Origin of the sequence: Aphanothece sacrum FPU1 (assembly GCF_003864295.1) — a bacterium.
GTDB classification, from domain to species: domain Bacteria; phylum Cyanobacteriota; class Cyanobacteriia; order Cyanobacteriales; family Microcystaceae; genus Aphanothece_B; species Aphanothece_B sacrum.
The window spans coordinates 57,672-115,342 of sequence record NZ_BDQK01000014.1; the positions used below are offsets into that span (position 1 = coordinate 57,672).

Consider the following 57,671-nt stretch of genomic DNA (forward strand, 5'->3'; position numbering starts at 1 on the left):
ATCAGCAGTGGGACTTGGCCATTATATCCTGCAACAATTAAGTCAGCATCGTCGTGATCCTCTTGATGTTTTGCGTGATATTAATGCTCAGGAGTTGATCAAGATAGAAGGGATTGGCCCTGCTAAAGCTACAACTATTTTAGCAGCGATCGAGTTAGGAAAACGAACCTTTCAGATCAGACCTTTAGAAAGGGTAATCATTGAAAATCCAACGGCAGCAGCAGCAGCTTTAAGTCATGATTTGATGTGGGAGTCTCAAGAACGTTTTGCGGCTATTTTTTTGGATGTTAAAAATCGTTTAATTGGCATTAAAGTGATTACCATTGGAACAGCAACTGAAACTTTAGTTGAACCGGGAGAAATTTTCCGAGAGACTCTTAAACAGGGGGCAAATCGTTTAATTGTAGCTCATAATCATCCTTCGGGTAATCTTGAACCGTCTCAAGAAGATATTAATTTGACTCAAAGATTATTAGAGGGTGCTAAAATTTTAAGAATTTCTTTGTTAGATCATTTAATTTTAGGAGAGGGTAATCATTGTAGTTTACGCGATTTAACGGATTTATGGACAAAATATCCTCAAGATGATTAAAAGTCCCTGTATTATAATTAAACGTTAGCTTTTTGATCATTAGCTTTAAATCATAGGAGAAGCTGCTGTATTTATTTATTTAAAATATTCAACTACAGCACAAGCAATAACTTCTGCACCATCTTTAGATAAAGTTTTACCAATTTTTGGTCTATTAAGAGGTGTCAATAAAAAATCCCAATTTCCTTGATAAAAAGTTTCAGTATTAATAATCTGATGATCTGCATAATTTTGAATTCCTTCTAATAAAAAAATCGCCTCAGCAAAATCATTTCTGGTTAGAGAAACAATGGGAACATCTAAGCGCATTGTTTCTGAAAAGGTACTAAATCCAGGTTTAGAGACAACTCGACCACAAATGGGCATAAAATCCACAGGTCTTAATGAAGTTTCTGTAATTTTGGTTAAATTAGGTAATTCGGGTGCTTGACGATCAAATGTAATAAATTGCCAATCAGAAAATCTAGATAAATTATGATAAGGAATTTGGTCTAATCCTAAGCCCCCAAAGGTTAATAAAACAATCTGGTTACGAGGCGCAACTAACTTAAATTTATCTCTTAATTCTGCTTCTGTATAATGGGGATTTCCCCCCGTTAATCCCACATCAATGATAGAATTAAAGGCGTTCATCGGTTCAGCCATGGGTAGACGAAATAAGCGATCGCATTGTTGATAACATTGACTAATTTGATCAGCAATTATTTGAAAATCATCGCCCCAATCTCTATAAATAAAATCCCAACCAAAATTACTCATCATCCAACAAGGAATATTAGCTGTTTTAGCAATTAAAGCAGCCAAGGGGGGAATATCAGCTAATATTAAGCCAACCTTATTGGTTTTAATAAAATTAACTTCTGAGGCAATTATTGAATTCTTTTTAGAAAAAATTTCTTGATTCTTTTTGAGAGTTTCTGTTTGATCCATTTTTAAACTATCTGATTGAATTACTCCCACATCAAAAGCACGAGGACGATAAATAAAATCTCCAGGAATATAAGCTTCTAGTAGCCATCTTGGGGCAGTTGTGACAAGGATTAATAAAATATTAGGATTTAATTGTTGAATAGCTGCTGCAACAGCGCAAATACGCACAGCATGACCAAAACCATGACCAGTAGCAGCTAAATAAACAACAGGTTGAGATTGATGAGAAAGTGACATAATTTAGATAGTGATGGGGTGATGGGATGATAATCTATTACTTATTAATAAAAATCCTCCGTACTGTAACAGCCGGAGGGATTAGAAAAGTAAGCTCTTTTGCTTAGTCGTTGTCGCCAAACATTTGATTTTTTAAAGCATCAAATTCAGCGAGCAACTCTTGACGATTAGAAGCTTTCCATAAATAACGCCAAACAAACCAAGCTGTATAAGATAGCCCTACTAATTGTAAGATGGGAGATAATAAAGGAATATCATCGATCGCGCCAAGAATAGCGATAGTAATTTTGACACTGATGATACCTAGTAACAGAAGACCAAGAGTGGTCAAAGGTTGTTTGTATTCACTGAAAAATTGTCCGATATATTCAGGCACTTTAGCCAAGATATCGACAACAGGTTCGATCCATTCTTGCCAAGGTTGATCCCCTAAAGAGGTTTTTTGAGTCATGGCACCAGGTAAGTCAGTACTAAGATCTTTGGGTGTGGTTTGTTGTTGAACATTGGATTCCATTTTTAACTTATCCTTATCTAAGATTGGCGGGTTTTGAGCAAAAAGACAGTCGCACTATTTAGCAGACTATCTAACCTCTGCTCATATTATCAGACACCTTTGAGGCCTGGATCGTTTCATTAAGCTAACTGTATTTACCGCTCAACTAAACTTACTCAAACTTAACTATTAAGTAGGCTTTGCCTAGTCATTCGTAGTGGGTAAAGCACCACTGGGTTAAACGGCAAACCCTTTATTCCCTTTTTTTAGTCTCTGTATTTACCCCCTTAAAAGAGTGAGAGGGAGAACATAGGAGAGTAAATTGATGTCCGACACGGCCTAGACTTCCCCGTAGGGGCTGGTTTTTAACAAAATTTGAAGATTCTAACAAATATGTTAGATAAACCCGCCCCTACACCCAATTTTTCCACACTTCCCACACTCCCTATCACATCAGGCAAATCCTTATTTAATACCCGTTAGGGCAGGTTCTCGATAGGACAATATTTCTTGGGGTTGAAGGGACTGGTTACAGTAAATTTCACAAGAGTTATTAGGACTCTCAATTAATTTTACCTTATCAAGTTCGGCACCTAATTCTTGAATGGGTTTTTGTAGTAATTGGGCAATATGTAGGGCAATATTTTCGGCAGTGGGGACAACTTGGGCAAAGTAGGGGATATCTTTGTTGAGAAAACTATGATCAAAGGGTTCGACCACATAGTCATTAATCACCTGGTGCAACCCGTCTAAATCGACTAACATACCCGTACGAGGATCAATTTCTCCGGCGACAGAGACTTCTAAATGATAATTATGTCCATGGCCGTGAATACGGGCGCATTTGCCGTAAATTTCGCTGTTTTGTTCTAAGGTTAATTCGGGTAAGGCTAACCGATGGGCTGCACTAAAATGGGTTTGAACAGTTAATGTGGCTTTCATAGCGTTTCCTTGATAATCTGCCCATAATTGGGGATGTTCAAATACCTGGATTTTGACGAGGGGTAAACGGGGGGCTAAACGTTGCCAAATGACTCTAGCAATGTTTTCTGTGGTGGGTAAGGTGTCTTCAAATTCTGGCCAAACGTCGTTAAGATAACCGTAGTCTAATTGACTGGTTACTTCTTGTTTAATCACTTTTTTGACGATAGACAGATTTTCTACCATGCCATAAGTGTCGATTTCTCCTACTAAAGAAACAGACAAGACGTAATTGTGTCCATGACCTGGAAATTGACTGGCTACCCCGAATTTTTCCCTATTTTGGGCTTCATCCCATTCTGGCAACCAGTATCGGTGACTCGCTGAAAATTGAGCGCGACGGTTGATAATACATTGCATAGGTTTGGTCAAAATTAGGAATTTTGTAAAGTTAAGTAAACTTTCTCTTTCTTTTAGGATATCATTGTTTGCTGAGAAATTTTTGGGATCTCCCGTACCTGCCACCCGAACTACATATACTCCTTTTCCAACGACCTCTCAGACTGTACCATCATCCCCCATTGTTTTTAATGTTGTTGTCTAGGATGATAAAGTGGCGATCGCACATCTGAGTCTTTTGACGAGTTGATGTTGGCAATTGAGTAAAACATTAAAAGCCTCTCGCTGTGAGTTAGCCACGTCTACGCCACCTGCTCTACTTGGGGAGACCCCAAGACCGCAGTGGCTCCTTTTAAGGCGTGGCGGTTGAGCGAAACGGGGTTTTAACCGGTGTGTATCCTTCGATATGCTACAATAAAAAGCGTGAGTAAGAACAAGGTTGGTCATAATAATATTTTGCTAGATATGGTGAAATTCCAGCCAGTAAGAGACGGGGTAAATCCTACGACTATGGGACAGGCAAGCAACGCAGCAAAAAGGAGTGATTTATTGCCGTAACTATTGGTACAACCACTCGGAAAGCAATTACTTAAAAGTAAGTCCAGAGGTGAAATGGAAGATCATGTCTCTGATGTCATCATGAATAACATTACTTGGCTTCACCTCTCAGATTGGCATCAAAGAGGAAAAGATTTTGATAGAAGAATTATACGTGATGCTCTAATTAAAGACATTAAAAATCGAGTTCAAATTAGTCCTCAATTAAAAAAAATTGATTTTATTATTTTTAGTGGCGATGTAGCTTGGTCAGGAACGTCAGAACAGTATAGTGGAGCGATCAATGATTTGTTTGATCCGCTCTTACAAGTTACTGGATTACCTAAAGAGTGTCTATTTATTATTCCTGGTAATCATGACTTGGATGAAACTGAATTTAGATTTTTACCAGAAGGAATTAAAAACCCTTTTCAGACTGAAAACGAGGTTCAACAATGGTTAAATTATGAAAAAGAACGTAATTATTTGTTGACCCCTTTTACCGCATATCAACACTTTGTTACTACATATACTGGTCAAGAGAGTCCTGGATATGCTAGTATTCGTCAGTTAGAAATACGGGGACAAAAAGTTGCTTTGCTTGGTCTAAACTCAGCTTTAATGTGTAGGCGAAATAAGCAAATATCATCTGATGGAGAGAAAGTTAATGATAATCGCTTTTTGATAGTAGGGGAACATCAAATTTACAATGCTTTAAATAAAATAATAGATGATGATCTAAAAATTGTTGTACTTCATCACCCATTAGACTGGTTAATTGAGTTCGACCAAACTCGTATTGAAAGTCGGCTTCTGAGCAATTTCCATTTTCTCCTTCATGGACATCGACATTATCCACAAATTAGAACTGGAAATAGTTCAGAAGGAGATTGTGTCATTATTAGCGGTGGAGCAAGCTATGATCGACGTATTCCAACAGATCCACGCTATAATAGCTCCTATAATTTTGTACATCTTAATTTTGAGAATGGAAAAGGAAATGTCTATTGGCGTCGCTGGAGTGATAGGCGAAACGGAGGAGCATGGATTGAAGATACAGAGACATATAAAGATGGACAATATGAATTTCCCCTTCCTCAACAACTACTCCCAAAGTAACAACCCCTCAGCCTCGATATAAAACAAATGGGACTGGGGGGGAAACAACTGTTATTAACCCAGCGAATCTTGAAGAGTATAATCTACTTCTTCAAGATATCTTGAGTATTTATCCTTCAGAGCAACAAACTGAAATTAAAATTATTTTTAATGAATTAAACTTAACTCAAAAACAACTAGAATTAGTCAAAAAAATAATAAAAGCCTCTCGTAATCAAATATCTTCGCCACAAGATGTAAAAGAGATAAAGTTACCTATAGTAGTAGAGTTTTTAGCTCAGCTTGAATCTAAATCAAAGAGATTAAGCAATAGGTTAAAAAATAATCCTGAAATTAAGTCTGAGCAAATAGTAACTCTTCAAAAAATTCCCAGCATTATAAAAGCTTCTTCGCAATATAATCAGAAAGAAATAACATCATCATCTCTTATTCTCACATTTGCTTTACCTATTATTTCATTAAGTTTACATTTAAAATCAGAAGCAGAGTTAGAAACAGAATATAATATTAATTTTAAAGAGTTAGTAAGAAAACTTCAAAGATATAGCAATCCTGTAAAAAATTATTTAAAAGTTTTTTTTATAGCATTGTTACTTTTTTTTCCAATAATAATGGAAAGAATAACATCCCTAGAAGTGTTTTTAAAATGGGAATTAAAGGTATTTGATACGCTAACACAACGAAAACCTTTTGAAAAACCAGATTCTCATTTATTAATTGTTGAAGTAACAGATGATGATCTGCAACGATATGGGTATCCTATACCGGATAATACATTAAGTCAGTTAATCAATAGACTACAAAGACATCAACCAGCTATCATAGGGATTAATATTTTGCGTCTCAACAAAGTAGAAAATGATGATAAGGTAATTTATGTTTGTAATCATCAAATTGAGACAAATGATCCTAATAGTAGAGGCGATTCTGCTCCATCTGACGTTTCAAATGATCATATAGGTTTTAGCGATATCATTGAAGACTCAGATAATGTTATTCGTCGTCATCTTTTGTTTCAAAAACCATATGCCACATCTCCTTGTCAAACTCCATTTTCTTTTAGTTTTTTATTAGCAGCATATTATTTAGAAGATAAAGGAATTGAGCCAAAGACAACAGTAGAAGGTTATACAAAGTTAGGTCAAACAGTTCTAAAAAAAATAACAAATCATACATGGGAACAATCAATAAACTGGAATATTATTACAAAAAATTTCTTTCAATGGTTTAACATTAATCCAGGATTTTATCAAAAAGAGGATTTAGGAGGATATCAACTGTTGCTAAATTATCGTTTCACCAAAGATAAAAGTATTGCCACAAGGTTGCCATTCAATTCAGTCATGGAAAATAAGTTTTCATCTGATACAATTAAAGATAAAGTTATTATTGTTGGCTATACTCAGAAAATTTATAGTCAGGATGTGTCTACACCATCTAGTAGCTTTTCATACAAACAAATACCAGTAGTAGAACTGCAAGCACAGATGGTTAGTCAGATTATTAGCGCAGTTTTAGATAAGCGTCCTTTACTATCATTCTTCCCAAAATGGGTTGAATTTCTCTGTATTAATATTATTCTTATTATAGGAGGTTTAATAGCTTGGATTTTTCATAATAATTGGACTGGGTTACTATTAAGCAACAGCGCAGCAATTGTTATTTTAGTAATATTCTCTTGGATATTATTAATTTCTGGTTACTGGATTCCATTAGTTCGCTCAATTTTAGCCTTTATGATTAGTAATATAGGGACAATATTATTTTTAAATAAGTTTAGATAAACCTTAGGGGTTAACTTAAATGCTCAGATTTTTATTATAATGTGGATACAATTCAAATTCATTAACTCATTTATCAATCTTTTCTTATTTCTTATCTGCACAAGTTGTAGTATAAATACTAACTCTTTTTCTATGGAAAATAAATCAAAACCCAATCCCACTGTAGAAGAAAACGACTCTAACCGCAATCCGAAAAAAGCAGCATTCAATTACAATCCTCCAGTAGATGATGCACCACAAAAGGGTAGAAAAGCTACAGCAGGAAGGGATGATTGTCCCACTGTAGACAAATCTCTAATCGCTTTAGTTCCTGAATGGCATTTAGCACTAACAGCAGAAGAAACTCCGATTTTTTGGTTTTATATTCCTTATCCTTTTACTATTCCTCAATCAGCAGCAATAGTTCTATGGGATGAACAACAAAATAAGGTTGATGAAGCAACTGTTTCGATTACTAATACCCCTGGAATTATTAGCGTTCGTTTACCAAAAACAGTTTTGGAAATTGATAAAAGGTATAGGGTAGACTTTTCTGTAAATTGTCTTGATAGAAATAGTAACACTTCTAGTAGTCAACCAATTGTCAAGAGTTGGCTAAAAAGAGTAGCTTTAGATAATAACTTGATTAATGAGTTAAAATCAGCAACAACCCCAAGAGAAAGATATATTCTTTACGCTGCTAATAGTATTTGGTACGAAGCATTAACCGAATTAGCTCAACTTCGCTATAATCAAAGTGATGCTCAACAAATCGTAGAAGATTGGGAGGAGTTATTGAGTCAGCCGGAAATTAATCTACCTGAATTAATATCAGAGCCTATTATTAACTGCTGCAGGTTAAAGGAAAATTGATTTTGATAAACAGTAAGTCAATCCGACTCATTAGACTTCTTGCAGAAGTCAGCCAACGCCGCATCTGGCAACAGGCAACGCCAAAGAAGAATAGATGCTTTCAGCATCGGGATTTATTACTTTTTGACTTTTGCAAGACCCAAACTGGGCTGCATTTACTATTATTGGAGAAGCTTATTAATTTAGACTAGATAATTATGCGACTTTTAAAACTATGCTTGATTACTCTTTTAACGTTCTTGATTGTCGTAGGAGTTCCTTGCTTAATTGATGGAACGTCTCTTTCTATATTACCAATTTTATCTCAAACAACAACAGAACGAACGATGGAAGCGGATAGGTTATTAAACGAAGGAATTAAAAAGTTAGCCAATATGGAGGCTAATCAAGCTGATTCAATTTTAACTCTGTTTCAAAAAGCTCTAACAATTTATCAAGAAGAAAAAGACAAAAATGGAGAAGGACAAGCTTTTAAGAATCTTGGGATTTTTTACTATCAATTACAAGATTACTCTCAAGCTCTCAACTATACGCAACAAGCTCTAAAAATTGCTCAAGAAATCAAAGATTTTGATTTAGAAACAAGAGCATTGACTAATGAAGGACTAATTTATTATAGTCAAAAAACTTATCCTTTAGCCATTCGTTCATATGAGGAGGGCTTATCTATTCTGCAAAAAATCAATAGTCCAGAACTAGAATCAAAACTTAACCATAATTTAGCCAATGCTTACAAAGATTCAAAAAACTTTTCTCAGGCGATAACTCACTATGAAAAAGCCTTAGTACTAGCCCGTAAAATTAATAGTCTTCCTGCACAATATCTGATTTTAGATAGTTTGTCAGAAGTTCATAAAAATTTAGGTAACAATAGTCAAGCGAATGAATATTCTCAGCAAGCTTTTGAAATACTTAGGCAAATAGAAACTAATAAAATGAATAATCTACCAAAACAAGAAATAAAAGGGATTATAGTTCCTTCTAGATATAAGATTTTTCTTGAGGGAAAAATAGATGATAAACCGTTTGATGTTATTTCTGGAACTCTAGAAATTCAACCAGCTTCAGAGGGAGATCCTAATCCATTTTTGGTAGCACTTTATATGGACAAAGTTAAGCCTGAAGAACTCAAAATTGGGAGTTTATTTTGGCAATCTTATTCTCCAGGTCATCCCCAAGAAAAAGAACATTTTAGTCGCATTTCTATTAGTAATAATCAAGTGAGTATGGAAATTAATCCCAGTGAAGGATTCCGAAGTGATGTCACATGGTTTATCCAAGGGTTACTCGGAGAAAATCTTCAACAATTACAACAAGAATTAGATCAAATACAGGAACAAATTAATCAAGTTCTTGAAGAACAGGGTCAACCCAGAACAGAAACAGGTTCCTATAAAATCCCTAATAAACCTACTTTTGCCGGAGTTGTCCCTAAAAGTGGATTACTAACTTTTTCAATTCAAAATAATCAAATTTTAGGAACGATTGATGCTTCAGGAATTTCAAGTGATGGTAAACAAAGTCGTTATCAAGCTAAATTTACGGGGCAATTAATAGAAGAACAATCAAAGAATAATGATGTTCAGACTTCTTTGAAAAAAGATGATTTGAATGGCAAGCCAATGATTGAGGCAAGTAACAAAAAAAATCCTTTGTGTTCTTTCTTTGATAAATTTCTAGCAAAAACAACTAAAGTAAGTGCTAAAGATGATTTTATAAAAAAAAAGAGTAATGCTCTTTTTTCCCTTTCAGGTATCAAAGAACCTCAATTTAAAAGTCTTCAGGGAGCTTGGTGGGGAACAGAAAATTTATCAGAAATATTTTTGGAAGCAAACTGGGTATTTTTAGATGATAATACCTTTATTTTTATTCCTCCTGTAAATGCTAACGTAAGAAAGGATTTATTTCCCTTATTGGGTAATTATTCTAATGTTAATAATACTTTGAAAATTAGAGGAGAACAATCTTCTTCTGGTACAGCGACTTCTCTCGATGGTACAATTAAATTACAAGGAAAACAGGCTTTCTTGGATGTTATTTATGTTGTTACAAGCATGGACTCCCAAAGAATTGTAAGGGTTTCTCAAACACTCTTAAAAAACAATAAAAATATTACTTATAAGTTACCTAAAACAGAAATAGAAGGAATAAAAATACCTTCTAGTTTTAAAATTTCTCTTCAAGGAGAAACCAACGGTAAATCCTTTGGACAACTTTCTGGTATTCTTAAAATAAAACCCAATGATTTAAGCAACAATTCTCATCCTTTTATCGTAACATTAAAAACAGATGCTAGAAAAAAAAATGGCAGTATTTCTTGGATAACTCAAGGAGCTTTATCATTTGCAAACAGTCAAATAACAATAGATAATCATCAAGTTACTTTACAGCTAAAACCGAGTTCAACAATATTTTCTGATCTCAATTGGTGGACATTACCGTCTAGTCAATCTAATGAATTAAATAATTCTCTTTTAATCTTTACAGGGACTGAAGGAGAGTTAACTTTTACAATAAATAATAATAAAATTTCAGGAACAATTAAAGGAACAGGTAATAGTTCAGGTTTTTACTCTAGCAATTATCAAGCAACATTTACAGGAGAAACAGAAACCCTTCCCCCTAGTTTTCAAGGGGTTTGGCAAGAAAAATCTCCTAAAGATTTTCAAAAAATTACTTTAAAACAAGAAGCAGAAAAAGTTTCTGGAACTTATACTGGTAATGGAGGTGGAAAAATAGAAGGATTTGTTACAGGAAACCGATTAGATTTTACTTGGAAAGGGTTAGATAAAAGACAAGGAAATGGTTTTTTACGAGCCGTTTCTAGCGGTAGAACGTTAACAGGGATTTGGGAAAATGTAAACAGTTCAACTCAGAAAAAAAGTTTTCTCGCCGAACGAACCAAAGACTCTTATCGAAATCTTGAGATTGCCAAAGAACTTGCTCAAGATAAATGGTATCTCAAAGATTGGGGAGCCGATTTAGTTCTTGAAGGTAGATGCGAACAAGCATTGTCTCCCTTAGAAACAGCATTGAAATTATACGAAAAAGAAAGACAAAATCTGCAAAACGATATTACGACAACTTATAGTTATCTTTTAGATGAAACAAATATTATTAGAAATCTGACTTATTGTTATTTTCAACTACAGGATTATCAGAGTTTAATTGCCAGTTTGGACAATTCATTAGAAGTCCGAAAGACAATGATTCAAACACAATATTTATCTCTTCCTATTGGTCAACAAGCTATTGATATTCGGCAAGCCCTTGCAACCCCTGTAGAAAATTGGAGAAAACGATTAACCGAAGATGCGGATAAGATTATTGCTTTGGATAAAGCACAACCATTTCTTCAAAAACTAACTACATATTTAGTCGAATTAGATGCCCAAGAAGAAGCTTTATTAGCCTCAGAACTATCTAGAGCAAGAGCCTTTGCTGATCTTTTAGAAAAACAAGTTTCTTCCTCTACGTTAAAAAGAGTGATTAGTGCTAATCCACCAACTATTAAACAAATCAAGAAAATTGCGAAGGAACAAAACGCAACCCTTGTAGAATATTGGGTAACAAAAGGCGATTTAAACACTTCAAATGAGAAACAGAATCAAAAACCAAAAGTTTATATTTGGGTTATTCAGCCAGAGGGAAAAATTAATTTTCGCTCCGTTGATTTAACTTTTTCCAATCAATCTCTCAATCAAATTGTGGCAGAAACTCGCAAATTCATGGGGTTAGGAGAAGCAACTCGTGGAAATGCTATTGAGTCAACTTTTAAGTTAGGTGATTTAGTTAGACTTAAAACAGATCCTCTTGAGTATGTACGCGAGGTCGTTAGGGTGAGTCCCGATGGTAATTCTATTACTGTCAGATTTGCCAATGCTCCCAATGCACCTATTAGAGATGTTTTAGCAAGAGAGTTAGAAAAAGTTGCTTCTGGGACAAACAAAAGATTACAACAATTATATAAACTTTTGATTGACCCGATCTCTCAATTTTTACCAACTAATCCAGAAGCTCATGTAATTTTTATTCCCCATCAAGAACTCTTTCTGTTGCCATTTCCTGCCCTTCAAGATAAGCAAGAAAAATACTTAATTGATAACCATACGATTCTTACTTCTCCAGCCATTCAAGTTTTAGACTCAACCCATCATAGACGACAGCAAATTACAGGAAAAGCACAAGAATCTGTTATTATTGGAAATCCTAGTCCAATGCCTGGAAACTTTGCTCCGATTCAAGGGTCTGAAGAAGAAGCCAAAACAGTTGCTCAACAGTTAAAGGTTAAACCCTTAATTGGCACAGAAGCAACGGAAAAAAATGTTAGAGAAAAACTGTCTCAGGCAAGGTTAATTCATTTTGCGACTCACGGCACGTTCGATAATGAAAACCCCTTGCAAGGTTTGATTGCACTAGCTCCTTCAGGCAATGAATATAACGGAATGTTTACGGCTGAAAAAATTCTTAATTTGGGCTATTTACTTAATGCTGAGTTAGTGGTTTTGAGTGCTTGTGATACAGGTCGAGGTAAAATTTCTGGAGATGGAGTCATTGGCTTATCTCGCAGTTGGATGATAGCTGGGGTTCCTAGTATTATAGTATCTTTATGGCAAGTACCTGATGAAAAAGCAACTCCCCTATTAATGGAAAAATTTTATCAAGAACATACTCAAAAAAATTCAAATAAAGCTCAAGCTCTGCGAAAAGCAATGCTAGAAACTAAAACTCAACATCCTGAACCGAAAAACTGGGCTGCATTTACGCTTATTGGTGAAGCAAAGTAAGATTGAGATCCTGCACCAAGCGTCGAACTCAGGTTACTAAGTTTTATTCTAGAGTAATTCTAGCTCCTAACTCTCAAACCTAATCAGAAAAGCCTTTCTGATTAATAACCATGTAACATATTTGTATCTTTAATATTATTTTTTTACCCAAAAACCGTAACATTCAATACAAAACACCAGCAAAAATGTTCATCATGAACAAAAAAGACTGAGAAAGATTCTTAATAAGGAACGAGAGAATGGGGTTGACAGAAGCATACTACTTATTGTATATTTTTTCGTAATAGTAAAGGTATGATGGGTAAACTGTGTCCGCCTATATATCCTTAATTTGGCACCAAATTAAAGTGATTATTAGAGTTCTTCTTTAGAATTTAAGACCTTGCATTGGTTTTTAAAAACTTATTGTTTATTTTTAAAAATGGTTTATTGCTTTGCTGAATCAAGTTGTATGGGAATAAAGAGAAACGGTAGGATGTAGCAAAAGAGTTATCTCTTACCACACCCCATAGGTTTGTTCTGATTTAGGTGGCAAGCTAATCTAGCTTCGCCAAATTTGCTCAATAATTGTTTCCGGTGAAATATCAGCAATACTATCGGTTTGAGATTGTAAGCCAATATAACGATCTTGAGCAGGTGGCAGAAGTTTAGTTGCTTGAGTGGGGCCAAATAGTCCCACCGTATAAGTCCCTACTGCTACAGCCAATTGTACGGGAATACTATCAGGACTGATAATCAGATTAGCCCCCGCAATCATAGCCGCTAATTTCCCCATATCATTGGGTTTTGTTACCTTCAGGGTAGGATAACTCTCCTTAAGGGGCTTAATCCATTCTGACCCGTCAGACCCTTGTAACAGAACAATAGGAAGATTAGGTTGCTTTTGTTGAATGTTCTCGATAATTTTGCCCCATTGAGAGATAGGATAGCTATTTTTTGCGGTTTTGGACTCAGGTAATTCTCCCACCCCTCCAGAAATCAATACATAACCCCCTGGCAAATCTAAGCGTTTTTGTTCTCCTTCTGCCCAGTCAATATCCGCTTTAGGCAGAGATATTTTGAGAGAGGGACAGGGAGAATGAACATCTAGACCTTGTAGGAGATCATGATACTGATAAGCAGTGTATTGTTCAGTTTTTAGGACAACAGGATTAGAAATAAACCAACCGGGTTGAGTTTGGTAAGCCACACAAAGAGGGATGCCATTTAACCACAACAGAAGTCCTAGTGTCCAGCGTGGGTCAAGGGTAACAGCCACATCATATTCACGATCGCGGATAATGCCTAATAAATTGAGATAATCAGCCAATCCATTGCGATCTTTATAATCAAACATCAAGACTTCGTGGATGTAGGGACACACCCGATAAGCTGGTTTAGCACGGGGTTCGACGATGACATCTATCGTGGCCTTCGGGTATTGGATTTTCAGATCTTCCAGGGTTGGAAAAAATAAGAGTTGGTTACTAATTCCCCCAGGAACTAGGGCTAGTATTCGCATAAGTACGTTTGTTGTATTGAGTATCTATCGGCTTAATCAGCTTAATTCTAAAGGAAGAACGCTGAAATCGCTTGTCTGTTCAGAATGAATTTCTATTGGTGGGGTTAGTGGATGTTCATCATTATGAATGGGAAAAAGCCTGGAATATTATGCAAAATACCACACCTTTGATTATACCAATCATACTTTGTTACCGTTCGAGTAGAATTAAAACATTACGTTCAATCCGAAGCCCAATTAACAGTTTAATTCGGTTTTTGGTAACTTTAATGGGGATTTTATAGCCATATGTTATTGGATGAGATACACTACATTGGTATCAAAACTATTATAGGTAATGGTTTGACTTCCAACGCGATCGCCAGGAAAGAACTTCCTAAAGGGCAGGTTTATACAACATATTGGTTAGAATCATGAAATTTTGGCATAAACCCGCCCCTACCATAGTCAAAACTTGCAAATTGTTCATGAATACACTTAGTAAATTATCAGAAAATATGAATATTGCTGCCAAAATTCAAGATATTTTTCCCTCGATTGATAGTATACCTTTAGACTTTCAATTAAACCATCCCATTGACCAAAAAGAATATTTGGTTGATGGAAAATTAGAGATTTGGGAAGGAGAAACAGAAGAAACATTTTCTCCTATTTATCTCAAAACATCAGAAGGACTGGTTCGTCACCAAATTGGACAGTTTCCCCTATTAAATCAAGAAGCTGCTTTATCTGCCTTAGAAGCGGCGGTAAAAGCTTATGATAATGGTAGGGGAAAATGGCCAACCATGTCAGTAGGTCAACGTATCGAATGTCTTCAAGATTTTGCCTATCGCATGAAAGAAAAGCGTGGCATAGTTGTTAATTTATTGATGTGGGAAATTGGTAAATCTTACACAGATTCTTGTAAAGAATTTGATCGAACTGTTGACTATATTGAAGATACAATTGATGCTTTAAAAAATCTAGATCGTGTCTCCTCTCGGTTTGAAATTTCCGAAGGAGTCATCGGACAAATTCGTCGCGCCCCTTTAGGTGTTGTCTTAAGTATGGGGCCAGCAAATTATCCCTTAAACGAGACATTCACTACTTTAATTCCAGCCCTCATTATGGGCAATACAGTGATTGTTAAAGCCCCAAGACCTGGAGTTTTATTGAATTACCCTTTATTAGAAGCTTTTAAAGAAGCTTTTCCTCCGGGGGTAGTTAATACCATTTATGGGCAAGGACGGTTAATTTCTCCGCCTTTAATGGAATCAGGCAAAATAGATGCTTTAGCTTTTATTGGAACAAGTCGTGCCGCTAATAATCTCAAAAAACAGCATCCTAAATCTCATCGTTTACGTTCAATTTTAGGATTAGAAGCGAAAAATCCAGGTATTGTTTTACCTCATGCAGATTTAGATTTAGCCGTCAAAGAATGTATTTTAGGAACTCTTTCTTATAATGGACAACGCTGTACCGCGATCAAAATTCTTTTTGTTCATACGGCAATTATTGATAAGTTTCTAGAGAAGTTTACCACTGCGGTAAATAACCTAAAATTTGGTATGCCTTGGGAAGATAATGTTTTCTTAACACCTATTGCTGAACCTGGTAAACCGAACTATCTTCAAGAATTAGTAGAGGATGCCAAACAACATGGGGCAGAAGTTATTAATGAAGCGGGAGGGATGATCAATGAAACCTTCTTTTATCCAGCGATTCTTTATCCCGTTAATGATAAAATGAAGGTCTATTCTGTTGAACAATTTGGCCCAGTTGTTCCTATTGTTCCCTTTGATGATATTGAGACTCCTATTAATTATTTAGTCAAGTCAGATTATGGTCAACAGGTCAGTATTTTCGGACAAAATACAGAAGCGATCGCGCAATTAGTTGATCCATTGGTTAACCAAGTTTGTCGTGTTAATATTAACAGTCAATGTCAACGGGGCCCTGATACTTTTCCCTTTACAGGAAGAAAAGATTCTGCGGAAGGAACATTATCAGTGCATGATGCGTTAAGGGCCTTTTCTATTCGTACTCTCGTTGCAGCAAAAGACATTGATCTCAATAAACGATTAATTTCTGAAATGGTCAGAGAACATAAGTCTAATTTTCTCTCAACTGATTTCATTTTGTAGGGAGAAAGCAAAAGATATCTCAAAGTAAACTATAAATATTGTAAAATCCCAGGGATAACCCTCTGGGATTTGTCTTGTTATATGGCAAAGAAAAATGTTAAATAGTAAACTAAACAAAATATTTAGGAGATGACTGGCAAAGATCAGGAAATATAACGATTTAATTTTATCAGATTATTAAGTAATTGATCAACATGAATTAAACCTTGTACTCCTTTTCCTCCGCCTACATTGGAAACCCCATAAACAATTTTTTTAACAGTATTTAACTCATCTTGAGGATTGATTTGTTGTTTGGTTTTATAAGATAACGCCGATGTATGAGCAATAATTCCTCTGTTTTTACCAAAAGAATCCATCAAATTGAGCCAATCTTGATCCAGATCATCACTATTAATACCGATAGGTAAAAGTAGAGTCAAAATATTTTTTTCTTTAATACCATGATTGTCATTTACAGAAGATATAAAGCGACGATGTGCTTTATCTATTTTATTATCTAATTTTAACTGTTCTTGAAGTTTTTTATCGAAATTAGATTGTTTAGACCTAAGGGAATCTGGAGGTGCTTCCATTTCCATTCCAGAAAAAGCAAGTAAAGAAAGTAAAGTTCGTCCACTTTCTCCCTTTTTTTTCCAAGTATCAACGGCTGAAAGTGCTATTTCTTTAACTCGATCTTCAAAATAAGCCTCGATTTCAGCATGAGCTAATACTCGATAAGAAATTGCATGAGCTAACTTTCTTTCAGAATATGATCCTGTGGGATCATATTTTCTTGGTAAAAAATTTTTTTAAAGTTTATTTAGTTCTTTTTCTAAGGATCTAAATCTTTGGGAACGAGGCATAATTTAATCTTTTTTACCTCATCTAAATCCTGAAAAAACAAGATGATTATTAATTAATTCAGGAATATTAAAATCTATTTCTAAAACTTCTTGTAAAGCTTTACCCCAAAGAGCTAATCTTCTGTGAGTATTAGTAATAGTATTTGTACTACTTTTGACTGAACTTATAAAATCTGGTGATGAAGAACAAATGGTCTTAAAGGCTTCTTCAATTTTTATTTTATTTACCTGCTCTACTTTTTGTCGAATCTCTGCATCTGAAAAATAAAATAATATTGTGTCCAGTAACGATAAATTTCTTTGTCTTTCATATGTGGCTTTATCTTGTAACCAAATTTTGCTAAAATTATCTTCCCCAAAGATTCTGATAGTCATCTCCACAGCTTTTTCAAATTTTTGAATAGTTTCCTCTATATTATCTTGTTTTTTTTCCCATTCGTCATTAAATCTTTTAGAAGTTTTATCTACAAAATTTTTTAAATCTCCTCTATATTCAGGTAAAAAATACTGAAAAGCAATATACTTTAAAAGTAATTGATTATCACGCATACGAAAATCTGGTTGCTTAGTAAAAATAGCTTTTAACCCTTTACTTTTAATTGACTGATCATCTATATAATCAGTAAATTTTCCGGGATTTAAGGCTTGTCTAAGTTCTTGAGGAGATAGAGGGGTACTTTCGGCATTTAACCTCAGAAATACTTTGTAAAGAAAATTCTCACTTTGCCAGTTTTTGATTATTGTTGTCCGAATTGTTTGATTATCTAAAGCATCTAAATATTGACTATATAAGGGATTGTTTTCAAAGTCTTGCAACTTCAAACTATTCAAATTAGATAAAAATTCTAGTTCTTTTAACTTAAAATTGTTATTTGGTGATTCACTTTTATTATAAAATTGCAAAATTGTAAGTAAACGTTGCTTACCATCAAGAACTAAATATTTACCTTTTTCTTTTTCTGCTAAAACTATTTGTGGTACAGGAATTCCTAAAATTAAAGATTCTATAAAACGACTCTTCCGTTTGATCGTCCAAGCATCTCTACGCTGAAATCTAGGATTTAAGTTAATATTTTTGCGGTTCAGTTGATTTAAGATAGTTTCTGTTGTCCAGTCAGTTCCATAAACAACAATATCAGAAATATGTTTAAGATTAAATTCGGAACTATCTGATTCATTTTGTGCATCATCAAAGCCAAATTCTTCCGCCAATTCTTCTTCATTGTACTGGAATTCTGCTACTTGACTCATATCATTTATTTTTTGCTAAGTTGCTTTAAAATGTCTCTTATGATTAATTGTATATAATGTTAGCAAGACTAATCTACTATTTTTTACCTCTTACTGTTGGGAAGTGTAGATTTAAGGAAAATTTGGTAATTCTTAAGCATATAAGCAAGAAATTTGTCCTAAACTGAAAGTCAACAACCCCTAAACTCCCATTTCTGAACTAAAATAGTGGTAGTAAAGTATTACAATACTATGGACAGCCCAACTGCAACTCTTTTGATTTCCTGTCCCGACCAACAAGGATTAGTAGCTAAATTTGCCAGTTTCATTTATGCTAATGGGGGCAATATAATTCATGCGGATCAACATACAAATTTTGAGGCTGGTCTATTTCTAAGCCGTATGGAATGGCAACTAGAAGGCTTTAATCTATCCCGTGATATGATTGCCCCGGCTTTTGCTGCTATTGCTAAACCCTTACAAGCAGTGTGGCAAGTTCATTTTTCTGATACTATTCCTCGTGTTGCTATTTGGGTGACAAAACAAGACCATTGTTTACTCGATTTATTATGGCGATGGCAAGCAAAAGAATTATTAGCTGATATTCCTCTAATTATCAGTAATCATACCACATTACAAGCGATCGCCCAACAATTTGGCCTAGATTTTTGTCATCTTCCTATTAATAAAGATAATAAAATTCAACAGGAAGCGCGACAATTAGAAGTCCTCAGACAATACCGCATTGATTTAGTAGTTTTAGCTAAATATATGCAGATTTTAACCCCAGATTTTATTAATCATTTTCCTCATATTATTAATATTCATCACTCTTTTTTACCTGCATTTGCTGGGGCCAACCCTTACCATCGGGCCTACGAAAGAGGAGTTAAAATTATCGGGGCCACGGCCCATTATGTTACTGCGGATTTAGATGAAGGGCCTATCATTGAACAAGATGTGGCTAGAGTTAGCCATCGAGATACGGTTCCCGATTTAATTCGCAAAGGAAAAGACTTAGAACGGGTCGTTTTAGCCAGGGCCGTCCGCTTACATTTACAACATCGAGTCTTAGTATACGGCAATCGCACTGTGGTTTTTGCTTAAAAAAAATGGTCATGACACTAGCTTAAGTGTCATCCACACTCAGGACAATCATTAAAGGGACAACTTATCCTAGACCTAGAATAGACCCTGATTATACTTTTATCTTAATGTTTTCCCGTTGCATTTTCCCTAAATCATGAATTTATTCACTGTTTCTAACCATTCGGTCAAGTCTCGCATTTCTCCTTGGTTGATTCGTCTAGTTTATCCGTTAGGTTCTTGGGTAATAGTCCCTGTTTTTTTTCGTCGTATGACGATTATTGGACAAGAAAATATCCCGACTCAGGGGCCAGTTATTGTGGCCCCAACCCATCGTTCTCGTTGGGATGCGTTAATCGTTCCTTATGCGGTGGGTAGAATGGTCAGTGGACGAGATTTACGGTTTATGGTGACATCAACTGAAATGAAAGGTCTTCAAGGCGGTTTAATTCGTCGTTTAGGGGGCTTTCCTATAGATGTTGAACGTCCGGCTATTAGCAGTGTAGAACATAGTGTCGCTGTCCTTAAACAAGGGGAAATGTTGGTAATTTTTCCTGAAGGTGGTATCTTTAGAGATAAAATTGTTCATCCTCTTAAGCGAGGGGTGGCCCGTATTGCTTTAGAAGTGGAATCTCAACAACCCGGTTGTGGTATTAAAGTTCTTCCAGTTAGTATTCAATATAGTCAACCTTATCCGAGTTGGGGAACAGATGTGACGGTTAATATTGCCCCTCCTATCGATGTGTCTAGTTACTATACCCAAAAGATGAAAACCTGTTCAGAAAAGCTGACTCATGAGTTAGAATCAATTCTTAAAGGGTTACATGAAAAACAACATTTATCACAAGAATTTGTCTTATTAAATAATTATTAAATAAGAATTAGTAGGGCTTTAATATCGTTAAACCCTGAAATGTAAAGCCATATTTAGGTATTTTGTATACGTTCTACAGAAAAATTATGAATCAAAATCAGATAATTATTCAACAAGCTATTAAAGCTTGTATTGATAAAAATGCAGTTACTTTTGCTTCTCTATTTGCTGAAAATGGGGAAATTATTCTTAATAATAATAGAAAGATACTTAAACCAGAAATTGCAAAAGTTACGGCTGATTATTTTGCTAATTTAGCGTATATAAATATAGAAATTAAAAATATTTCTGTTGCAGAAAATAAAGCATTGATTGATTGGACATGGCAAGATTATAATACTTTAACAGGGAAACAAAATTGCCAGGATAATGTTATCTCAATTCATTTTACATCAGGTTTGATTAGTAGTTGGCAAGAAAATAAGGTTCTATCGCAGTTACTATGCTAAATTAATAATTAATAACAGACTCAAGTCTGAACCTATAAAGACTAAGTCCGCCTGCGCGGACTAAATGCTAAGTTGCGTAGGCAACCTTTGTTTGTATAGCTTAACTATGAACGAGTTAAGGTCTATCATTTGTAATAATTTAGCATAACTTGTTCGGTAGAACCGAAAATAATAAGTAGTAGGGGCGGGTTTTGGACAAAATTCTCTGATTTTCACCAATAAACTCCATAAACCCGCCCTGGGTTTTGGACAAAATTCCCTGATTTTCAATAAATAGTCTTCAAGATGATGTTACCGCAGATTGAGGTTTAGCAAAAATCATCCGTCCTGCTGAAGTTTGTAACGCAGAAGTAACAACAACTCTTAACTCTCCCCCTAAATAATCTTTGCCTTCTTCTACAACTACCATCGTTCCATCTTCAAGGTATCCTACTCCTTGAGTGGGTTCTTTACCAGGTTTAAGAATTTTCAGGTCTAAAGTATCTCCAGGTAAATAAATAGGACGTATCGCTTGTGCGATATCATTAACATTAAGAATGGTCACTTTTTGTAAGTTAGCGACTTTACTTAAATTGTAATCATTAGTAAGGAGAGTTCCATTGATTTCTAAAGCTAAATGCACTAATTTAGCATCAACAGTAGAAATTTCTTCATAATCTGCTGAATGGATAACAATTCGTTTAGGAAAAGAGTCTTGCATCCGGTTCAGAATATCTAAACCCCGTCTTCCCCGAACCCGTTTTTGGTCATTACTTGCATCTGCTAATTGTTGTAATTCCTGTAAAACAAACTGAGGAATCAGAATTTGTCCTTCAATAAATCCTGTGTCAAGTAATTCTTCAATACGACCATCAATGATACAACTGGTATCAATAACTTTAGTAGAAGCTGGTTGTAAAGTTCCCTCCGCTACTAACATACTTTCAATACTATTAGGATTAATGAGTCGCAAAAAAGTCCGTCCGTGAGTATCCGCTAAACTAATTCCCATAAAAGAAAACGTGACGCTACCTAAAATAGCAATCATCGGTTTAATAAAGACAAACTCTTTAGGAATTGGTAACACAAAAATGGGGGCTAACATTAGATTAGCAATTAATAGACCAATTACTAATCCTACGGCCCTCGTTAAAATGACTTCAATAGGAGTTGAACGAATTTTCGTCTCTAAACGACGATAGGTGGTTTGAACGACTAAACCAACGGCCAGTCCGATAATTGAGGTAAAACCAGCCCCTAACCACCGCAAGGCCTCAATATTGGAGATTTGCTGTTGAACCGCTTCGGGTAACAAATCTACACTATCAAATCCGATTCCGGCGGCTGCTAAGATGAAGATAAAGATAATAATGGCATCAATCATAATTCCTATCCTAATCAATAATTTGGGAGTTGAGATAAAAAATTAGTAAAATTTTCCCAGATGAATCTAGATTAATACCATTTATTATATCCTGCGTTTTGCCATTCAGGCCTTATCGAGGGGGTTTAGACAAACTTCCTTTAAGATTTACAGGACAACATCAATTAAAATTATGCAAGACATAGGTATTCCTACATCAGCTTATCTTCATATCCCTTTTTGTCGTCGTCGTTGTTATTATTGTGATTTTCCTATATCAGTTTTAGGGAATAAAACTGATATTTATACCTCTAATTCTATTAGAGAATATGTGACGTTTATTTGTCAAGAAATAAGTTTAACTTCCTTTCAAGGATATCCCTTAAAAACGATTTTTTTTGGAGGTGGAACTCCTTCATTATTGCCTCCTATTTATGTAGAGAAAATTTTGCAAACCTTAGATAATAAGTTTGGAATTGTTACTGATGCAGAAATTTCTTTAGAAATTGATCCCGGTACATTTACTATTGAACAATTACACGGTTATCAACAATGTGGAGTGAATCGAGTTAGTTTAGGGGTACAAGCTTTTCAAGATAATTTATTAGAAAAGTGTGGCAGATTTCATCGAGTTAATGATATTCTAAATGCCATTGAGTTTATTCATGAAGTTGGGATTAAAAATTTTAGTCTTGACTTAATTTCTGGCTTACCTGAACAAACATTAGATGATTGGCAATTATCTCTAGAAACAGCGATTTCTCTTGCACCGAATCATTTATCTTGTTATGATTTAGTCTTAGAATCTGTCACAGCATTTGGCAAACAATATCAACCCGGTAAATTTCCCTTACCTACGGATGAAATGACAGCCCAAATGTATAAACTTGCTCAGTCTATATTAACATCTTCAGACTACGAACATTATGAAATTTCTAATTATGCTAAACAGGGTCATCAATGTCTTCATAATCGAGTTTATTGGCAAAATCAGTCCTATTATGGCTTTGGTATGGGGGCAGCAAGTTATACAAATCAACAAAGATTTACTCGACCTCGGACTCGACAAACTTATTATGATTGGGTTCAAAAATTAGCTGAATCAGATGGTATAATTAATTGTTCTCAAGTTTCAACAAATGATATCTTATTAGAAACATTAATGCTAGGATTACGACTAAAAGAAGGTGTTGACTTACTGATTATAAATGATTATTATGGCTCAGAAATAATTGCTAAAATTATTAAATGTTGTTCAAGTTATGCTCAGCAAGGATGGGTCAACTTTCTTGATAATAAACGACAGATAATCAATTCTAGTAATTTTAATAATTGTTCAAACATAGCAAGAATAACTCTTAGTGATCCTGAAGGATTTTTATTCTCTAATACTATCTTAGCTACCTTATTTGAAACTTTAGAATCATAAAGAAACTGACACCTTTAAAGGTGCAGCTACTAAAACTCAACCCGCCTTCGCGGGTTGAGTTATTTGTTAATATTAAATTCTTATGTATTTTTGGTTTATAATAAAATAATATAGGTTTAAAGCTATCAACTATCATGATTCAAAAAAACTTAGAAGACATAGATCCTAATTATTTATCAAGACCTAATGGTAATTTTTTCGGATTACCTTATACAATTGAAGAAGCTAACATTGTTTTTCTTCCTGTTCCTTGGGATGTTACCACATCTTATCAAGCAGGTGCAGCCGATGGGCCAAAAGCTATTTTAGACGCTTCTTTACAAGTTGAATGGTATGATCATCATTGTCCTGATGCTTGGAAAATTGGTCATGGAACTATCCCAATAGATGCTAATATTCGAGAAAAGAATAAACAAATACGTTCTGTGGCAAAATCTATTATTGAATATCAATATTATGAAGGAAACTATCAAGATGAAGCGATTCAAAATGAATTAAAAATAGTCAATGATGCTTGTATAGATTTGAATAATTGGGTCTATACTCAGTCCAAACAATTATTACATCAAAATAAATTAATCGGGGTAATCGGTGGGGATCATAGTGTTCCTTTAGGACTCATGAAAGCCTTAGAAGAAATCCATAATAATTATGGTATTTTACAGATAGATGCTCATGCTGATTTGCGTCAAGCTTATGAAGGGTTTACTTACTCTCATGCTTCTATTATGTCTAATGCCTTAGAATTAGACGGAATCACTAATTTAGTACAAATTGGTATCCGAGATATTTGTGAAGAAGAACTTACTCAAGCAACAAATGATCCTCGCATTAGTATATTTCATGATTGGCAACTAAAAACTAATACTTATCAAGGAATTTCTTGGGACAAGCAATGTCAAGAAATTATTGCTAAACTTCCCGAAAAAGTTTATATTAGTTTTGATATAGATGGTTTAGATCCGAGATTTTGTCCTCATACGGGGACTCCCGTACCAGGAGGTTTAGATTTTAGTCAAGCCGTGTATTTAATTCAGTGTTTAGTAGCTGCGAATAAAACAATTATTGGCTTTGACTTATCTGAAGTAGCACCCGGTTTAACTGATCAATGGGATGGTAACGTTGGTGCTAGATTACTCTATAAACTTTCTAACTTCATGTATGTTTCTCAGAAACAAATATGACAATAAGTATAAACGTTCGATATTCCTGGTAAAAAAAAATGTTAACAAATTGTTTAACTTATGTATTTTTGGGACTTATTCTCTTATAATCTTTATTTGTAAGTCGTTTTGAAAGATCTCAAAGTTAGAGTCAAGCACTCAGATTCGATAGCGGCACTCATATCATAACGGAGGGGAAATTGTGATGGGTACAAGAGAGTTTATGGAACGCAATTTTCTGCACTTTAATGCAGCTACTTGTCTAGATGCTGCACAGGGGTGGATCAAACATTTAGAAGCAGGTAACAAAATGTTAGTTACCTTAGCTGGTGCGATGAGTACTGCAGAATTAGGAATTTCTTTAGCCCAGATGATTCGTGAAGATAAAATTCATGCTATTTGTTGTACAGGAGCTAATTTAGAAGAAGATATATTTAATTTAGTAGCTCATGATCATTATAAAAGAATTCCCAATTATCGTTCTTTGCAACCTGAAGATGAGATAGCACTGCGAGAAAATGGATTAAACCGAGTCACTGATACTTGTATTCCTGAAGAAGAAGCTGTCAGAAGAATAGAAGATCATCTTTTAAAAGTTTGGCAAAAAGCAGAAAATTCTCAACAACGATTTTTTCCCTACGAATACCTTTATCAACTGTTAGAAAGTGGAGTTTTAGAGAGTTCCTATCAAATTGATCCTCAAGATTCTTGGATGATAGCAGCTTGGCAAAAAAACTTGCCTATTTTTACTCCTGGTTGGGAAGATTCTACCACAGGAAATATCTTTGTCTCTCATGTCATTAGAGGTGATATTAAAGATATTGGAATTGTAAAAAGTGGCTTAGAGCAAATGTATAAGCTAGTCTATTGGTATAAAGAAATAACTCAAAATTCTTCCCTTGGTTTCTTTCAAATTGGAGGAGGAATAGCCGGAGATTTTCCCATTTGTGTAGTTCCTTTAATTCGACAAGATCTCGAAGAAGATTGTCAGTTATGGAGTTATTTCGCTCAAATTAGTGATTCTACTACCTCTTATGGTTCCTATAGTGGCGCGGTTCCTAGTGAAAAAATTACTTGGGGTAAATTAGGAGTAGATACCCCAAGTTATATAATTGAATCAGATGCAACTATTGTCGCCCCTCTGATCTTTAATTATGTACTAAATAAGTAGAATAATTTATAAATTATAAATTATAAATTGGTAACTAATTCTTGAAAATTTATGTAAAAATTGACAACAAATAAGATAAGATAAAATAAAGTTAATTAGTAAAGGATAAGAATTAATCATGTTAGACGAAAAAGCAAAAAAAACAATGTTACGCAAAATTCCTCACGGAATTTATATCTGTGGGGTAAAAGATGGAGAAAATGTTAATGGGTTTACCGTTAGTTGGGTAATGCAGGCTTCATTTGAACCCCCACTAATCATTAATTGTGTGAAAAAAGATTCCGGTTCTCATGAAATGTTGAAAAAATCTGGAGTGTTTTCTGTCAGCTTTTTAGAAGAAGGACAAAAAGAATTAGCCGCTAAATTTTTTAAACCTAGAAGTCGGGTAGGTAATAAATTTGAAGATGTAGAATTTATTGAAGGGGAAGCCACTGGATGTCCTATTATTAAAGACTCTTTAGGATATGTGGAATGTAACGTAGTGGGTTCTGTTGAAAAAGGAGATCATACCGTATATGTAGGAGAAGTCATTGCCGCAGGAATTTATCGAGAAGGAAACCCCTTACTTTTAGAGAGTACAGGATGGCAATATGGAGGTTAATTGTAAATTTTAAATTCGTTATTTTTTAAACAATTTAAACCTAGAAATATTGATTCTATCGCGGGCTTTTTGTCATTAACTGAAACTAATTGACAATAGAAAAGTCAGACTACTTTGCTTGTAAGTATTCTTAGATATAAGTTTCAGATGTTCGCTTTATATAAATATATTCTAACTATTGTGAAAATAGATGTCAAGTTGGCAATTTTTCGGACATCGAGTCCTCAAATTGCCGTGAAGCACCCTCCCCACCCCGAAGAAAGCTGAGGGATAAGCTAAAACGCATTTACAATGCGTTTTAGCAAGGCAAAAGGCAAAAAGCAAAAGGCTTTCATGGAAGAGGATTGTAGCTTTTTTCTTGCATTTAACCAATAAGCAGTTTAAATGCACAAAAGCTTAGCACATTCGTTGAAATAACTGGAATAATCTGTCATTCGATAAGCTCATCTTATGATGGGTATAATCTTTTATTTGTCAATAACACTTTACAAAACTAAATATATTTGTTACATTAATTTACATAGAGACACACCGGAGATAAAAAACGATGTATACCACAACCCAACTTGACAACGGTTTATTAAACAACTACGCAGCAGAACCCAAGACCTACTACGCTCAATATCCGGCCCCCTACGAACAACGCCGTTATGTGATTCAAGGGGCGATCGCTACTTTATTAGTCACAACATTAATAGTAATTTCGGCTGTTATCAGCTAATAATTGAACCATACTTGTCACCATTGATTATTGATTTCTCCTACTTGACCTCGGTTATGCCGGGGTTTTTATTTTAAATAAATAGGACTAAGAATTATTACTTATTATTGATTAGCAAATTAAGTTAACATTGATCGATCAAAAAAAAATAAAGTTCCCTAACAATCTAGAAAAAACCTTAAAATACCGCCTAGTTGCCCATTAACTTACCTAGACTCAAAGGACAGTGATGTAAAAATTAACTGTTCTCGACGCTTCGTAAAACTCCTTAACACATAGCAGCAAATATTATGGGTGAACAGCTTCAACCTCAACCCCAGAGGGACGGTATTTTACGGCCAAAAAAGGATGATAAAATTGAGCGACTCAGACGCATTTTCTCATCTTTGTCCCTTAGTGTCCTATGTTTAGCCACATCTTTACCCACTTGGGCGGCCCCTCCTCGGAATCCTGATGAAACCGTCGAATGTGAGTTATTGATCGTTGGGGGAGGGTTAGGGGGTGCTGCTGCTGCTTATGAATCCTTATTAGCCGGTCGTACAGTTTGTTTAACCGATATTACGGACTGGATAGGGGGACAAATTTCTTCTCAAGGTACTTCTGCACTTGATGAAGGACAAAAACAGCGATCGCTACAATATTTTCCTAGAGGGTATCAAGCCTTGAGACAAACTCTAACACGAGTTTACGGTAAACTCAACCCTGGAGACTGTTGGGTTAGTGAAAGCTGTTTTCTGCCCAAAGATGGCCATCAAATCGTCTATAGACAGCTAAAAGAAGCGGAAATGTGGGGACGGGGCAAACTCAAATGGTTTCCTAATACAGTCATTAAAGACTTAGGCATTAGTAACAACGGCAAAATCATTAATAACGCGATCGCTATTCAACATAATCAGGCAATTGGCAAACCATCCCTTAACAGTCAACCTTTATCACAAGTCATTGACGATGCCTATCATTATCAAAATTCTAGCAATTTAACGAAAAAAATTATTCGCTTTCAACCCAAAGCTAAAAAGACAGGGGACTGGTTAGTTATTGAAGCCACAGAAACTGGAGAAATTGTCGCTTTAGCGGACGTTCCTTACCGTTTAGGATTAGATCCTCGTTCTCATCTTAACCCGTCTTCTCCGACGGATAAAGGAGACCCTTATTGTACTCAAGGGTTTACTTATACTTTTGCCATGGAACGGACGCAGGAGATGCAACCCCAAGAGAAACCACCCTTTTATGAGCAGTATGAGCCTTATTATGGGTATGATTCTAATCGTAAATTGGCCTATTTTGACTTAGTATTCACTTATCGACGCATTTGGAATCCCAAACCCGGAAAAATGATTCGGGTAGGAAGGATGAAGATTAGTCAACCTGCACCTGGGGATATTTCCATGCAAAATTGGTTATGGGGCAATGATTATCGTCCAGGTACGTCTGAAGATAATTTGATTTACACCCGTGACCAACTGCAAAAAACGGGACAACTGACACCCGGAGGATGGCAAGGAGGCCTACGTCAAGATACTTTACGTAGAGGTGAGGAATTATCTAAAGGGTTTTATTATTGGTTAGTGGCTGGAAGTACAGATTCTCGTCTGGGATATGGGGTCAAAACTCCTCAACCGAATCATCGTTTATTGAAGGGGTTAGATTCTCCCATGGGTACGATGCACGGGTTATCGAAATATCCTTATATTCGGGAAGGAAGACGGATTATTGGGCGACCTTCTTCAGAATATCAAGAAGGATTTAGTATTAATGAAATTGATATTTCGACTAAGGATTATTGGCACAATTTTTACCGTAGTACCTTGTCTCGGCCAGTTTATCAAGAATTGTCTGAGGCGATCGCTCGTTTAGAGACGGTGGTAGCGACTAACTTAATTAGACCAGCCTATCAAATTACGCGACGAACCCAAGCGACGATGTATCCTGATTCTGTGGGTATTGCTGACTATATGATGGATTTTCATCCTTGTATGGTGTATTCGCCCCCAGAAAAGCCAGGAAACCGAGAACGGGAGGAGGTCCGTTTTGGACAAGGATCGTCTTATCCGGCTCAAATTCCCCTCAGGGCGATGATTCCTCAGAAAATTGACAATTTAATCGTGGCGGGTAAAAGTATTGCTACGAGTCATATTGCGGCTTCTGCTTATCGGGTGCATGGGTTTGAGTGGTCTGTGGGGGCAGCGGCCGGTAGTTTAGGCAGTTTTGCTTTAGAACGGGGGATTTTGCCCTATGAATTAGTGGATAATTTACCACAACGGGAGTCTTTATTATACGAATTCCGTCAACGTTTGGAAACGAATGGTAATCCGACGGCATTTCCTCAGACTGCTTTATTGAATTTTAACAAATAGCTGACACATTGAAAGGTGCAGCTAGTCAAACAAAGCCCGCCTTCGCGGGCTGATTTGGGCGCAACCTAACTTACAACAGCTAAAATAAAAAAGTTGATATTGACAATTATAAGGAAATCCCAAGACAATGCACTCAATCCAAGGTACATTTAAAAACGGTATTGCTTATCCCAATGAATCTATCGAAGAACATGATGGAGAGTCAGTTATTATTACCTTTATTGAATCCGATCAAAATACTCCATCAAATGATAATTCATCATGGGATAGTGAAGATTGGGAGCAATTTGACCAACTCATTGCTAATTGTCTTGTAGATACAGGAATTGAAGATTTAGCCCATCAACACGACCATTATATTCATGGAACACCGAAACGAGAATCCTATCCATAATGAAAGTATTTGTCGATACTGCTGCTTGGATTGCCCTGATCAATCAACGGGATGCCTTACATAATCCTGCCTTAGAAATTAGCAAAAACTTACGACAGAAACAAGTCTCTTTAGTAACTACAGAATTTGTCTTATTAGAAGTTGCTGATGGATTGTGCAATTTACCAACTCGTCTCAAAACAATTAATTTTATTGATGGCTTATATCAGTTGCCTAAATGGAACAACAAACTATAGAAGGAACTTGGGAAGAAATTTTAGAACATAATGCTGAATTAGCAGGTCAGCGAGTCAGATTGACCATTTTACCCGATAAGTCTGCAAATTCCTCCGCCACAGAAACCCTAGACCAAAAATTAAAAGGAAGAGTCGGAAGAGTTCATTTTCAGCCATCAGACCTATCTGAACGAGTTGGAGAAACCTTTACAGAGCTTTTAGCGGTTAAAGACTCATCAGCATTAAATCAATGACCCTTTGCGACGCTTCTCCCCTAATAGCCTTAATTAATGAAGGTGACGACAATCATCAACGCTGCGTTGACATTCTACCATCACTGTCAGCACCGTTAGTCACTACTTGTGCTTGTTTTACCGAAGCCATGTATTTATTAGGTCGCTATGGTGGTTGGTTTGCACAACAAGAATTATGGGGTTATGTGGCTGATGAAATTCTGATAATACATCATCATACTTCAGACGAACTAACCAGAATGGAATCATTAATGAAGCAATATCGAGATGTTCCAATGGATTTAGCAGATTCTTCTTTAGTAGCGATGGCTGAAGTGCTTAATCAAAGACAAATATTCACCCTAGATCACGATTTTTATATTTATCGATTGTGGGGAAATCAAACCTTTGATATTGTACTTTAAAATACCACAAATTTACCCTAGAAATAAGCTCATATCTTCTTGAAATATAAACAATTGTGGTACAAGCTTTAGCCCTGTTACAAGCAATATATTAACTATTAACTATTAACTATTAACTAATTTACGCACTTCTTAAAGCAACAATAGGATCAAGTTTAGCGGCCCTTTGTGCAGGTACAACCCCAAAAAATAAGCCAATTCCTCCCGAAATTCCTAAAGAAAGAATAATCGCACTCGCAGAAATTCCTGGAGATAAAGGAGAAAGAATTCCCACTAAAGAAATGATACCAACTCCTGTTAAAATGCCCATAATTCCCCCAGAAACTGAAATAATAACCGCTTCAACTAAAAACTGAATTAAAATGTCTCCTTGGGTTGCTCCTAATGCTTTTCTTAACCCAATTTCTTGAGTTCTTTCTGACACGGAAACTAACATAATATTCATCACCCCAATACCACCAACAATGAGAGAAATTCCCGCTAAAACCGCTAACATAACGGTTAAACCTCCGGCAATATTTCCCACAATATCTAACATTTGTTTAGAAGTTTCTACCCTAAAATCATCCTCATCGGTAATATTATGTCTTAATCTTAGTAAGTTTTCAATCTGAAACTTAGACGCTCGAATACTATCAGTATTTTTAGCTTCAGCATTAATCCAACTTAATTCTAAGCCATAAGGAGAAGTTTTTCCCACAATTTGATTAGCCATTGTTGTTAGGGGAATTAACACAGTTTCATCTAAATTAGAACCCATAAAAGAACCTTTTGGTTCCATAATTCCAATAATTTCAAACGTAATATTTTTAGCTCTAATTTTCTCACCAATGGGATTACGATTATTAAATAAACGGTCTGCAATTTCTGCTCCAAGTACCGCTACTCGTTTATTTCTTTGTAGATCAATTTCATTAAAAAACCGTCCTTTGGCCACCGAAAAATCACGAACAGAACGATAATCAGGCGTTGTTCCAATCAGTAAAGCATTAGTATTTTGACTAAAATAAGAAACTAATTGTCGTTGATTAATTTCAGGGGCTATTGCCTTAATACCAGGCACTTGAGAAACTATTGCTTCAGCATCTTCCCAAACTAAAGTACGGGGTAAATTAAAAGTAGAGTTACGCGCTTTTCGACTTCCAGGTACAATAAAAATAACATTAGGTCCTAATGCTTCTAATTGGTCTGTGGCAAGTTTTTGCGCCCCTTGACCAATCCCAATAGTAGCAATAACCGAAGCATTGCCAATAATAATACCAAGCATAGTTAAGCTTGTCCGTAACTTATTCGCCGCTAACATCGCAGCCGCCATCTTGACACTTTCTAATAAATTCATAGGTAAATTTTAGTTATTAAATTGACAATTTTATTCTGGTTTTTTATCTTTGTTGTCTTTTTTATTTGGTTGCTCAGGTAAATCAATAAAAACACGATCACCTGGAGTTAACCCTGACAAAATTTCTGTTTTATCATCTAACACTAAACCAATAGTAATGGGTTTAAATTCCGGTTTGTTTTGTGCATCAGGAACCATCACCCCAGTTTTCCCTTCTTGAGTCACAATCGCCACAGTAGGAACCACTAAAGCCTGATTTAATTGTTGCCCCAAAAAAGAGACATCTACATTCATTTTAGAGAGCAATTTATCTCTCCCTGTAATCAGTCCAATAGTCACTTCAAAAGAGGTCACATTTTGATCGACAATCGCTTCTGGGGCAATGCGAATAACTTGCCCTTGAAAAGTTTCATTAGGAAAAGCATCGGCGATAATACTAACAGGTTGTCCGGGTTGAATATTGCCAATATCAACTTCTGGAACTTTAGCGACGACTTTTAATCCTCTGGCCAAAGCAACAATAGAACTAGAAGTAGCTGAGGCGGTACTTGATGCAGAAGTAGTCGGAGTAACAAATGCCCCTTGAGTGGCGAATTTTTGGGTGACAATACCATCAAAAGGAGCGCGAATAGCAGTATCTTGAAATTGGATAACAATACGCTCTAATTCGGCTTTATTCGCAGCAGCAGCAGCCTGTAATTGAGCAATTTCAGCCTGGGCAGTTTGTTTGCGTTCTTCAAAAGCAATTTTAGCCTCGGCAACAGAGGCTTGAGATTGCCTAATTTGTTGTTCAAGTTGACCCAGTTCTGGAGGTGCAGTATTTTTAGTCTGTTCGAGTTTTTGCAATGTTTCGACAACAGTAGCTTTCGCATTAATATATTCACTGCTAACTGCATCAAAACTATCTTGAGTAATAGCCCCTTCTTTCATTAATTCTTCATTGCGTTTAACGCGAGAAGCTGCAAGTCTATAGCGACCATCCGCGGCCCGTAATTGAGATTCAATTTGTTGAATATCTTTAGGAATTCTTTGTTTAACTTGTTCTAAATTTGCTTGTGCTTGTTCAACTTCAGATTTAGCTTTTAAATAACGGGTTTGTGCTTGATTAATTTCACTGGGAATTCGGGTTTTAGCCGCAGATAAATTAGCTAAAGTTTGTTGATAATTTGCTTCAGCTTGTTTTCCTTGGGCCCGAATTTCCGTATTTTCCATAATTGCCAAGATTTGCCCAGCTTTAACGGGCATTCCCTGTTCTACTCGCAACTGTACTAACCGGCCTGGATTTTTCGGGCTAATATTAACACTTTGAATGGGTTCTACTGTTCCACTCGCTTTAATTTCTATCCCCAGGGTTTCCCGTTGGATAGTCACGGTCATTTTATCGATTTCATTCTCGACGGTTGGGGTTTGTATCATTCTGTAAGTTGATACACCCAAGACAAGAATACCGCCAGTCATGAGAGCTAAAATCCAAGGTAGGGGACGATTAAATTTACCAAACACAGGAACTTCCATAAGAATAGTAATACAGCATTAAGCAACTACGAAGGAATTATCCTACTTATATTAACGTTTCTGACGATTGTGGGTGGTGAGGTAAGCTGTATTGACGTTTATTTTACAACATTTTTTATACCTCCCAACCGCAATCTTTTGGGCTTTATTTATCTTATCTCGTCTGACTGTTTTGTTTGATAAAGTTTTGGTTTATCCCCAGTTTTCCTGGAAAAATATCGGGATAAAAACTTATCAATCTGTCAAACTTTCCTCTTGAGAATGAGGGATGATTCTGGCAGGAATTCCTACTGCTGTGGCTTTTGGAGGTACAATACAGTTACGAACTACTGCATTAGCCCCTATTTTAGCATCGTCCCCAATAGTTGTGTTTTTGAGAATTTTAGCCCCTGTCCCAATTAGTACATTATTTCCGACTTTAACACTTGCTACGATTGTTACTTGTTGAAAAATGGTACAATTAACACCTATAATAGCACTAGGATGAATCACAACTCCGGTAGGATGAGGCAAATGCAGCCCTCCTCCTATTTGACAATTTAAAGGAATATCCGCCCCTGTCACCACAGTCCAGAAGCGATAATTAATGACAAAATAAGCCCTAATCAAAGAAGAAATGGGGTTTTTATTGTTTTGCCATTTCTGGTAATTTCTAATAGATTTAATCAGTTGACGACTAGGGTTCCACCACTTGACACATTTTTCCCTTTCCCAATTAGGTTTAATATCAGGATGTGGATTAATTTCTGAGGTTTCTACCTTAGCACTTGTAGACATTGTTTTACCACCTTGGGATTAACATCCCAATTATCTATTATCAATTATCTATTGTCAATTATCCATTGTTTACTGCTTAACTCTTGACAATTGCCCCGAAATCTGCGATGACTCGTCCATGATTACGGAGAATACCTAATAAGTTTAATCGATTTTGACGAATGTGTGGATTTTCATCCATTACTAATACACTATCAGAACCATCAAAAAATTCGTTGACACTTGGGGCAATATTAGCTAAACCATCTACTAATAATTGATAGTTTCTCTGGGTTTTAGCTGCTTTTGTTTTGGGGACTAATTGTAATAATGCCTCATATAAATTCTGTTCTGAAGACTTCTCAAATAATTTAGTATCAACGACTTCACTGGGATCTAAAATTTGAAATTCTAAGTCTCCTTTCGTTGCTAAACGAGTAGAACGGTTGACGGTTTCATAGATAGTATCTAACCGACCATCCTGACGAATTTCTTGTAAGAATTGTGCGCGATCGCGGACATCTAATAAATCTTGTAAAGCCCTTTCTTGATATTCTAGATCATTTTCTCCCAAGATCGCTTTCACTAAATCATAATCAATTTTGACCTCATCTTGTAGTAGGGTTTGTATTCGTTGAAGAAAGAAGCTTTGTAACCCTTCTAATGGGGAAATTTTCTGGGGATGACCTGTGACAAAATCGGCGCATCCTTGGGCTAATAATTGGGCTAAATTAATCGATAAGTTAGCATACCAAGTAATATTAATAATGGCATTAGCGGCCCGTCTTAAAGCAAAGGGATCAGAGGAACCTGTAGGAATCATTCCTAAGCCAAAAATACTGATCAAAGTATCCAAGCGATCGCTAATTCCCACTACTTGACCCGTCAAAGAATCTGGCATAATATCATCAGCACCACGAGGCAAATAATGATCAAAAATACCTTGGGCCACAACTTCTGGTTCCCCACTAACTAAGGCATATTTTTGTCCCATTACACCTTGTAATTCAGGAAATTCATAGACCATCTGTGTCACTAGATCCACTTTACACAACATGGCCGTACTTTCAATTTCTTCCCGTTGTTGAGGAGTAATATCCAATTGTTCGGCAATTTGTTGAGCCATATCCATGATACGATCAACTTTATCGCGCATGGTTCCTAATTCTTCTTGAAATGTCACTGTTTCTAGTTGAGGAAGATAACTATCTAAGGGTTCACCACAGTCAGATTTATAGAAAAATTGAGCATCTGCTAAACGGGCCCGAATTACTCGTTCATTTCCTTGGGCAATAATTTTTGATTTAGTAGGATCACCATTAGAAATAGTGATAAAATTCGGCAATAATGAGCCTTTATTTTTTAGAGCAAAATAACGCTGATGTGTCACCATTACTGTAATAATAACTTCAGAGGGAAGACTTAAAAATTCTTCGTCAAATTTACCCACTACTGCGGTAGGATATTCTACTAAGTTAATGACTTCTTGCAGTAATTCGTCTGAAATTTCTGGGGTTCCTCCTAACTGTTTACTAACTTTTTTAATCTGTTCTTCAATAATTTGACGACGTTTTAATGGGTCAACCACCACATAAGCTGATCTCAATGTTTCTTCATAGTCAGAAGCCTGAGCAATTGTGATAGCATCAGGATGAAGAATACGATGACCATAAGATACGCGATCGCTGTTTAAGGTATTATCTGAGTTGATTAATTGTAGGGGCAAAATTGATTGATCCCACAAAGCTACTAACCAACGAATGGGACGAGAAAAGCGCAAGTCCCCCCCTCCCCACCGCATAAACCGTCGTCCTTCTAACCCAGTAATCCAATTAGGAACTAATTCCTGTAAAATCTCTTTTGTATCTCTTCCTGTAACTTTTTTCTCCAGAAAAACGAACTCTCCCTTATCCGTGGGACGAATTTCTAAGTCTGTCACCTCTACCCCTTGTTTTTTCGCAAATCCTTCGGCCGCAGGGGTGGGTTTCCCGTTTTTGAAGGCCGCTGTTGCGGGTGGCCCTTTAATAATTTCGTTGCGATCGCTTTGTTTGTCTGGAAGTCCAGTGATTAACACCGCTAACCGACGGGGTGTTCCATAGACAGTGATCGACTCTGGGGTCAAAAATTGTTCTTGGAGACTTACAGGGATGCGTTTTTCCCATTGGGCGATCGCCCCATCAACAAAATCTGCGGGTAATTCTTCTGTACCGACTTCCAATAAAAAGAACATATTGACTTAGAATGATAATTGAGAATGCACTACTTAAAAATATACTCTATAATTATATCAGTTTATCTATTTTTTTATGTATAAAATTTTTCTATTTTATGTTAAAACGAATCTATATTGATAATTTCCGATGTTTAGTCAATTTTAATTTAACTTTCGACGCAATTAATTTATTTTTAGGAGAGAATGGAACTGGCAAATCTACAGTTTTTGAGGTTCTACAAAAAATTCAAGCATTAGTAAATGGTGATAATAAAGTCGGAAAAATTTTCCAATCCGTAGACTGCACTCGTTGGCAAAGTTTAGCAACTCAACGTTTTGAGTTAGAAATAACTGGAAATAATGGAATTTATAAATATGAATTAGGAATTGGTCATAATCAAGATAAATGTCGGCTCGAATATGAACGTTTATGGTTTGATAATCAGCCTTTATTGAAATTTGAGTTAGGAGAAGTTACATTATATCGGGATAATTATTCAGAAGGGCCGCAATATCCCTTTGATTGGTCACAATCTATGCTACCGTCATTAATGCCAAGAAATGATAATACTAAGTTAACTTGGTTTAAAGAACGGATGCAAAGATTGATTATCGTTAAGATTGTTCCTAGTTTGATGGTCGATGAAAGTAGTCAAGAAGAAATGCGCTTGACAGATAAAATGGAAAATTATGTCTCTTGGTATCGTTATTTATCGCAAGATCAAGGAAAAATAGTAGAACTTTTTGGCATTTTAAAAGAAACTTTAATAGGTTTTAATAGCATAAAATTTGAGAGAGTAACTGAAAAAAACTTAGTTTTAAATCTAAAATTTTCTGGAGAGATGTCTAATAGTAACCTGATCGAATATCGTTGGGGAGAACTATCCGATGGACAAAAAACTTTAATTGCTTTATATACTCTTTTATATGGAACTAAATCAGAAGACTATACGGTTTGTATTGATGAACCAGAAAATTTTTTAGCCTTACCAGAAATTCAACCATGGATAATAAAATTATATGATTTTTGTCAAGAAGGGAAACTTCAATCCTTATTAATTTCTCATCATCCTGAATTAATCAATTATCTTTTAGTATCACCTATCGGTTATTGGTTTGAACGGCAAAGTAATGCACCTGTTAGGGTAAAATCAATTACTACTAAAGAAACTGATGATTTGGGAATTCCGGTTTCAGAATTAATTGCACGAGGATGGTTAAATGAGTCAGAATAGAGTGCAAATAGTTATCTTATGTGAGGATCGACAACAGGAAGTTTTCGCCCGTTATTTTTTAGAACAACGAGGTTTTAACAGTAGATTTCGCGCTAAAATAAATCCACCTGGTAGCCAATCTGGAGAACAGTATGTGAGAACTGAGTATGCCAAAGAAGTGCAAGCTTATCGTCAAAATAAAAATCGGATTTCTCTTGCATTAGTTGTGATCATTGATGCTGATCAATTTACAGTAGAAGAAAGACTAAATCAATTAGCAAATACCCTTAAGAATAATCGTCAACCGGATGAAGCAATTGCTATTTTTATTCCTAAACGTAATATTGAGACTTGGATACATCACCTACAAGGAACTCTGGTTGATGAAACAACCTCTTATGGAAAGTTTGTCAATAATGAAGCTTCTTGTAAAGGAGATATAAAACAGTTAGTTAATCAATGTTACTCTCAAAATCTACCCAATAATGTACCTCCTTCACTGCAAAAAGCTTGTGAAGAATTTCAAAGATTATTACCACTTTTAAAGGATTAAATACATGACAATTTTTACTCTACGATCAATTAAAAAAGATTTTGGCATCAAAGAAATACTAAAAGATGCTAGTTTTAGTCTAGAGGAAGGAGATAAAGTTGGTTTAATTGGTACAAATGGATCTGGAAAATCAACTTTATTAAAAATGATAGCTCGATTAGAACCTATTGATGGGGGTGAAATTTGGGTTAATTCGGGGGCGAAAATTGTCTATCTTCCCCAACAACCAGAAATGGATGAAAACCACACAGTTTTAGAACAAGTTTTTGCCCATAGTGGAGAACAAATGGCATTAATTCGAGACTATGAAGAATTATCTCATAAACTGGCTCATCATCAAGGAGATACCAATAACTTAATGGTTCAATTATCGAGTATAACTCAAAAAATTGAAACAGTAGGAGCTTGGGAAGTAGAAACCAATGCTAAGATTATTTTAACTCAGTTAGGGATTGAAGATTTTGAGGCTAAAGTAGGTAATTTATCGGGAGGATATCGTAAACGAATTGCCCTAGCTTCTGCTTTACTATCCCAACCAGATGTGTTATTAATGGATGAACCGACTAACCATTTAGATGCCTTATCAGTAGAATGGTTACAAAGTTATTTGAATCGTTATCAAGGGGCTTTATTTTTAATTACTCATGATCGATATTTTTTAGATAAAGTCACTAACCGAATTATTGAAATTGACCAAGGAGAAATTTATAATTATTCAGGAAATTATAGTTATTTCTTAGAAAAAAAAGCCGAATCAGAAGAATCTGAACTGAGTAGTCAAAGGAAACACGCAGGGGTATTAAGACGAGAATTAGAATGGTTAAAACGAGGACCAAAAGCCAGAAGTACCAAGCAAAAAGCTCGAATTTATCGTATTGAAGATATGCAGCAAAAGGAGTTTAAACAAACACAAGGCAAAGTTGATATTTCTACTGCTAGTCGTCGCATTGGTAAGAAAGTTATTGAGTTAAATAATATTAGTAAATCCTATGACGAACGAACATTAATCAAAGATTTTACTTATATTTTTACCCCTCAAGATAGGGTAGGAATTATTGGTCAAAATGGGGCTGGAAAATCCACTTTAATGAATATTATAACAGGTAAGATTCTACCAGATTCTGGGATAGTAGAAATTGGACCTACCATTCATTTTGGTTATTTTGATCAACATTCTGAGGATTTATTAGTTAATGAAAATCAACGGGTGATTGAATATTTAAAAGAAGTTGCTGAATTAGTTCAAACATCGGATGGCAGTGTTATTACTGCTTCTCAAATGTTAGAAAGATTCCTGTTTTCTCCCAATCAACAATATTCACCCATTAATAAATTATCAGGAGGAGAAAGACGGCGTTTATTTTTATTACAAGTCTTAATGACTGCGCCGAATGTACTTATTTTAGATGAACCAACTAATGATTTAGATGTCCAAACTTTAGCGGTTTTAGAAGAATATTTAGAGGAATTTAACGGATGTGTTATTGTAGTATCCCATGATCGTTACTTTTTAGATCGGACGGTTGAAACTATTTTTTCTTTAGAATCTGGGGGAAATATTCGCCAATATCCTGGTAATTATTCCGTTTATTTAGATTATAAAAAAGCTGAAGAAGACAGAGAAAAAGAAGCACAAAAGAAACAACAAGTCAAGACAAAACCGACACAAATACAAACTAAAATAACAAAATCTAATCAATCTCGTAAACTATCGTTTAAAGAAAAATATGAATATAAAGACTTAGAAGAAAAAATACCTAAATTAGAAACAAAAAAAGAAGAACTTGAACAAATACTGTATAAAAATGCCCCTAGTGATTTTAACAAAATGCAAGAATTAACTGCAAGTTTATCCCAATTAATTGAAGAAATTGATACAGCAACAGAGAGATGGTTAGAATTAGCAGAAAGAGAGAATTAAGGTTCTATCGGACTTACTATGCTAAATTAATAATTAATGACAGACCTTATGTCTTATTCTATAAAGATTAAGTCCGCGCAGGCGGACTTAATTCTAGGTTGCGTAGGCAACCTTTGTTTGTATAGCTTAACTCTTAAGAGTTAAGGTCTATCATTTGTAATATTTTATTATAAGTATTGGTAGGGGCGATTTTTAAACTAAAATTTAGGGTGTCTTTAACTTTGACTCCCTCCTTCACTACCGAAAAAATGTAAGCGTCCATTGCCAAGATATAAGTACATGGGGTTATTCCCAACAGGAAAAACTGTCACCCCAAATAAATAAATTCCGCTAAATTCTGGGTTCTTTTTCGGTTTAAGTCCTATAGTAAAAACTTTACCCGGAGACACTGGAGTATCTAATGTAATAATAAGAGTTTCGCTTTTTTCATCCCATTGTGTGTCTTTAACTTTTATTGAGTCCCCACGATGATCTGGAGTTCCTTCAAAAGCAATAGTTTGGTCAGTATTATAATGAATAATGTCTGAACCTTCCCGTTTATTAATCATCACTTTTTGTAAAGATTCCCCACTTTGAGCAGGTAATTCAATCGTATAATAATAACTAGGAAAAGGAATACGAATTCCCTGAAAAGTAGTCATTACATTCAGTAAACGAGGAGATTGATTAAAAAAAGTGCGTCCATTATTGAGTTCTCCACTCATAGACGGATAAGAAACCAAAGTCAATAAAGTTCCTAAACTTAAAGATAGACTGATTAATAATTTATTCTTCATTTTGACAGGTTCCATCTTCTTTGTGGGGAGTTGGGGACAAAGTAGGAAGATTACCTTCTATTACTTTTTTAACAGCAGTTAAAGGGTCAGTTTCGCTAGTAATATACAAAGTAATTCCCCGACGACTTAATCTTTCAGCTAATCCTTCTCCTGCTTCTATGGTAATCAAAATCATCTGATCAATGGCGTGGGGCGTAATATCATCAGTATGGAGGTCATGAAATGTGGGTTCAGTCTCAGAAATTTCTAAGTGATCGCATAAAATGGGTTCCCCAAGTTGTGTTCCTTCAAAAATGAGAAACCGACGGGCCTTACCAGTTTTCCCTGTAATTGTCTGGAAATCTTGACTAACAACGGCAATTTTCATTATTTCGGATTCTCCCCTTTTTTTCTCTAGAATGCTAACATAGACAACTGAAAAAGGAAAAATTCTCCCTTGTGCTTGTCTAAAAATCCTGACTTTTGCTCAAGATTGTAAGGTCAGGTTAAAATAAAGTTAGGTTAAGTTTTGTTTCTTATGGCATAATTTGCCGAATAGGATGATTTGGCAGTGATTCCCCTCAAGGTTAAATCTAGCGTTTATTATCCTAAAACAGACGACATTTAAGGTGTGAGGCAAACTGTGTCAGTCAAAAAAATCCCTCCTGTATATAAACCCCCTTCCGAAAAACCAAGGACGAAGAAAAAGCCTAACCTTGGTCGTTTGTTCTTAATTGGCTTAGGATTAACGGGAGTATCTTTACTCTCAGCGACGGCTGGGGCTATTATAGCGGTATCTCTTTCGGCAACTCCCCTACGGCAAAGCAAACTCACTGCCGATGAAGCTAAAGTCTTTAGTCAAGATCAAACTATTTCCTATAAAAATTTACAGCTACCAGAATTAAGCCGTCCTGTCAATGTGTTGGTCTTGGGAGTAAAAGTCTTAACCTCTGATGTGGACGATATTCCTCAAGATAACTTAGGTTATCAGGCGTTAGTTAATTCTTTTAAGGGGCTATCCGATACCATGCTCCTCTTAAGATTTGATTCTAACACCAAAAAGCTCACGGTTTTGTCTATTCCTAGAGATACCCAAGCGACCATTAATGTGGGTAAAAGAACACAAAAGATCAATGAAGCTAATTATAATGGGGGGCCAGCTTTAGCGGCCGAAGCAGTTAGCGAATTATTAGCAGGAGTCCCCATTGATCGTTATGTACGGGTTAATGTACAAGGGGTCGAAAAAGTAATTGATGCTTTGGGAGGTGTCAATGTTTATGTCCCTAAAGATATGAAATATCAAGATGATAGTCAACATCTCTACATCAATCTTAAGAAAGGAGAACAGCATCTTGATGGCCCTAAAGCAGTAGGATTTTTACGGTTTCGCCATGATCGTTATGGGGATATTGGACGAGTACAACGACAACAAATGTTAATGCGGGCCTTGGTAGAACAGTCCCTTAAACCCCAAACTTTACTAAAAATGCCAGAAATTTTGTCAGTAATTGCTTCTCATATTGACACTAATTTAAGCTTAGAAGAACTTTTAGCTTTAACGGGGTTCGCTTCTCAAAGTAAACGGGCCGACGTTAAAATGTTAATGCTTCCTGGGGGATTTAGTGGTGATGGTAAACATGAAATTAGTTATTGGTTGCCTAACCCTGTTCAAATACAACACATGGTAGCTGAACATTTTAGTTATGGCCAAGATGAGTTTACTCCGGTAGAATCTGACCCCACTCGTTTAAGAATTGCTATTCAAGATAGTACAGAAAATCCCGAAGCGGTACGACAAATGGTTAATTTGTTACGGGAAGCGGGTTATGGTCGGGTGTTTATTAGTGATCAATGGAGTGAACCTGTAGAAAATACTCGTATTCTGGCACAATCAGGGGATGATATGGGGGCCTCTGCTTTACGGGCTACACTAGGAATAGGAGAAATTTTAGTAGAGAGTACAGGAACCTTATCTTCTGATATTACCATTGTCTTGGGTAAGGACTGGGAACAACATCAACCAAGTTCCACTATTCCCTATAAGAAAACTTCCGTAACTACTAGCTATCCTTAAATTTTTGTGGTAAGATTATAAATCGGACAACAAGCGGACGTGGCGGAATTGGTAGACGCGCTAGATTTAGGTTCTAGTGTCTTTGGCGTGAGAGTTCGAGTCTCTCCGTCCGCATTTTAATGACTGGTTCGACTATCGTTACCATGGAAATGACGATATAGGTAGGGGTCAACGGCCGTTGACCCTTATAGGTGACTATGGGACACTATCAACACTTAACGGGACTAAATCCCCATGAATTGTTAAACCTAAGAACATTTGAGCATTTTCTTGTATTAACTTACCTGTCAAAACGCAACTCTCATCCTTAGTCGCTGTAGCTTCAATAACTGCCCGTATATCCGTCTGACAAAACTGAGGTCGATAGTCTCCCGACTTTTGTTGTACATAATTCCACAAAATATCCCTGATTAACGCCTGATAACCTTGATTACCCGATAATTCTTTAAGTTTCTCTTTTAAGCTTTTCTCCAAGCGAATACTAGTCACTTCCATCTCAGTAGTTGTAGTACGCAAAATAGCTTGCATCATTTTTTTTCTCCAAAAGGTAGATATTTCCGTAATACGAGTGTAGTATAAGAAAGAACCTTTTAGCACGTTTGAAAACTTGGTTCTACAGGACTTATATTGATCACTTGAATTTAGAAATCCCTAACTTAAGTATTAATTGAACTGCTGTTTCTGATTCCTTGGTTAATGCAGTTTCTAACGATTCTTTGGCAGACTCATCACCAATTTTCATTAATGCTAAGGCTGCTGCTTTTCTACTTTCCCCATCCTGATGATTTAGTAACTCAATGAGGTTGGGAATAGCGGGTTGATAAGCAACATTACCCAAAGCAGCAGCCGCTTCGCAACGTACATTTTCGTCAGTATCAGTCAGAGAATTGATTAAAATGTCGAAAAGATCGGGTTTAGGTTCTTCCTGCGCCACTTTGGCGATCGCGCCTACTACGGCAGCACGAACTACTGGCGAATCAGAAGCGATCGCTTGATACAAATACTCTTTTGCTTCTGTACCAATAAAGGCCAAGGCCCAAGCTGCATGGCCTTTTGTACTTTCTGGATGCTCATTTGCTGCTAAAATATCCAGTAAGGATGCCACAGCCGGCTCTCCGATTCTGGCCAGTGCGCCAACAGATGAACCTTTAACTACCGTATCCTCGTCATTAAGAAGAGAGTGAATCAAATGAGGAACAGCAGTCGGATCAGCGATCAGGGTTAAAGTTTTAGCGGAAGCTCGTCGCACAACCACATCAGGATGATTTGCCAGGGCAGTTAATAAATAAGGAGTTGCGGATGTACCTATTTCATGCAGGGTTTCCGCGCAACGTAGACGAGTCATTCCCCGCTTATCTCCCAAAGATTCGACCAAAAGCTGCAAAATCTCCTGATTATTGAAATCGAAGGTTTGTTCGGCAATCTGTTCACTGACCATTTGCAGCAAGTTATCTGTCTGCGCTTGAGCTAAAATGACGGGATCGACCTCAGATTGAGTGTTAGAATTGAGCATGATAATAACCTAATTATTGTGAACCAGAGCCGCTTGTTGAGTGCGGAGATTCTGGAGTGCAGCATCAATTTGAGCAAGTTCAGGCTCTATTTTAGCAAGAGCCGTTTTTTGGGATAGTTTAGCCTTTTGTGCGGCAGAAATTGTCTCATTGACTAGACGTTCTCGATATTGTTCAATTTCTTCAATTACTTCTAACAATTCTTGGGCAGTTATTACCTCTTGTTTGGGAATATCTTCGGATTGAGACTGGGTGAATTCTAAGTTTTCGGCCATAGGTTTAATGTTTTAATAACAGATACAATTTTACAGGAATTTCAGACAGGATAAAATTATTTTAAGGCGACAGAAGACCCGTTTGCAGAAAGTCTCAAACGATTTTGTTCAACCATCTTTTCTAATATGGAATCAGAAACACAGCGACGCTCTGAACAATAGGCCATTTGCTTCACTCCATTAATCATTTGAACGGTCATAACCCGCACCCGAAAATGATCATTAATAAACCAACACCTTTCCTGTCCTTGATTTGTCTCATATTCCGTCTCAATAGTCAATACACCATCATCGGCAAAATTATAAACACCGATTACGGGAATTCCTTCAACATAGCCTCGATTACGCAAAAATTTGCCTGTTTTGGGATTGGTGGGGTCGGGAATATCAATGAGAATAGCGGCATAATTTTGATTAGGGGTTGTATTATCTAAATTATCCTGCCACATAAAACTGGCCCCACCACTGACCTTATCAGGAGCAATGTTTTGTTGTTGGCAAACCTCTAAAACTCTAGGATCATCTCTGGTTAAAACATCGATAATGACATTAGATTCTCCTGATTCATCAGCAGAAGTATCAAAATTATGCACGGTTCGCTGAATAAACCAAACTCCTTGACTTTTGCCAAAGAAGTCCATCATTGTCATGGGTGGTATTAACTGCATTTCGGTTTCAACGGAGAGCAAATATAAACAAAAGTTGGACTTAAATCAGTCAAATTCTAGGATAATTTATATAGGACTATTTTGATCGGTAAATCAATAAATCTTCAGAAAAATACAATGGTAATTCATCAACAAGCTTCTGCCTTCTGTGAACTTCCTTCGGCCACGGAAATTTTACAAGCATTTCATCAGGGTAAAAGCCTCGCACAAACTAACCTACAGGGAATCAACCTCAGTCAGATGGACTTATCTGGTATTGATTTAAGTGGGGCTAATTTGATCGGGGCTAATCTCAGTCAAACCAATTTAAAAGGAGCGAATCTCACCGGAATTGATTTACGGCGGGCTAATCTTAAGGATGCCAATTTACAAGGCGCGAATTTACAGGAAAGTTATCTTTTTCGGGCTAATTTACAGGGCTGTAATTTAGCGGATACCAACTTAGAGGGAGCAAAATTAAAATTAGCTCTCTATGATGTCCATACTATCTGGTTAGAAGGCTTTAATTATCGAAATTCCGGGGCGATTGGACCTGGGGCTAATCTTAGTGGTGCTTTTCTCAATGCAGCCTACCTCAGAGGCGTAGATTTAAGTGGTTGTAACCTACGGGGGGCTTATCTGAGTGGGGCAGATTTAACGGGGGCAAATTTAGAAGGGGTTGCCTTAAGCGGGGCGAATCTTCAAAATGCCTTTCTTACTGGGGCTTGTTTACGCAATGCTATGTTAATTGGAGCAGAACTACAGGGAGCAGATTTGCGAGCGACTGACTTAACAGGGGCAAATTTAGAGCAGTTAAAGAGTATCGCCGGAGCAGATTTTACTCTAGCGCTAGGGTTAAATGAGGCAACGAAAGCAATGCTTTGTAGTCGCAATGCTCAAGAATTAGGCACTTGGAATGCTTTTACTCGCAATAATACCGCTCAAAGTCTTGGCTATCAGATGGGTTAGGTAACATTGGGTAGAATCAACTTAAAAGAATACCACTAATAGCCTTAAACTCAGCGTCAATTAACCCATTACTTCAAAATGTAGGTAGTAGGCAAAGATTATGTTTCTCTGTTAAAAAGGCGATCGCCCATTTTACTAACACATAAATACTTAACAAGCTTAGCTTCAGAGGCAAAAATTTTTTCAGTAATTTTCCGGAAATCGTTTTAATGTAACGGTAGGGAATAGAGTAAGCAACTCACACACTAATTTAAGCAAAGAAAATGACAATGTTGGTATCTACATTAAAGCCATTAGTCACAGCCCCTCAACTTCCCACATTCTTACTTAATGCCAAGGGAATTAAAGATTTGGCACATGAGGCTTTCCAAAATAAAGGAGGTTTTGCTTGGCGAACAATTCAATTTCTTTTATTTGATATAAACTTACGTTTAATGGAAAAGGGTTTTGGTTTAGGAACTCCCCGCGCCTCAAGAGAATGGGAAATTCGTAACTTGATTGAGCAAATTGAGCAACAATATTTGCCCCAAGAGCAAATACCCTCTGAACTCACTAATGTTGAAGTTTTCATGCCATGGCTCAAAGAGCGGATTAGTCAGCACCGTGTCAACCATCATCAACTATTTGATCTGTTTGATAGCAATGATTTGAGCGATGAAGAAGTTCGCTACTTCCTTTCTAATTACCGAGTTAATATGCAACGTTTTCACCTGCACGTTGCTGCCTTTAGCCTAATTGTGCCTTTTGAAATGCGCGAAGAACTCTATCATAATCTCTACGACGAGTTTGGTCAGGGGAATTTTGCTGACGCTCATCCCAATTTATTTGAACCCCTGATGAATTATTTCGGCGGAGCGCGCGAAGATGATATTAACCCAGAGACTTGCAATCTGCTCAATACCAAGATTAACCTCTGCTGGTTTGCCGACGGACTACATTACGGAATTGGCGGCATGGGAGCTTTAGAATTAGCAATTCCCCTCCAACAGCGTCGAGTTTTGGCACATCTGCGTCGTCGCGGTTTGAGTGAAGATATGGTGAAATTCTTCGTTGTTCATTGTGAACTCGATGAAGATCATGGGGAAGGCTGGTTTGCTGCAGGAATGCCTCATATGCAAACTCCTGAAGACCTACAAAAAGTTTTCTCTAGTGCAATGCGGATGCTTGAAGCCAGAGCCGGAGTTTATGACGGTATTTTAAATGGCATTTTGGAAGCCCGCAAGCAAGCGGATAATTATCTCTATGCCGCGTAAAAAGAATAAGGTTATGGGGGTATAGAAGCAGGTTCTCATACCTACGCTTTAACAACCTGTACCCCTTACATCTTTACATTCACTCCAACCAGAAGGAATATAAGCTATGCCGCTCATAACACTAAGGGCTAGTAAGATATTGTCTGAGAATATCAAAAGTAGCCTTGCTGAAAGTTTATCTCTGATAACGGAAAAAATTCTTCGCAAAAATAGCAAAGTAATTGTTGTTCTTTTTGAATCTTCTGAGCAACAAGGGCAATGGTATGTAGACGGTAAAATTAAAAGTGATCCTGAAGTAATTTTTGAGTTGAGTATTCTTGTTACCAAAGGGACAAATACTGACGAAGAAAAAGCGGAATGGATAGCACAAACCTGGAAACTGATTACAGATGTTCTTGGCAATTCGTCCCATCCAAACTATATTTCTATCCAGGAAATAGAGGGTAAAAACTGGGGTTATAATGGTCTTACTCAGGAACAAAGAAAGATTCAATCAACCTAAATCAATATTGAGGAACAAATAAAATGTTAAACCAGGATCAGTTAAAGCAAGATCAACTCTTAAAAAGACCTGTAGTTGGATACAACGGTCAAAGTAGAAGTGATGATCCTAGTTCAAGAAATGGCCAATTGATGAGCAATGGACAAGTAAAATTTGATCCATTCCCCTACAATTCTATTAACGACAGAGTGATTAAGTTTGAGGGCATGGAAAATGTTTCTTTGCCAGATGATCTTGACTTTGTACCATATCAACTAGATGTACGAAAAGGTGTTGGCATCCATACAATTTTTAGTCTGGTAGATCAAGATCCTCAAGGTCCTGATGCCGCAATTCTTAAATATGAGCCTGGTGCATTTATTGCTTTGCATGAACATATGGGTCATGAAATGGTTTTGGTGTTAACAGGAGATTACATTGAGAATGGTGTCACCTTTTTACCTGGATCATTAATACTTCGCTCACCAGGAACTTTTCATACAATGGCTTCTGTTAATGGTTGCACCATTTTGGCGACACGTTATATCAAGGTTAAACAGCGGCCCGATTTGTGGAACGAGTTTGCGTCACAGACCGAAGGTGTTGAACCTGTTTCAAGATAGTTATTCTGATTTGAATGGAGAGCAAGGCTACATTATGCACTCATATGTACCATTGAGTCCAACCACTTTTTTAGAGCGCAGTGGTCAGGCATTTCCTAACCGAAGCGCGATCGCCCATGCTGATGGAATAGTTACTTATGGGGAGTTATTGCGCCGATGTCGCTGTTTGGCCCAAGTTTTGAAAGGACTGCAAGTGGGGTACGGTGATCGAGTTGCTCTCCTGACAGAAAACAATCAACAAACAATTGAAGCTCATTTCAGCATTCCAGCTATTGGTGCTGTGATTGTAGCTCTCAATCCTTGGCTGCCGGAGCAAGATCTTGTCTCTCTGTTAGACTATTGTGAGGCCAAAGTCTTGATTGTAGATGCTTCCTTAAGGGAGAAAATTGTCCTAAATCATGAAGTGACTCTTTCACACTTGCAGCAAGTTATCGTTATCGATACCCCCGCCACCCTTATCGATTCTGGAGTCCTCGACTACGAAACTTGTTTAGCGGCTGAAAATGGTGATTTTAAGCTAGATCAAACCGTTGTCAATGAACTAGATCCCCTGACCATCAATTTTACTTCCGGTACTACGGGTCGTCCAAAAGGGGTAATTTGCAGTCACAGAGGTGCTTATCTGCACGCATTGGGGCAGGTGTTGATGATTGGACTTAATCGGGCTTCTAAATATCTGTGGGTACTTCCCATGTTTCATGTTAATGGCTGGGGCCATATGTGGGCCAATGTTGCCGTGGGAGCAAGTCAAGTAATTCTGCCAAGTGACCAAATCCGAGATAGTTCTGTCGTTTGTCAAGCAGTCTCCAAATACAAAATTACCCACTTATCAGGTGCGCCTCGTCTGGTGCGATCGCTTGCATCAGCCCCAGGAGACAAGGAATCATTTCGCGGTCTGACGATTATTACGGGGGGGGCTGCACCTTCTCATACTCTGATCGAACAATTGGATGATATGGGGGTTAATTTTATCCACCAATATGGGTTAAATGAAACTTTTGGCCCCTATGTCGTTTGTGAAGAGCAAGAAGAATGGCAGGCATTATCTTCTTCCAGTCGCGCCCTCAAGCGCGCCCGCCAAGGAGTAGGAACTATTCATGCTGGAACAGGGCTACGGGTGGTCGATGACTCAAAACAAGACGTTCCTTGGGATGGTCATACCTTGGGGGAAGTGATCATGGCAGGTAATACGGTGGCGACCGGTTACTACAAAAATCCTGAAGCTACTGAAAAGGCGTTTCGAGATGGCTGGTTCCACACGGGGGATGTAGCAATTATTCATCCAGACGGCTATCTAGAGATTCGAGACCGTCTCAAGGACTTAATCTATGTAGAAACAGATTATGGTTGGGAAAACATTTCCTCCATCGAAATTGAGAATGTACTATGTAGACACGAACTGGTACGAGATGCTGCGGTGGTCGGAATCTCACCTGAAGATCTAGGAAAAAATCAGACTCTGTTGGTGGCTTTTATCGAACCCTGGGACTCCCAAACCATCACCAAAGAAGATTTGCACCATTTTTGTGAATCTCAACTTGCTTCTTACAAGCAACCCCAAGTATTTTACTTTACGGACTTGCCTAAGACTGCGACAGGCAAGGTTCGCAAGGACTTGTTAGTTAAGCAAGTAAGTAGTCGGACATAAATAAAACCTGAGTTCGACGGAAGGGAATTTATGCACTCACCATTAGTGTCAACTTAGTCCAAAACGCCGACAGGCTAAAGCCTGTGGCTATACCAACGAAGTCCGACGAGCGCGGACTTTCTGTAAAATTAGCCAGCATAGGCTGGCTTTGTACAGTTAACCCCACCCTTGGCAGGGTGTGGGTGGGATGGTGGGAAAACTTGTGTGTCTTGGGGTTTAATTTTAAGTTGACACCAATGCGCACTCACCAACCCAAAACAACGATTTTACGTCATTGCGAGCGGTAGCGAAGCAATCTTAAACCCTTATTATGACCTTACAGTGCGTAACTCCTAGCAGGTTCCTTTTAGGGCTTGAAAGCTTCGTCTAATAATGGCTAAAGCGATCACTATGAACTTTTCTATTGTGACTTTAATTATGATCACCTACTTACTTAGTCATGCTGCCAAAAATCTCGAACTTCATAGCCTAATTCTTGTAACATTTCTCTCAATAAAGGTAGACTTAACCCAATCACATTACTATGACAACCTTCAATCTTTTCGACAAATAATCCCCCTTTACCTTCTAAAGCGAACCCCCCGGCACATTTGAGGGGTTCTCCACTTTTAACATAAGCTTGAATTGTGGCATCATCTAAATCAGCGAAAAAAACTTTTGTGATACCACAACGAATTATTTTTTTTTGTATTTTTCCATCAATAATAGCATGACCCGTATATAAAATTCCTTGACTTCCCCTCATGGTTTGCCAACGATTTATTGCCTCTATTTCTGACTCTGGTTTTCCATAAATTTCCCCATTGACAGCTAAAACAGAATCACATCCTAATACTAAGGATAAATCAAACTGACTAGCAACAATTTCAGCTTTAGCATAAGCTAAGGTTTCTACTAATTTAATCGGGTCTGATAATTTAATTGTAGATTCATCAAAGTTACTATGACAAATGATAGGATCAATGCCAACAGTTTGCAAAAGTTTACGACGAGCAGGAGAAGCAGAAGCAAGAATAAAAGTAGGAATAGACATGATTATAACGAATTCGGAAGTTCCTTCAGCTAATATTGTAGAATATTTGATAATTTTACTCAATATAAGTCTACATACAGACCTTATGTCTGATACTATATGAACGAAGCCTCCCTTCGGGAGGCTCAATTAAACTTGCGTAAGGGGGTTTTGTCTTTATCCCTTAACCCTGAGCGGGTTTAAGCTTATAATTTCTAATAGTTTTATATACTAGATTCGGTAGAACCGGAATTATAAATCATAAATAAGTTTCAGTAATTAAAAAGCTATGTTATTATGCAACATAATATATTTTGTAATATCATGCCTAATATATCTATTTATCTGACTAACGACCAACTTAAAATATTAGATATTATTTCTCAAAATAAAAGTGAAAGTGACTTTATTGCTTCTTTAATCGAACAGGAAGAAAAACGTAAAGAAAAAGAAGAAATGCTAGAGGCCGTACAACAAATAGATTTACTTGATTTAGGTTGGAGTGAAACAGAAGAAGAATGCGCGATTATCGATATGGAATTATCTAGTTAGTTAATTTTGAGCCATCTAGGGAACCTAATACTTTTGATAAGCGTCGATTAATTAAGTATCTAGGAGAATTAGCAACCCAATATTTAGCTCAAATAAAACATAAATTAACCCTTTATTTGAATCTATAAATAGTTAATAATTATTGAGGAGTAAACCTGATGAAAAATGTTTTGTCCAATTTAGGTATTTTAACGACTATTATATTGTTTAATTATTTTGGAGTAACTCAACCTCTTTTATTCGCTCAAGAATCTACTCAACCTCAACCGAATAAAACGCCCAAATTAAGTGCTGTTCAATGGTATAATCAAGGAGTAGATAAGCTTGAAAAAAGAGATTATCAAGGGGCGATCGCTGATTTTACAGAAGCGATCAAATTAAATAATAAAGATGCTGATGCTTATTATAATCGAGGTTATGCTCAATTGGTTTTAGCTAACTATGAATTAGCGATCGCTGATTACAATCAAGCAATTCAATTAAAGCCAAAATTTGCCTATGCTTATGGGAATCGTTGCTATTCATTTTTTCAGACAAAACAGTATAAAAATGCAGTAACAGATTGTACAGAAGCAATTAAATTAGAGCCTAATTATGCAGATTTTTATATTTATCGAGGCAATGCTCAAGATGAGCTAAAAAATCCTAAAGAAGCAATCATAGATTACAATAAAGCGATTAGTCTTAATAGCAATCATGCTAATGCTTATTATAATCGGGCCCTAGCATATAATAGATTAGGAGAATCTCTAAAAGCGATTGATGATTATACAAAATCAATTCAATTAAAAGGTGACTTTGCTGATGCTTATCATAATCGAGGTGTGACACAGTTTAAGATAGGTAATAAAGAAAAGGCCTTGACTGATTTAAAAAAAGCTGCTGAACTTTTTACCACACAAGGTAATATTAATAATGCACAGCACGTTCGTGATACAATGAAAAAGTTACAAAACAAACAAGGTACTTAAACTTAGATTTTTATTTCTGAAATAAAAATTTTATTTTGTTGTTGTTTGATTTACTAAATATTACCATGAAAATTATCTCAAGTCGTTATTTATTAATCTTCCTTATTTTCATAGGGTTTCAATTAGTTGATGGAAATATATCTAGATTAGTTGCTCAAAATACTCTCTCCCCTAATCAAGATTTTCGTAGTTTCTTTGAAACAGGAAGAACCCGTTCAGAAGATGTACGACTTTTTCAACGGCCACCTGATGGAATTATTCCTGTTAGAGAGACATTAAATAGCTGGCAATTTGTCATTTTTGAGGAAGGAAATGTTTCTTTTTGGATACCTCCAGGAATTTTAATTCAGGAGAAAATAGAGTTAGAAACACCTGTTGGTTTAGTTAATTTTAGGACTTTAGCTTCCAGTCGTGAAAATCGCCGTTATATGGCAGCATATGCAGATGCTTTGACGGAGGAACAAATTAAAAATTCTCAGGTTTTATTCAAGACGATTAAGGGTAAAGTAACTTCAGATGATAAGTTTAAATTAACTCAAGAAAGGTCGGTTTCTCTAGATAAGTATCCAGGACAAGAATTCACTCTTAAGACTAAGACAGAAACTATTGTCATGCGAATTTATTTAGTCAATAACAGAGTTTATGCCCTAGGGGTTAGATATGCAAATTCTGAGCCACAACCGAGAGAAACTAGAGCATTTTTGAATGCTTTACAACTTCTTAATACGAAGTAAGTATACAAGATTAATTACCTAAAAAATTGTAGGGGCATTTTTTGTAGCGGTGTATTTTTGTAGGGGCGGGTTTTTACAAGATTTATGATTCTCACAAAGAAGTAAAATAAACCCGCGCTCTTTATGTAATCAATGCGGGAAAGGTAATTATGAATTATCAATTATCCATTATTAATTATCAATTGTTGAAATTCTTCTTCAGAATAAAGATCATGATCATTTTCTAATCGATCTAAAAATACCAATCCATTAAGATGATCGAGTTCATGTTGAAAAATCCTAGCTACAAAATCCGTTAATTCTTGATGTTGTAAATGACCATAACGATCTAAATATTCAACAATAATAGTTTGATATCGAGGAACTAATCCCCGTAAACCTGGCACACTTAAACAACCTTCCCACCCTTTAACTTTTTCCTGAGAATGGTCAACAATTTGAGGATTAATCATAGCGGTTGGTTCCATCAAAGGTGCGTTAGGATAACGGGGATTAGGATGAGAAGAAATAATAAATAAACGACAAGATTCAGATACTTGAGGGGCAGCTATTCCCACACCTTTAGCATCAATAGAAGTCGCAATTAAAGAATCAATTAATTCTTGAAAAATAGGATCTGTTATATCAATAACTGGTTGGGCTAATTCTCGTAAAATTGGTTCACCTAATTGAGCAATTTGTAAAATAGTCTTCATAATTAATTCTGGTTTTGTTGCCTATGTTTGATGATATCGTTAAACTAATAATTAATAAAAGGCTAAAGCCTGATCCTATAAAAACGAAGTCCGACGAGCGCGGCCTAACTTCTAGGTTGCGTAGGCAACCTTTGTTTGTATAGCTTAACTATGAACGAGTTAAAGTCTTTTGTGATAATTTAGCATAAATTGTCTGCTAGAACCATAATTTTGTAAATTTGTGACTATTTCCTCCCAATACCTCTGGAATCAAGTTCTAGAACGCCTAAAATTGCGTTTAACCCGTCCTGCGTTTGAAACTTGGATTCAAACCGCCACAGTCCAGGAATGGCAAGATAACTGTGTCATCATTGAAGTAGCCAATTCTTTTGTACTAAATCACTTACAGAAAACTTATCAATCCATTATTGCCCAAGAGGTAGGGGTGGTAGTTGGTCATTCGGTGGAAATTCAGTTAACGACTCCTCAAGGAGAAAATTGGGCAATTGTCCAAGAAAAAGAAGGATTTAAAGAATTTAGAGAGACTATACCAGAATCTCCCAAATTGGGGCGATTAAATCCCCGTTATACCTTTTCTCGGTTTGTGGTGGGCCCCACAAATAGGATGGCCCATGCTGCTTCCTTAGCAGTTGCTGAGTCTCCAGGACGAGAATTTAACCCTTTGTTTCTTTGTGGAGGAGTAGGATTAGGGAAAACTCATTTAATGCAAGCGATCGCTCATTATCGACTTGATCTTTATCCTAATGCTAACGTTTTTTACGTTTCGACGGAACAATTTACTAATGATTTAATTACGGCAATTCGTCAAGATAGTATGGAAAATTTTCGAGAACATTATCGTACAGTCGATATTTTATTAGTCGATGATATTCAATTTATTGAAGGAAAAGAATATACACAAGAAGAATTTTTTCATACGTTTAATACTTTACATGAAACCGGAAAACAAGTTGTTTTAGCTTCTGATCGTCCTCCTAAAAGAATTCCGACTTTACAGGATCGGTTAATTTCTCGTTTTTCTATGGGATTAATAGCGGATATTCAAGTCCCTGATTTAGAGACTCGCATGGCCATTCTTCAAAAAAAAGCAGAGTATGAAAACATTCGTCTTCCCCGTGAAGTAATTGAATATATTGCTAGTAATTATACTTCTAATATTCGAGAATTAGAGGGGGCATTACTTCGGGCAGTTACTTATATTTCTATTTCAGGATTACCGATGACGGTTGATAATATTGCCCCAGTTTTAAATCCTCCATTAGAACAAGTTCCTGCTTCTCCTGGGATAATTATACAGGTAGTAGCAGATAATTTTAAATTGTTAGTAGAAGATTTAAAAGGAAGTTCTAGACGCAGAGAAATTAGTTTAGCACGACAAATTGGGATGTATTTAATGCGTCAACATACTGATTTAAGTTTACCGAAAATTGGGGAAGAATTTGGCGGAAAAGATCATACAACCGTCTTGTATAGTTGTGATAAAATTTCTCAATTACAACAAAAAGATTGGGATCTCAGTCAAACTTTAGCTGACTTAAGTAATCGCATTAATGTAGCTAGTATTAATCAATCTTATTCTATTTAATGCCATGAAACCAAGCATAATAATTTTACCTCGCTTACTATGCTAAACTAATAATTAATAAAAGGCTAAAGCCTTATGCTATAGAAACAAAGTCCGACGAGCGCGGACAGCAATTATTAGGTTGCGTAGGCAACCTTTGTTTTTATAGCTTAACTCTTTAGAGTTAAAATCCATTATTTGTGATAATTTAGCATAACTTGTCCGGTAAAACCAATAATATTAAGCCATTACACAGATTAATAAATCAATTGTTATTAACTGAAACATAAACCATCTTTTTTCAGTCTATTAAATAAATCTAAAATCATTAGGAGAGAATTAATAATGATAAAAAAATTATCTATAATTGCGTTAACATTATGTTTAGCGGTGACTTATCAATCTCCTAGTTGGGCAGGAAAAGTATTAGATAAAATTAAACAAACAGGGGTCATTACTGCCGGAACTCGTAAGGATGCGATTCCTTTTGCTTATGTTAATGAACAAGGTAAATGGGTTGGTTATTCTGTTGATATTTTAGAAATTATTCGTAAAGATGTAGAAAAAAAATTAGGTAAACCGATCAAACTTCAGTTAGTAGAAGTAACCCCACAAAATCGCTTTGAAAAGATAAAAAATGGGTCAATTGATATTGAATGTGCTTCTACAACTTTTACTTGGGAACGGGATAAACAAGTTGATTTTACGATTAGTTATTTTGCCAGTGGGACTAAGATTTTAGTCAAAAAAGGGAGTCAACTGGGAACCATTGAATCTTTAGCAGGGCGCAAAGTTGGAGTTATTCCTAATACTACCAATGAACAGGCTATTAAAATTCAACAACCTGCCGCTAAATTAGTAACAGTTAAAGATAGAAATGAGGGTTTAAAAAAATTAGAAACAGGAGAAATTGAAGCATTTGCTAGTGATGGAATTTTGTTACAAGGATTAAAAAAAGAAGCAAAAAACCCCAATTCTTTAGATGTAGTTCCTGAATTTCCCTATGCTTATGAATCTTATAGTTGTATGATTCCTCAAGATGAATCTGCTTGGCGTGATACGATTAATTATAGTTTAGTTAAGTTTATGGAAGGCATTATTAGTGATCAACCTAAAACCGTTACTATTTATGAAAAATGGTTTGGAGATGAGGGAGTGACTCCTTATTCACGAGAAATTATTAATGAGTATTTTCAGGGAATTGTTAATAGTTATGAATGGATTCCCATTGTTGATTATTAATTAATCTTAAGGGTGTAGGATGGGCATTGCCCACCCTACTAAATTAATCCTTTTGAGGCCAAAAAACAATTGAATTATCAAGAGTTTGAATTTTCGCCCCTGGATAATAAAAGGCAAGGATTTTGTCAGCCGTCCAACCTAATTTTGCTAAATTATAAGACCCATATTGACTCATTCCTACTCCGTGGCCGAAACCACCTCCAACAAAGGCAAAAGCAGTTAATTGTTTTTGATTATTATAAATGGGTTCAAGATAAAAAAGAGTGCTACGGGGAGGGCCAAAGGCACTACGAACTTCATTTTTATGTAATTCTATTATGCCTTTGTCTGTCTGTACTTTGAGAG

The 57,671-nt window shown here is 36.3% G+C and carries 53 protein-coding genes and 1 tRNA gene (2 of these 54 cut by a window edge); 34 read left to right on the forward strand and 20 right to left on the reverse strand.

Features of this window, described 5'->3' with window-relative positions:
• On the forward strand, positions 1-592 hold the 3' portion of the coding sequence (gene radC / locus AsFPU1_RS16810; RefSeq protein ID WP_124971297.1) for a RadC family protein. The gene continues 140 nt to the left of window position 1, outside the view; only the last 592 of its 732 coding nucleotides appear in the window; the start codon falls outside the window, past its left edge; it ends in the stop codon at positions 590-592.
• A gap of 75 nt (positions 593-667) precedes the next feature.
• On the opposite strand, the gene AsFPU1_RS16815 is transcribed toward radC, so the two are convergent.
• The 3 genes from AsFPU1_RS16815 to AsFPU1_RS16825 all read right to left on the reverse strand — a co-directional run bounded on the left by AsFPU1_RS16815 (position 668) and on the right by AsFPU1_RS16825 (position 3,593).
• Positions 668-1,759 carry a glycosyl transferase gene (locus AsFPU1_RS16815; protein ID WP_124971300.1) on the reverse strand — a complete coding sequence of 364 codons (1,092 nt, stop codon included), beginning with the start codon at positions 1,757-1,759 and terminating at the stop codon, positions 668-670.
• A 103-nt stretch (positions 1,760-1,862) separates the two neighbouring features.
• Positions 1,863-2,273: a CAAD domain-containing protein gene (locus AsFPU1_RS16820; protein WP_124971303.1), complete on the reverse strand. Its 411-nt coding sequence runs from the start codon at positions 2,271-2,273 to the stop codon at positions 1,863-1,865.
• Positions 2,274-2,717: 444 nt separating this feature from the next.
• On the reverse strand, positions 2,718-3,593 hold the full coding sequence (locus tag AsFPU1_RS16825) for a 6-pyruvoyl trahydropterin synthase family protein (RefSeq protein WP_124971306.1): 876 nt from the start codon (positions 3,591-3,593) through the stop codon (positions 2,718-2,720).
• Between the two features lie 591 nt (positions 3,594-4,184).
• Here AsFPU1_RS16825 and AsFPU1_RS16830 point away from each other — a divergent pair.
• The 4 genes from AsFPU1_RS16830 to AsFPU1_RS16845 all read left to right on the forward strand — a co-directional run bounded on the left by AsFPU1_RS16830 (position 4,185) and on the right by AsFPU1_RS16845 (position 12,651).
• A complete protein-coding gene (locus AsFPU1_RS16830; RefSeq protein ID WP_124971309.1) occupies positions 4,185-5,228 on the forward strand; it encodes a metallophosphoesterase family protein in 1,044 nt (347 codons plus the stop codon).
• 101 nt (positions 5,229-5,329) lie between these two features.
• A complete protein-coding gene (locus AsFPU1_RS16835; protein WP_125061143.1) occupies positions 5,330-7,012 on the forward strand; it encodes a CHASE2 domain-containing protein in 1,683 nt (560 codons plus the stop codon).
• Positions 7,013-7,144: 132 nt separating this feature from the next.
• The gene (locus AsFPU1_RS16840) at positions 7,145-7,864 is read left to right on the forward strand and encodes a DUF928 domain-containing protein (RefSeq protein WP_172957424.1); all 720 of its coding nucleotides are present in this window, start codon (positions 7,145-7,147) and stop codon (positions 7,862-7,864) included.
• 197 nt (positions 7,865-8,061) lie between these two features.
• Positions 8,062-12,651, forward strand: a complete 4,590-nt coding sequence (locus tag AsFPU1_RS16845) for a CHAT domain-containing protein (protein WP_124971321.1) — start codon at positions 8,062-8,064, stop codon at positions 12,649-12,651.
• A gap of 541 nt (positions 12,652-13,192) precedes the next feature.
• Here the strand turns inward: AsFPU1_RS16845 and AsFPU1_RS16850 are convergent.
• Entirely contained in the window at positions 13,193-14,152 is a 960-nt protein-coding gene (locus AsFPU1_RS16850) for a glycosyltransferase family 9 protein (RefSeq protein WP_124971324.1), read from the reverse strand.
• A 467-nt stretch (positions 14,153-14,619) separates the two neighbouring features.
• Here AsFPU1_RS16850 and AsFPU1_RS16855 point away from each other — a divergent pair, with 467 nt between their 5' ends.
• Complete coding sequence (locus tag AsFPU1_RS16855) at positions 14,620-16,275, forward strand: NADP-dependent glyceraldehyde-3-phosphate dehydrogenase (protein ID WP_227873357.1); 1,656 nt, start codon at positions 14,620-14,622, stop codon at positions 16,273-16,275.
• 143 nt (positions 16,276-16,418) lie between these two features.
• On the opposite strand, the gene AsFPU1_RS16860 is transcribed toward AsFPU1_RS16855, so the two are convergent.
• Both AsFPU1_RS16860 and AsFPU1_RS16865 read right to left on the reverse strand, forming a co-directional pair.
• The gene (locus tag AsFPU1_RS16860) at positions 16,419-17,000 is read right to left on the reverse strand and encodes a HEPN domain-containing protein (RefSeq protein ID WP_227873364.1); all 582 of its coding nucleotides are present in this window, start codon (positions 16,998-17,000) and stop codon (positions 16,419-16,421) included.
• A 138-nt stretch (positions 17,001-17,138) separates the two neighbouring features.
• Positions 17,139-18,371 (reverse strand): DUF262 domain-containing protein, encoded by a 1,233-nt coding sequence (locus AsFPU1_RS16865; RefSeq protein WP_124971327.1) that lies wholly within the window; start codon positions 18,369-18,371, stop codon positions 17,139-17,141.
• A 231-nt stretch (positions 18,372-18,602) separates the two neighbouring features.
• On the opposite strand from AsFPU1_RS16865, the gene purU reads away from it, so the two are divergent.
• The 3 genes from purU (at position 18,603) to AsFPU1_RS16880 (ending at position 20,759) form a co-directional block, all read left to right on the forward strand.
• Positions 18,603-19,457, forward strand: coding sequence for a formyltetrahydrofolate deformylase (gene purU, locus AsFPU1_RS16870; RefSeq protein WP_124971330.1), 855 nt, complete (start codon positions 18,603-18,605; stop codon positions 19,455-19,457).
• A 136-nt stretch (positions 19,458-19,593) separates the two neighbouring features.
• Positions 19,594-20,310 carry a lysophospholipid acyltransferase family protein gene (locus tag AsFPU1_RS16875; protein WP_124971333.1) on the forward strand — a complete coding sequence of 239 codons (717 nt, stop codon included), beginning with the start codon at positions 19,594-19,596 and terminating at the stop codon, positions 20,308-20,310.
• Positions 20,311-20,396: 86 nt separating this feature from the next.
• On the forward strand, positions 20,397-20,759 hold the full coding sequence (locus AsFPU1_RS16880; protein WP_124971336.1) for an SgcJ/EcaC family oxidoreductase: 363 nt from the start codon (positions 20,397-20,399) through the stop codon (positions 20,757-20,759).
• Between the two features lie 280 nt (positions 20,760-21,039).
• Here the strand turns inward: AsFPU1_RS16880 and AsFPU1_RS16885 are convergent, their stop codons facing one another.
• Positions 21,040-22,122: a PIN/TRAM domain-containing protein gene (locus AsFPU1_RS16885; protein ID WP_124971339.1), complete on the reverse strand. Its 1,083-nt coding sequence runs from the start codon at positions 22,120-22,122 to the stop codon at positions 21,040-21,042.
• A 172-nt stretch (positions 22,123-22,294) separates the two neighbouring features.
• Between AsFPU1_RS16885 and hemW the strand changes: the two genes are divergently transcribed.
• From hemW to AsFPU1_RS16935, 10 genes are all read left to right on the forward strand, one after another.
• Positions 22,295-23,530, forward strand: coding sequence for a radical SAM family heme chaperone HemW (gene hemW / locus AsFPU1_RS16890; protein ID WP_124971342.1), 1,236 nt, complete (start codon positions 22,295-22,297; stop codon positions 23,528-23,530).
• Between the two features lie 134 nt (positions 23,531-23,664).
• A complete protein-coding gene (locus AsFPU1_RS16895) occupies positions 23,665-24,714 on the forward strand; it encodes an agmatinase family protein (RefSeq protein WP_124971344.1) in 1,050 nt (349 codons plus the stop codon).
• Between the two features lie 184 nt (positions 24,715-24,898).
• Complete coding sequence (locus AsFPU1_RS16900) at positions 24,899-25,864, forward strand: deoxyhypusine synthase family protein (RefSeq protein WP_124971636.1); 966 nt, start codon at positions 24,899-24,901, stop codon at positions 25,862-25,864.
• A 118-nt stretch (positions 25,865-25,982) separates the two neighbouring features.
• The gene (locus AsFPU1_RS16905; RefSeq protein WP_124971346.1) at positions 25,983-26,465 is read left to right on the forward strand and encodes a flavin reductase family protein; all 483 of its coding nucleotides are present in this window, start codon (positions 25,983-25,985) and stop codon (positions 26,463-26,465) included.
• Positions 26,466-27,012: 547 nt separating this feature from the next.
• Positions 27,013-27,186 (forward strand): photosystem II assembly protein Psb34, encoded by a 174-nt coding sequence (psb34, locus tag AsFPU1_RS16910; RefSeq protein WP_124971348.1) that lies wholly within the window; start codon positions 27,013-27,015, stop codon positions 27,184-27,186.
• A gap of 290 nt (positions 27,187-27,476) precedes the next feature.
• A complete protein-coding gene (locus AsFPU1_RS16915; RefSeq protein ID WP_124971350.1) occupies positions 27,477-29,543 on the forward strand; it encodes an FAD-dependent oxidoreductase in 2,067 nt (688 codons plus the stop codon).
• Positions 29,544-29,670: 127 nt separating this feature from the next.
• Entirely contained in the window at positions 29,671-29,937 is a 267-nt protein-coding gene (locus AsFPU1_RS16920) for a hypothetical protein (RefSeq protein ID WP_124971352.1), read from the forward strand.
• Positions 29,937-30,173, forward strand: coding sequence for a type II toxin-antitoxin system VapC family toxin (locus AsFPU1_RS16925; RefSeq protein ID WP_124971354.1), 237 nt, complete (start codon positions 29,937-29,939; stop codon positions 30,171-30,173). Before AsFPU1_RS16920 ends, AsFPU1_RS16925 begins: the two co-directional genes overlap by 1 nt.
• Positions 30,155-30,406 (forward strand): hypothetical protein, encoded by a 252-nt coding sequence (locus AsFPU1_RS16930; RefSeq protein WP_124971357.1) that lies wholly within the window; start codon positions 30,155-30,157, stop codon positions 30,404-30,406. Before AsFPU1_RS16925 ends, AsFPU1_RS16930 begins: the two co-directional genes overlap by 19 nt.
• The gene (locus AsFPU1_RS16935; RefSeq protein WP_124971361.1) at positions 30,403-30,810 is read left to right on the forward strand and encodes a type II toxin-antitoxin system VapC family toxin; all 408 of its coding nucleotides are present in this window, start codon (positions 30,403-30,405) and stop codon (positions 30,808-30,810) included. Before AsFPU1_RS16930 ends, AsFPU1_RS16935 begins: the two co-directional genes overlap by 4 nt.
• A 121-nt stretch (positions 30,811-30,931) precedes the next feature.
• Here AsFPU1_RS16935 and AsFPU1_RS16940 read toward each other — a convergent pair whose 3' ends face one another.
• From AsFPU1_RS16940 to glyS, 4 genes are all read right to left on the reverse strand, one after another.
• Positions 30,932-32,149, reverse strand: a complete 1,218-nt coding sequence (locus AsFPU1_RS16940; protein ID WP_124971364.1) for an ABC transporter permease — start codon at positions 32,147-32,149, stop codon at positions 30,932-30,934.
• Positions 32,150-32,179: 30 nt separating this feature from the next.
• Positions 32,180-33,664 carry an efflux RND transporter periplasmic adaptor subunit gene (locus tag AsFPU1_RS16945; RefSeq protein ID WP_124971367.1) on the reverse strand — a complete coding sequence of 495 codons (1,485 nt, stop codon included), beginning with the start codon at positions 33,662-33,664 and terminating at the stop codon, positions 32,180-32,182.
• Between the two features lie 234 nt (positions 33,665-33,898).
• A complete protein-coding gene (locus AsFPU1_RS16950; RefSeq protein WP_124971370.1) occupies positions 33,899-34,441 on the reverse strand; it encodes a serine O-acetyltransferase in 543 nt (180 codons plus the stop codon).
• A 76-nt stretch (positions 34,442-34,517) separates the two neighbouring features.
• The gene (glyS, locus tag AsFPU1_RS16955; RefSeq protein WP_124971373.1) at positions 34,518-36,650 is read right to left on the reverse strand and encodes a glycine--tRNA ligase subunit beta; all 2,133 of its coding nucleotides are present in this window, start codon (positions 36,648-36,650) and stop codon (positions 34,518-34,520) included.
• Positions 36,651-36,748: 98 nt separating this feature from the next.
• Here glyS and AsFPU1_RS16960 point away from each other — a divergent pair, with 98 nt between their 5' ends.
• The 3 genes from AsFPU1_RS16960 to AsFPU1_RS16970 are packed head-to-tail and all read left to right on the forward strand — an operon-like array spanning position 36,749 to position 40,320.
• The gene (locus AsFPU1_RS16960) at positions 36,749-37,867 is read left to right on the forward strand and encodes an AAA family ATPase (protein ID WP_124971376.1); all 1,119 of its coding nucleotides are present in this window, start codon (positions 36,749-36,751) and stop codon (positions 37,865-37,867) included.
• On the forward strand, positions 37,854-38,399 hold the full coding sequence (locus AsFPU1_RS16965) for a hypothetical protein (protein ID WP_124971379.1): 546 nt from the start codon (positions 37,854-37,856) through the stop codon (positions 38,397-38,399). Before AsFPU1_RS16960 ends, AsFPU1_RS16965 begins: the two co-directional genes overlap by 14 nt.
• A gap of 4 nt (positions 38,400-38,403) precedes the next feature.
• Positions 38,404-40,320, forward strand: coding sequence for an ABC-F family ATP-binding cassette domain-containing protein (locus AsFPU1_RS16970; RefSeq protein WP_124971382.1), 1,917 nt, complete (start codon positions 38,404-38,406; stop codon positions 40,318-40,320).
• A 215-nt stretch (positions 40,321-40,535) separates the two neighbouring features.
• Here AsFPU1_RS16970 and AsFPU1_RS16975 read toward each other — a convergent pair whose 3' ends face one another.
• Together AsFPU1_RS16975 and AsFPU1_RS16980 are read right to left on the reverse strand one after the other, a co-directional pair.
• On the reverse strand, positions 40,536-41,111 hold the full coding sequence (locus AsFPU1_RS16975) for a DUF2808 domain-containing protein (RefSeq protein ID WP_172957426.1): 576 nt from the start codon (positions 41,109-41,111) through the stop codon (positions 40,536-40,538).
• On the reverse strand, positions 41,086-41,463 hold the full coding sequence (locus AsFPU1_RS16980; RefSeq protein ID WP_124971387.1) for a NifB/NifX family molybdenum-iron cluster-binding protein: 378 nt from the start codon (positions 41,461-41,463) through the stop codon (positions 41,086-41,088). The genes AsFPU1_RS16975 and AsFPU1_RS16980 overlap by 26 nt, the downstream gene beginning before the upstream one ends.
• A gap of 255 nt (positions 41,464-41,718) precedes the next feature.
• Between AsFPU1_RS16980 and AsFPU1_RS16985 the strand changes: the two genes are divergently transcribed.
• Together AsFPU1_RS16985 and AsFPU1_RS16990 are read left to right on the forward strand one after the other, a co-directional pair.
• Positions 41,719-43,149: an LCP family protein gene (locus tag AsFPU1_RS16985; RefSeq protein WP_227873358.1), complete on the forward strand. Its 1,431-nt coding sequence runs from the start codon at positions 41,719-41,721 to the stop codon at positions 43,147-43,149.
• A 33-nt stretch (positions 43,150-43,182) separates the two neighbouring features.
• Positions 43,183-43,263: transfer RNA gene (locus AsFPU1_RS16990), tRNA-Leu, on the forward strand.
• Positions 43,264-43,344: 81 nt separating this feature from the next.
• Here the strand turns inward: AsFPU1_RS16990 and AsFPU1_RS16995 are convergent.
• The 4 genes from AsFPU1_RS16995 to AsFPU1_RS17010 all read right to left on the reverse strand — a co-directional run bounded on the left by AsFPU1_RS16995 (position 43,345) and on the right by AsFPU1_RS17010 (position 45,603).
• Positions 43,345-43,677 carry a ribbon-helix-helix domain-containing protein gene (locus AsFPU1_RS16995; RefSeq protein ID WP_124971639.1) on the reverse strand — a complete coding sequence of 111 codons (333 nt, stop codon included), beginning with the start codon at positions 43,675-43,677 and terminating at the stop codon, positions 43,345-43,347.
• A gap of 103 nt (positions 43,678-43,780) precedes the next feature.
• Positions 43,781-44,662: a HEAT repeat domain-containing protein gene (locus AsFPU1_RS17000; protein WP_124971393.1), complete on the reverse strand. Its 882-nt coding sequence runs from the start codon at positions 44,660-44,662 to the stop codon at positions 43,781-43,783.
• Positions 44,663-44,671: 9 nt separating this feature from the next.
• Positions 44,672-44,935: a DUF8630 family protein gene (locus AsFPU1_RS17005; protein ID WP_124971396.1), complete on the reverse strand. Its 264-nt coding sequence runs from the start codon at positions 44,933-44,935 to the stop codon at positions 44,672-44,674.
• 56 nt (positions 44,936-44,991) lie between these two features.
• Positions 44,992-45,603, reverse strand: a complete 612-nt coding sequence (locus tag AsFPU1_RS17010) for a phycobiliprotein lyase (protein ID WP_124971399.1) — start codon at positions 45,601-45,603, stop codon at positions 44,992-44,994.
• A 117-nt stretch (positions 45,604-45,720) separates the two neighbouring features.
• Between AsFPU1_RS17010 and AsFPU1_RS17015 the strand changes: the two genes are divergently transcribed.
• From AsFPU1_RS17015 to AsFPU1_RS17035, 5 genes are all read left to right on the forward strand, one after another.
• A complete protein-coding gene (locus AsFPU1_RS17015) occupies positions 45,721-46,551 on the forward strand; it encodes a pentapeptide repeat-containing protein (RefSeq protein WP_125061144.1) in 831 nt (276 codons plus the stop codon).
• A gap of 263 nt (positions 46,552-46,814) precedes the next feature.
• Complete coding sequence (locus AsFPU1_RS17020; protein ID WP_124971402.1) at positions 46,815-47,804, forward strand: iron-containing redox enzyme family protein; 990 nt, start codon at positions 46,815-46,817, stop codon at positions 47,802-47,804.
• 106 nt (positions 47,805-47,910) lie between these two features.
• On the forward strand, positions 47,911-48,306 hold the full coding sequence (locus AsFPU1_RS17025; RefSeq protein WP_124971405.1) for a tautomerase family protein: 396 nt from the start codon (positions 47,911-47,913) through the stop codon (positions 48,304-48,306).
• Between the two features lie 23 nt (positions 48,307-48,329).
• On the forward strand, positions 48,330-48,908 hold the full coding sequence (locus AsFPU1_RS17030) for a cupin domain-containing protein (RefSeq protein WP_124971408.1): 579 nt from the start codon (positions 48,330-48,332) through the stop codon (positions 48,906-48,908).
• Between the two features lie 34 nt (positions 48,909-48,942).
• Positions 48,943-50,556: an AMP-binding protein gene (locus AsFPU1_RS17035; RefSeq protein WP_172957427.1), complete on the forward strand. Its 1,614-nt coding sequence runs from the start codon at positions 48,943-48,945 to the stop codon at positions 50,554-50,556.
• A 433-nt stretch (positions 50,557-50,989) separates the two neighbouring features.
• Here AsFPU1_RS17035 and AsFPU1_RS17040 read toward each other — a convergent pair whose 3' ends face one another.
• A complete protein-coding gene (locus tag AsFPU1_RS17040) occupies positions 50,990-51,589 on the reverse strand; it encodes a Maf family protein (protein WP_172957428.1) in 600 nt (199 codons plus the stop codon).
• A 303-nt stretch (positions 51,590-51,892) separates the two neighbouring features.
• Here AsFPU1_RS17040 and AsFPU1_RS17045 point away from each other — a divergent pair, with 303 nt between their 5' ends.
• The 3 genes from AsFPU1_RS17045 to AsFPU1_RS17055 all read left to right on the forward strand — a co-directional run bounded on the left by AsFPU1_RS17045 (position 51,893) and on the right by AsFPU1_RS17055 (position 53,825).
• The gene (locus AsFPU1_RS17045; protein ID WP_124971414.1) at positions 51,893-52,120 is read left to right on the forward strand and encodes a hypothetical protein; all 228 of its coding nucleotides are present in this window, start codon (positions 51,893-51,895) and stop codon (positions 52,118-52,120) included.
• Positions 52,121-52,278: 158 nt separating this feature from the next.
• Positions 52,279-53,091: a tetratricopeptide repeat protein gene (locus AsFPU1_RS17050; RefSeq protein ID WP_124971417.1), complete on the forward strand. Its 813-nt coding sequence runs from the start codon at positions 52,279-52,281 to the stop codon at positions 53,089-53,091.
• Between the two features lie 65 nt (positions 53,092-53,156).
• Positions 53,157-53,825, forward strand: coding sequence for a hypothetical protein (locus tag AsFPU1_RS17055; RefSeq protein WP_227873359.1), 669 nt, complete (start codon positions 53,157-53,159; stop codon positions 53,823-53,825).
• A gap of 161 nt (positions 53,826-53,986) precedes the next feature.
• Here the strand turns inward: AsFPU1_RS17055 and def are convergent, their stop codons facing one another.
• Positions 53,987-54,520, reverse strand: a complete 534-nt coding sequence (gene def, locus AsFPU1_RS17060) for a peptide deformylase (protein ID WP_172957429.1) — start codon at positions 54,518-54,520, stop codon at positions 53,987-53,989.
• A 220-nt stretch (positions 54,521-54,740) separates the two neighbouring features.
• Here def and dnaA point away from each other — a divergent pair, with 220 nt between their 5' ends.
• Together dnaA and AsFPU1_RS17070 are read left to right on the forward strand one after the other, a co-directional pair.
• Entirely contained in the window at positions 54,741-56,105 is a 1,365-nt protein-coding gene (gene dnaA / locus AsFPU1_RS17065; RefSeq protein WP_124971423.1) for a chromosomal replication initiator protein DnaA, read from the forward strand.
• Between the two features lie 324 nt (positions 56,106-56,429).
• On the forward strand, positions 56,430-57,326 hold the full coding sequence (locus AsFPU1_RS17070) for an amino acid ABC transporter substrate-binding protein (protein ID WP_124971426.1): 897 nt from the start codon (positions 56,430-56,432) through the stop codon (positions 57,324-57,326).
• Between the two features lie 43 nt (positions 57,327-57,369).
• Here AsFPU1_RS17070 and AsFPU1_RS17075 read toward each other — a convergent pair whose 3' ends face one another.
• Positions 57,370-57,671 carry the 3' end of a SpoIID/LytB domain-containing protein gene (locus AsFPU1_RS17075; RefSeq protein ID WP_125061145.1) on the reverse strand. The gene runs 1,309 nt beyond the window's last position, so only the last 302 of its 1,611 coding nucleotides appear in the window; the start codon falls outside the window, past its right edge; it ends in the stop codon at positions 57,370-57,372.

Bases quoted from the DNA above. Each gene is read 5' to 3' on its own strand.
- AsFPU1_RS16815 (WP_124971300.1), bottom strand. From the start codon at position 1,759: ATGTCACTTTCTCATCAATCTCAACCTGTTGTTTATTTAGCTGCTACT.
- AsFPU1_RS16820 (WP_124971303.1), bottom strand. From the start codon at position 2,273: ATGGAATCCAATGTTCAACAACAAACCACACCCAAAGATCTTAGTACT.
- AsFPU1_RS16825 (WP_124971306.1), bottom strand. From the start codon at position 3,593: ATGCAATGTATTATCAACCGTCGCGCTCAATTTTCAGCGAGTCACCGA.
- AsFPU1_RS16830 (WP_124971309.1), top strand. From the start codon at position 4,185: ATGGAAGATCATGTCTCTGATGTCATCATGAATAACATTACTTGGCTT.
- AsFPU1_RS16840 (WP_172957424.1), top strand. From the start codon at position 7,145: ATGGAAAATAAATCAAAACCCAATCCCACTGTAGAAGAAAACGACTCT.
- AsFPU1_RS16845 (WP_124971321.1), top strand. From the start codon at position 8,062: ATGCGACTTTTAAAACTATGCTTGATTACTCTTTTAACGTTCTTGATT.
- AsFPU1_RS16850 (WP_124971324.1), bottom strand. From the start codon at position 14,152: ATGCGAATACTAGCCCTAGTTCCTGGGGGAATTAGTAACCAACTCTTA.
- AsFPU1_RS16855 (WP_227873357.1), top strand. From the start codon at position 14,620: ATGAATACACTTAGTAAATTATCAGAAAATATGAATATTGCTGCCAAA.
- AsFPU1_RS16865 (WP_124971327.1), bottom strand. From the start codon at position 18,371: ATGAGTCAAGTAGCAGAATTCCAGTACAATGAAGAAGAATTGGCGGAA.
- purU (WP_124971330.1), top strand. From the start codon at position 18,603: ATGGACAGCCCAACTGCAACTCTTTTGATTTCCTGTCCCGACCAACAA.
- AsFPU1_RS16875 (WP_124971333.1), top strand. From the start codon at position 19,594: ATGAATTTATTCACTGTTTCTAACCATTCGGTCAAGTCTCGCATTTCT.
- AsFPU1_RS16880 (WP_124971336.1), top strand. From the start codon at position 20,397: ATGAATCAAAATCAGATAATTATTCAACAAGCTATTAAAGCTTGTATT.
- AsFPU1_RS16885 (WP_124971339.1), bottom strand. From the start codon at position 22,122: ATGATTGATGCCATTATTATCTTTATCTTCATCTTAGCAGCCGCCGGA.
- hemW (WP_124971342.1), top strand. From the start codon at position 22,295: ATGCAAGACATAGGTATTCCTACATCAGCTTATCTTCATATCCCTTTT.
- AsFPU1_RS16895 (WP_124971344.1), top strand. From the start codon at position 23,665: ATGATTCAAAAAAACTTAGAAGACATAGATCCTAATTATTTATCAAGA.
- AsFPU1_RS16900 (WP_124971636.1), top strand. From the start codon at position 24,899: ATGGGTACAAGAGAGTTTATGGAACGCAATTTTCTGCACTTTAATGCA.
- AsFPU1_RS16905 (WP_124971346.1), top strand. From the start codon at position 25,983: ATGTTAGACGAAAAAGCAAAAAAAACAATGTTACGCAAAATTCCTCAC.
- psb34 (WP_124971348.1), top strand. From the start codon at position 27,013: ATGTATACCACAACCCAACTTGACAACGGTTTATTAAACAACTACGCA.
- AsFPU1_RS16915 (WP_124971350.1), top strand. From the start codon at position 27,477: ATGGGTGAACAGCTTCAACCTCAACCCCAGAGGGACGGTATTTTACGG.
- AsFPU1_RS16920 (WP_124971352.1), top strand. From the start codon at position 29,671: ATGCACTCAATCCAAGGTACATTTAAAAACGGTATTGCTTATCCCAAT.
- AsFPU1_RS16925 (WP_124971354.1), top strand. From the start codon at position 29,937: ATGAAAGTATTTGTCGATACTGCTGCTTGGATTGCCCTGATCAATCAA.
- AsFPU1_RS16930 (WP_124971357.1), top strand. From the start codon at position 30,155: ATGGAACAACAAACTATAGAAGGAACTTGGGAAGAAATTTTAGAACAT.
- AsFPU1_RS16935 (WP_124971361.1), top strand. From the start codon at position 30,403: ATGACCCTTTGCGACGCTTCTCCCCTAATAGCCTTAATTAATGAAGGT.
- AsFPU1_RS16940 (WP_124971364.1), bottom strand. From the start codon at position 32,149: ATGAATTTATTAGAAAGTGTCAAGATGGCGGCTGCGATGTTAGCGGCG.
- AsFPU1_RS16945 (WP_124971367.1), bottom strand. From the start codon at position 33,664: ATGGAAGTTCCTGTGTTTGGTAAATTTAATCGTCCCCTACCTTGGATT.
- AsFPU1_RS16950 (WP_124971370.1), bottom strand. From the start codon at position 34,441: ATGTCTACAAGTGCTAAGGTAGAAACCTCAGAAATTAATCCACATCCT.
- glyS (WP_124971373.1), bottom strand. From the start codon at position 36,650: ATGTTCTTTTTATTGGAAGTCGGTACAGAAGAATTACCCGCAGATTTT.
- AsFPU1_RS16960 (WP_124971376.1), top strand. From the start codon at position 36,749: ATGTTAAAACGAATCTATATTGATAATTTCCGATGTTTAGTCAATTTT.
- AsFPU1_RS16965 (WP_124971379.1), top strand. From the start codon at position 37,854: ATGAGTCAGAATAGAGTGCAAATAGTTATCTTATGTGAGGATCGACAA.
- AsFPU1_RS16970 (WP_124971382.1), top strand. From the start codon at position 38,404: ATGACAATTTTTACTCTACGATCAATTAAAAAAGATTTTGGCATCAAA.
- AsFPU1_RS16975 (WP_172957426.1), bottom strand. From the start codon at position 41,111: ATGGAACCTGTCAAAATGAAGAATAAATTATTAATCAGTCTATCTTTA.
- AsFPU1_RS16980 (WP_124971387.1), bottom strand. From the start codon at position 41,463: ATGAAAATTGCCGTTGTTAGTCAAGATTTCCAGACAATTACAGGGAAA.
- AsFPU1_RS16995 (WP_124971639.1), bottom strand. From the start codon at position 43,677: ATGCAAGCTATTTTGCGTACTACAACTACTGAGATGGAAGTGACTAGT.
- AsFPU1_RS17000 (WP_124971393.1), bottom strand. From the start codon at position 44,662: ATGCTCAATTCTAACACTCAATCTGAGGTCGATCCCGTCATTTTAGCT.
- AsFPU1_RS17005 (WP_124971396.1), bottom strand. From the start codon at position 44,935: ATGGCCGAAAACTTAGAATTCACCCAGTCTCAATCCGAAGATATTCCC.
- AsFPU1_RS17010 (WP_124971399.1), bottom strand. From the start codon at position 45,603: ATGCAGTTAATACCACCCATGACAATGATGGACTTCTTTGGCAAAAGT.
- AsFPU1_RS17015 (WP_125061144.1), top strand. From the start codon at position 45,721: ATGGTAATTCATCAACAAGCTTCTGCCTTCTGTGAACTTCCTTCGGCC.
- AsFPU1_RS17020 (WP_124971402.1), top strand. From the start codon at position 46,815: ATGACAATGTTGGTATCTACATTAAAGCCATTAGTCACAGCCCCTCAA.
- AsFPU1_RS17025 (WP_124971405.1), top strand. From the start codon at position 47,911: ATGCCGCTCATAACACTAAGGGCTAGTAAGATATTGTCTGAGAATATC.
- AsFPU1_RS17030 (WP_124971408.1), top strand. From the start codon at position 48,330: ATGTTAAACCAGGATCAGTTAAAGCAAGATCAACTCTTAAAAAGACCT.
- AsFPU1_RS17035 (WP_172957427.1), top strand. From the start codon at position 48,943: ATGCACTCATATGTACCATTGAGTCCAACCACTTTTTTAGAGCGCAGT.
- AsFPU1_RS17040 (WP_172957428.1), bottom strand. From the start codon at position 51,589: ATGTCTATTCCTACTTTTATTCTTGCTTCTGCTTCTCCTGCTCGTCGT.
- AsFPU1_RS17045 (WP_124971414.1), top strand. From the start codon at position 51,893: ATGCCTAATATATCTATTTATCTGACTAACGACCAACTTAAAATATTA.
- AsFPU1_RS17050 (WP_124971417.1), top strand. From the start codon at position 52,279: ATGAAAAATGTTTTGTCCAATTTAGGTATTTTAACGACTATTATATTG.
- AsFPU1_RS17055 (WP_227873359.1), top strand. From the start codon at position 53,157: ATGAAAATTATCTCAAGTCGTTATTTATTAATCTTCCTTATTTTCATA.
- def (WP_172957429.1), bottom strand. From the start codon at position 54,520: ATGAAGACTATTTTACAAATTGCTCAATTAGGTGAACCAATTTTACGA.
- AsFPU1_RS17070 (WP_124971426.1), top strand. From the start codon at position 56,430: ATGATAAAAAAATTATCTATAATTGCGTTAACATTATGTTTAGCGGTG.